The sequence below is a fragment of the Microcoleus sp. S13_B4 genome (assembly GCF_036700885.1).
In the GTDB taxonomy this organism is placed as follows: domain Bacteria; phylum Cyanobacteriota; class Cyanobacteriia; order Cyanobacteriales; family Microcoleaceae; genus Microcoleus.
Window position 1 is genome coordinate 1 of record NZ_JAUBPU010000036.1, and the last position, 56841, is coordinate 56841.

At 45.0% G+C, this 56841-nt stretch carries 37 protein-coding genes, 1 tRNA gene and 2 pseudogenes; 18 read left to right on the forward strand and 22 right to left on the reverse strand.

All coding sequences use genetic code 11. The annotated features are described in order from the left end of the window. Positions 1–201 precede the first annotated feature (201 nt). A complete protein-coding gene (locus tag QT994_RS18175) occupies positions 202–2724 on the reverse strand; it encodes a protein kinase domain-containing protein (RefSeq protein WP_333176755.1) in 2523 nt (840 codons plus the stop codon). Beyond that, positions 2718–3125, reverse strand: a complete 408-nt coding sequence (locus tag QT994_RS18180; protein ID WP_333176757.1) for a hypothetical protein — start codon at positions 3123–3125, stop codon at positions 2718–2720. Before QT994_RS18180 ends, QT994_RS18175 begins: the two co-directional genes overlap by 7 nt. Before the next feature lie 331 nt (positions 3126–3456). Here QT994_RS18180 and QT994_RS18185 point away from each other — a divergent pair, with 331 nt between their 5' ends. After that, positions 3457–4698: a glycosyltransferase family 2 protein gene (locus QT994_RS18185; RefSeq protein WP_333176760.1), complete on the forward strand. Its 1242-nt coding sequence runs from the start codon at positions 3457–3459 to the stop codon at positions 4696–4698. A gap of 162 nt (positions 4699–4860) precedes the next feature. On the opposite strand, the gene QT994_RS18190 is transcribed toward QT994_RS18185, so the two are convergent. The 11 genes from QT994_RS18190 to QT994_RS18240 all read right to left on the reverse strand — a co-directional run bounded on the left by QT994_RS18190 (position 4861) and on the right by QT994_RS18240 (position 27721). Continuing rightward, the gene (locus tag QT994_RS18190; protein ID WP_333176762.1) at positions 4861–7149 is read right to left on the reverse strand and encodes an FdhF/YdeP family oxidoreductase; all 2289 of its coding nucleotides are present in this window, start codon (positions 7147–7149) and stop codon (positions 4861–4863) included. A gap of 211 nt (positions 7150–7360) precedes the next feature. Beyond that, on the reverse strand, positions 7361–12811 hold the full coding sequence (locus QT994_RS18195) for an nSTAND1 domain-containing NTPase (protein WP_333176765.1): 5451 nt from the start codon (positions 12809–12811) through the stop codon (positions 7361–7363). Positions 12812–13096: 285 nt separating this feature from the next. After that, positions 13097–13456 (reverse strand): hypothetical protein, encoded by a 360-nt coding sequence (locus tag QT994_RS18200; RefSeq protein WP_333044682.1) that lies wholly within the window; start codon positions 13454–13456, stop codon positions 13097–13099. A 218-nt stretch (positions 13457–13674) separates the two neighbouring features. Further along, on the reverse strand, positions 13675–13833 hold the full coding sequence (locus tag QT994_RS18205; RefSeq protein WP_333176767.1) for a hypothetical protein: 159 nt from the start codon (positions 13831–13833) through the stop codon (positions 13675–13677). A gap of 106 nt (positions 13834–13939) precedes the next feature. After that, positions 13940–14632: a response regulator transcription factor gene (locus tag QT994_RS18210; protein WP_333044679.1), complete on the reverse strand. Its 693-nt coding sequence runs from the start codon at positions 14630–14632 to the stop codon at positions 13940–13942. A gap of 205 nt (positions 14633–14837) precedes the next feature. Then, positions 14838–15665, reverse strand: coding sequence for a type I methionyl aminopeptidase (gene map / locus QT994_RS18215; protein WP_333044678.1), 828 nt, complete (start codon positions 15663–15665; stop codon positions 14838–14840). 143 nt (positions 15666–15808) lie between these two features. Then, the gene (locus QT994_RS18220; protein WP_333176770.1) at positions 15809–17875 is read right to left on the reverse strand and encodes a response regulator; all 2067 of its coding nucleotides are present in this window, start codon (positions 17873–17875) and stop codon (positions 15809–15811) included. A 7-nt stretch (positions 17876–17882) separates the two neighbouring features. Continuing rightward, a complete protein-coding gene (locus tag QT994_RS18225) occupies positions 17883–18608 on the reverse strand; it encodes a chemotaxis protein CheB (protein WP_333176772.1) in 726 nt (241 codons plus the stop codon). After that, positions 18562–19389, reverse strand: coding sequence for a protein-glutamate O-methyltransferase CheR (locus QT994_RS18230; protein ID WP_333176774.1), 828 nt, complete (start codon positions 19387–19389; stop codon positions 18562–18564). Before QT994_RS18230 ends, QT994_RS18225 begins: the two co-directional genes overlap by 47 nt. 123 nt (positions 19390–19512) lie before the next feature. Then, complete coding sequence (locus QT994_RS18235) at positions 19513–25227, reverse strand: HAMP domain-containing protein (protein WP_333176777.1); 5715 nt, start codon at positions 25225–25227, stop codon at positions 19513–19515. 394 nt (positions 25228–25621) lie between these two features. Beyond that, entirely contained in the window at positions 25622–27721 is a 2100-nt protein-coding gene (locus QT994_RS18240) for an FAD-dependent oxidoreductase (RefSeq protein WP_445243921.1), read from the reverse strand. Positions 27722–27854: 133 nt separating this feature from the next. On the opposite strand from QT994_RS18240, the gene QT994_RS18245 reads away from it, so the two are divergent. The 5 genes from QT994_RS18245 to QT994_RS18265 all read left to right on the forward strand — a co-directional run bounded on the left by QT994_RS18245 (position 27855) and on the right by QT994_RS18265 (position 38051). Then, positions 27855–28367, forward strand: a complete 513-nt coding sequence (locus QT994_RS18245; RefSeq protein ID WP_333176780.1) for a hypothetical protein — start codon at positions 27855–27857, stop codon at positions 28365–28367. A 92-nt stretch (positions 28368–28459) separates the two neighbouring features. Further along, positions 28460–29224, forward strand: coding sequence for an aldolase/citrate lyase family protein (locus QT994_RS18250; protein ID WP_333176783.1), 765 nt, complete (start codon positions 28460–28462; stop codon positions 29222–29224). A 188-nt stretch (positions 29225–29412) separates the two neighbouring features. Further along, the gene (locus tag QT994_RS18255; RefSeq protein WP_333044665.1) at positions 29413–30081 is read left to right on the forward strand and encodes a 2OG-Fe dioxygenase family protein; all 669 of its coding nucleotides are present in this window, start codon (positions 29413–29415) and stop codon (positions 30079–30081) included. 1029 nt (positions 30082–31110) lie between these two features. Further along, on the forward strand, positions 31111–36483 hold the full coding sequence (locus tag QT994_RS18260) for an ATP-binding sensor histidine kinase (protein ID WP_333176785.1): 5373 nt from the start codon (positions 31111–31113) through the stop codon (positions 36481–36483). Positions 36484–36518: 35 nt separating this feature from the next. Further along, a complete protein-coding gene (locus tag QT994_RS18265) occupies positions 36519–38051 on the forward strand; it encodes an ATP-binding protein (protein WP_333176786.1) in 1533 nt (510 codons plus the stop codon). Between the two features lie 250 nt (positions 38052–38301). Here the strand turns inward: QT994_RS18265 and QT994_RS18270 are convergent, their stop codons facing one another. Next, positions 38302–38715, reverse strand: coding sequence for a nuclear transport factor 2 family protein (locus tag QT994_RS18270; RefSeq protein ID WP_333176787.1), 414 nt, complete (start codon positions 38713–38715; stop codon positions 38302–38304). A gap of 76 nt (positions 38716–38791) precedes the next feature. Continuing rightward, positions 38792–39653 (reverse strand): annotated as a pseudogene (locus tag QT994_RS18275) (Uma2 family endonuclease). A gap of 518 nt (positions 39654–40171) precedes the next feature. Between QT994_RS18275 and QT994_RS18280 the strand changes: the two are divergent. Then, entirely contained in the window at positions 40172–40441 is a 270-nt protein-coding gene (locus QT994_RS18280) for a type II toxin-antitoxin system ParD family antitoxin (RefSeq protein WP_333176790.1), read from the forward strand. Next, a complete protein-coding gene (locus tag QT994_RS18285; RefSeq protein ID WP_333176817.1) occupies positions 40438–40746 on the forward strand; it encodes a type II toxin-antitoxin system RelE/ParE family toxin in 309 nt (102 codons plus the stop codon). Before QT994_RS18280 ends, QT994_RS18285 begins: the two co-directional genes overlap by 4 nt. Before the next feature lie 30 nt (positions 40747–40776). On the opposite strand, the gene rlmD is transcribed toward QT994_RS18285, so the two are convergent. Next, complete coding sequence (gene rlmD, locus QT994_RS18290; RefSeq protein ID WP_333176792.1) at positions 40777–42189, reverse strand: 23S rRNA (uracil(1939)-C(5))-methyltransferase RlmD; 1413 nt, start codon at positions 42187–42189, stop codon at positions 40777–40779. Positions 42190–42212: 23 nt separating this feature from the next. Between rlmD and QT994_RS18295 the strand changes: the two genes are divergently transcribed. After that, on the forward strand, positions 42213–42575 hold the full coding sequence (locus tag QT994_RS18295; RefSeq protein WP_333176794.1) for a hypothetical protein: 363 nt from the start codon (positions 42213–42215) through the stop codon (positions 42573–42575). A 96-nt stretch (positions 42576–42671) separates the two neighbouring features. After that, complete coding sequence (locus QT994_RS18300) at positions 42672–43157, forward strand: allophycocyanin subunit alpha-B (protein WP_190746013.1); 486 nt, start codon at positions 42672–42674, stop codon at positions 43155–43157. A gap of 233 nt (positions 43158–43390) precedes the next feature. Here the strand turns inward: QT994_RS18300 and QT994_RS18305 are convergent, their stop codons facing one another. Beyond that, positions 43391–43774 (reverse strand): hypothetical protein, encoded by a 384-nt coding sequence (locus QT994_RS18305; RefSeq protein WP_333176796.1) that lies wholly within the window; start codon positions 43772–43774, stop codon positions 43391–43393. Between the two features lie 188 nt (positions 43775–43962). Between QT994_RS18305 and QT994_RS18310 the strand changes: the two genes are divergently transcribed. Then, positions 43963–44364 (forward strand): helix-turn-helix transcriptional regulator, encoded by a 402-nt coding sequence (locus tag QT994_RS18310; protein WP_006634106.1) that lies wholly within the window; start codon positions 43963–43965, stop codon positions 44362–44364. 124 nt (positions 44365–44488) lie between these two features. Here QT994_RS18310 and mazG read toward each other — a convergent pair whose 3' ends face one another. Both mazG and QT994_RS18320 read right to left on the reverse strand, forming a co-directional pair. Next, entirely contained in the window at positions 44489–45316 is an 828-nt protein-coding gene (gene mazG, locus QT994_RS18315) for a nucleoside triphosphate pyrophosphohydrolase (RefSeq protein WP_333176799.1), read from the reverse strand. A 70-nt stretch (positions 45317–45386) separates the two neighbouring features. Next, the gene (locus QT994_RS18320; protein ID WP_333176801.1) at positions 45387–46016 is read right to left on the reverse strand and encodes a metal-binding protein; all 630 of its coding nucleotides are present in this window, start codon (positions 46014–46016) and stop codon (positions 45387–45389) included. A 72-nt stretch (positions 46017–46088) separates the two neighbouring features. Here QT994_RS18320 and QT994_RS18325 point away from each other — a divergent pair. The 4 genes from QT994_RS18325 to QT994_RS18340 all read left to right on the forward strand — a co-directional run bounded on the left by QT994_RS18325 (position 46089) and on the right by QT994_RS18340 (position 48474). Then, positions 46089–46160, forward strand: a tRNA-Val gene (locus QT994_RS18325). A gap of 192 nt (positions 46161–46352) precedes the next feature. Further along, positions 46353–46736: a hypothetical protein gene (locus tag QT994_RS18330; RefSeq protein WP_333044648.1), complete on the forward strand. Its 384-nt coding sequence runs from the start codon at positions 46353–46355 to the stop codon at positions 46734–46736. Between the two features lie 137 nt (positions 46737–46873). Continuing rightward, positions 46874–47923, forward strand: coding sequence for a CAF17-like 4Fe-4S cluster assembly/insertion protein YgfZ (gene ygfZ, locus QT994_RS18335; RefSeq protein WP_333176803.1), 1050 nt, complete (start codon positions 46874–46876; stop codon positions 47921–47923). Between the two features lie 173 nt (positions 47924–48096). Next, positions 48097–48474 (forward strand): hypothetical protein, encoded by a 378-nt coding sequence (locus QT994_RS18340; RefSeq protein WP_333044645.1) that lies wholly within the window; start codon positions 48097–48099, stop codon positions 48472–48474. 352 nt (positions 48475–48826) lie between these two features. Here QT994_RS18340 and QT994_RS18345 read toward each other — a convergent pair whose 3' ends face one another. Together QT994_RS18345 and QT994_RS18350 are read right to left on the reverse strand one after the other, a co-directional pair. Continuing rightward, entirely contained in the window at positions 48827–49300 is a 474-nt protein-coding gene (locus tag QT994_RS18345; RefSeq protein ID WP_333176805.1) for an Hsp20/alpha crystallin family protein, read from the reverse strand. 501 nt (positions 49301–49801) lie between these two features. Continuing rightward, positions 49802–53011: a glycoside hydrolase family 15 protein gene (locus tag QT994_RS18350; RefSeq protein WP_333176807.1), complete on the reverse strand. Its 3210-nt coding sequence runs from the start codon at positions 53009–53011 to the stop codon at positions 49802–49804. Positions 53012–53122: 111 nt separating this feature from the next. On the opposite strand from QT994_RS18350, the gene QT994_RS18355 reads away from it, so the two are divergent. Together QT994_RS18355 and QT994_RS18360 are read left to right on the forward strand one after the other, a co-directional pair. Next, positions 53123–53260, forward strand: coding sequence for a hypothetical protein (locus QT994_RS18355; protein WP_333175826.1), 138 nt, complete (start codon positions 53123–53125; stop codon positions 53258–53260). A 207-nt stretch (positions 53261–53467) separates the two neighbouring features. Then, positions 53468–54199: a WecB/TagA/CpsF family glycosyltransferase gene (locus QT994_RS18360; protein ID WP_333176809.1), complete on the forward strand. Its 732-nt coding sequence runs from the start codon at positions 53468–53470 to the stop codon at positions 54197–54199. 88 nt (positions 54200–54287) lie between these two features. Here QT994_RS18360 and QT994_RS18365 read toward each other — a convergent pair whose 3' ends face one another. Next, entirely contained in the window at positions 54288–56615 is a 2328-nt protein-coding gene (locus QT994_RS18365; RefSeq protein WP_333176812.1) for a S8 family serine peptidase, read from the reverse strand. On the opposite strand from QT994_RS18365, the pseudogene QT994_RS18370 reads away from it, so the two are divergent. Continuing rightward, positions 56609–56841 (forward strand): annotated as a pseudogene (locus QT994_RS18370) (hypothetical protein); the annotation flags it as partial. The gene QT994_RS18365 and the pseudogene QT994_RS18370 overlap by 7 nt on opposite strands.

The following is a 56841-nucleotide window of genomic DNA, read 5'->3' on the forward strand; positions in this document are numbered from 1 at the left end:
TGGCAGTTGTAAGTTATTCATTTTTTATTGTCACAATCAAGTATTGCATATAATTGTATTATAGTCTTGATAATGATTTAGGATTGCTATATATATGAAGGAATCAGCGGGTGAGTTTTGTAACTTCAAGCGAAAAGGTAATTCATACCGTGAATCAGCAACGCCGTCATTCCTATCTAAAATCTAAAATCTAAAATGGTATTACCTCAACCACAACTTAATAGTATTGTCTTTAGAACCGCTAGCAATAGTTTTGCCATCGGGACTAAAAGTAACCACATAAACCTCATCGGAATGTCCCGTCAAAGTATTCAGCAACTCTCCGGTAGCAAAATCCCAAATTTTAATAGTTTTATCCTTGCTCCCGCTCGCAATAAACTTCCCGTCCGGGCTGATAGCAACCGAGACAATATCGTCAGAATGTCCCTTGATGGAGCGAATTAAATCTCCTGTTTCGATATTCCAGATTTTAATAGTTTCATCGTAGGAACCGCTAACAATTGTCTTGCCGTCTGGGCTAACAGCAATCGACCTCACGGGCTCGCCGTGTCCCTCAATAGTTTTGAGCAACGCCCCTGTTGCTACATCAACAATTGTAATTTTTTTATCCTTAGAAGCGCTAACCAAACTTTTTCCATCTGGAGTGAAAGCAACAGAATAAACAAAATCTGTATGGTCTGGCAAATTGTAAATCAAACGACCAGTTGCTGCATCCGAAATCTTTGTGGTTTTGTCTCCGCTACCGCTAGCAACAAGCTGTCCGTCGGGGCTGAGAGCGACAGACCAAACAGAAGCAGTGTGGTCGAGACTGCGAATCACTTGCCCTGTTTTCAAATCCCACAGCATGACTCGCCAAAAACCGGTTCCAGTCGCCAGTTTCGTACCGTTTGAGTCAAAAGCAACCGACCAAATGGTGGATGAATCTCCTGGAAAAGTGCGGATCGACTTGCCTGTAGCTAAATCCCAAATTTGGATGGTTTTGTCTTTAGAACCGCTGGCTAACATTAAGCCGTCTGGACTGAAAGCAACAGATCCAACTGCATCTGAATGCTGAGCGAAATTTTTGACTTTGGCGTTCTTCCACAGCAGACCTGCTTGGCACTGTTCCTGTAACTTCTGAGTGGACGCAGCGCTGCTGTTGGTGTTGGCAATTGTTGGTATTTGGCTGATGCAGTCTTCATAATTGCTGGCTTTATAAAGAGCTTCAATTTGATTGAGCTGTTGGGATTCTTTCTGGGCTCGCTGCTGCCATTCTTGCCATTTGAGATAGCCGTAAATTCCGCCGATCGCAGCTAAGATAGCCGCCATTGTTGCCCCGGCAAGATAAGGATTGAATTTGCGAGTTTCTTTGGGGACAAGCACTGCTGGGCTGGCGATCCTCTCCGAGGGCTGCGCTAACGAGAAATCGGTTTTTCCGTTCAGATTTACCTGCGGGGATACCGCCGGACTTGCCTGCAATTCGACTTGAGGGGCGCTGCTCGCTGGTGGCGGATTGGGGTTGCGATGTCCCTCCAAAACTGTGGATATCGCCTTGTACAATTTAGCAAATAAAGATTTAGGAATGACTAATTCTTCGATTATCGCGGCATCTTCGTCAGTAAGCCCTAAAACTTGCTGCAAGCGTTTTAACTCGTCGCGAGTTTCGAGAGAAAAGGGATATTCTTGCTGCATTGCTTCTTGCAGTGATTGTTCGTAGCGTTCGCCTTTTTCCCTGTATTTCCGGTAAGGGTTCAATACCTCATCTTCGATCGCCTCTGCTTCTTCTGGTAGCAATTCTAAACTGACGCGCAGTTCATCTAATATTCTCCGACCGACGACTGTAATGTCACCGCGGCTGCTGCTGCGCCGATCGACTTCTTCGCGATATATTGTCAGCTTGGGAATCCGCGCCCGCGATCGATCGCCAATTTTCCTCAAATCGGCTAAAGCTTCCGCCGCCGACTGGTATCTCTCCCGAAAATCGTAGCGCACCATATTATCCAAAACATCGGCCAGCGCTTGGGAACACGTGGCTAAATGCCGCCAAACAATTTCGCCTTTATTAGAATTTTTCAAATCCCGCAGTTTCGGCAAATCGTAAGCGGGTAAACCCGTCATTGCTTGGATGCCAATCATTCCCAAAGCGTAGATATCGCTGTTGAGTTGCGGGTTGTATTGAAATTGTTCGATCGGCATATATTCCAGCGTGCCAATCCGCACAGTTACCGGCGCTTGTCTTTGAGCGATGTGAATTTCTTTCACAGAGCCAAAGTCGATCAAAACTAACTTGTTGTCTGAATAGCGGCGGATTAAATTCGCTGGTTTAATATCTCGGTGAATTACTCCCTGTCCGTGTACAAATACTAAAATTTCTAACAGTTCCTTCAGCAAAGGAATCATTTTTTCTTCGCTTACGGGTTTACCTGGTACAATCTCGGTTGATAGCGAGTGACCGGCAACAAAGGATTCAACTAAGAAAAATTCTTCGTTTTCTTCAAAATAAGCGAATAGCTGAGGAATTTGGTCGTGTTGACCGAGCCTTTCTAGAACTTCTGCTTCTTTTTGAAAAAGACGGCGCGTAGTATTAATTAATTTCGGTTCTGTGGTACCGGGACGCAGGTGCTTGACAAAGCACTGCGGTTCTCCCGGACGGCGAATATCTTTGGCCAGATAGGTTTGTCCAAATTCTCCTGTTTCTATGACTTCAATGATTTGATAGCGTCCATCTAAAAGTTGGCTCACCATGATAATAACGCAGCCTTTTTTTGGTTGATTTTCGCAAGAAACAGTTGCAATGTTGAGTCAGTTGTATAGCCTTTTTCAGGGAAATTAGGTGTTCCTGGGCATTGGCAAAACAGGGCAGGGGGCATTGGCAAAACAGGGCATGGGGTATTCGGAATAGTTGTTTCTTTCCTTCTTTTTTCTTTCCTTCTTCCGACTTCCATCGGAGTTATTCCCTCTGACTTCTTTCCTTCTGACTTCTTTCCTTCTGACTTCTGACTTCTGGCTTCTGACTGAGATAGTGCACCATTATCAATTACTTGTTTAGGAACAGGCAAGATGCCTGTTCCACAAGAAAACTCATTCTTTGTGGAACGGGCATCTTGCCCGTTCTTGACAATGGTGCAACATCTCAGTTCTGACATACTTTATCTTTTCAACATCTGCAAAGCTTGATATCCCAAAAAGAAAAAACCCAAAGCGCCGAGTACCGCTATCGTGTTCGCAAACACATCGACTGTAAAAAATTCGCCCATTGCAATATCCTCTGACAACTGATATCTATCCTCGGCTTTTCGGTCGCTGTCTGGGTGAGGGGTCTTGCCCCTCGCTGCGGGCGAGCCGAAAGATGCTCACAAATTATAGCAAAAGAGGCGGTCAAAATAACTTTTCGGGCGATCGACTAGCTTTTTGTTTTAATATTTTTTAATATTTAGGGAGACAAATCGTGTACCGAAATTTTGAGGTCAGTTCGCTTTGATATTGTTAACCCTGCTAATTTTTTCTCTCATTGTAAGTAGAGCTTACACTAAGAATTTGCGCCAATCGGTCAAAAATGCGCCTCGAACCGACACAAGTTCCGCCAGGCCCTCACCGGAACCGGCCGCGCAGTTCCCTAAAGTTTCGGTAATCGTACCAGCATACAACGAGGCAGAGAATATTCAGGATTGCGCGATCGCCATTTTGGAGAGTACACCGCTGTCTGTGGACAACTTAGAGGTTTTAATTGTAGACGATCGCTCGACAGACGACACCAAGGCGATCGGGCAATCCCTGCAACAGCATCTCAACGACCCCCGGCTTAAAATATTAGCAGGTCAGCCGCGACCTGCGAACCAATATTGGGCCGGCAAAAACTGGGCCTGCGCCCAAGCTGTTCAAATAGCAACCGGAGACTTCTTATTATTTATCGATGCCGATGTGCGGATCAAACCAGGGGCGATCGAAACCGCTATTGCAACAGCAGAAACTGAGAAAATAGATTTGTTCACCTGTATGCCAGCCCTGGTTTGCGAGTGTTTTGCCGAGTGGTTGGTGCAGCCGATAATGTTCAGTCACCTAGCAGTTTGCTACGACTTTACCGCCGTCAACGATCCGACAACAAACAGTGCTTTTGCGGGCGGGCCGTTCATGTTATTTAGGCGATCGGGCTACGAAAAAATTGGAGGTCACGAAGCAGTTGCAAGCGAAATTGTTGAAGATGTGGAATTAGCTAGGCGCATCAAACGTGCGGGTTTAAAGCTCGGACTTTATTCCGGGTCAAATTTGGCATCCGTGCGGATGTATCGGTCTTGGAGCGCATTGTGGGAAGGCTGGACAAAGAATCTGTATCTCGGCGCTAACCGCAGTTGGGGCTTGATGGTTTACATGGCTGCAATTATGTTATTTCTTTATTCGATGCCGTGGTTGGCATTAGGTATTTTGCTGGTCAACGGGGACTTCGCAGAAATTCTGACTATCACCAATTACCAATTACCAATTACCAATTACCAATTGCCAATTACGTGGTTAACTATTTGTTTATCCGTAATCGTAATTTGGCAGCATTACAATTTGCGCCGCTTGGGTGCCGAGATTTCTGAGTGTCCGACGAAATACTGGTGGTTGGGAGGTTTGGGAGGTGCGTTAGTGGCGGCGATTGCGATCGGTTCTGCGATTAAAACCGAAACCGGTTGGGGATGGACTTGGCGCGGTAGAACTTTGCAAATTAAGAGTTAATTAAGACTTGCATATGGGCAGGTCAGATGCCCACCCACAAAAAAATAACTCCTTGTGGGGTGGGCATCTTGCCTGTTCTTAAAAATCTTCTAAAATGTGAGTTATAGAAGAAAGAAGGAAGAAGAAATAAGGCAGACCTAATCATAACATCCCTTACATCCGTTACAGAATCGGTTGCCGAACTTCCGCGTATACAAAAGCAGGTACGCGCTTGTAAGCAGGCGTACCCGATCGCCTTTCAATCTCCGGGTGAAAAATCACATTAACTTCAGGATAAAACATCAAAGCAGCACCCTCACGAACCGCCCCGTAAATCACCTCGACATTTTCCATTTTCCCCACATTTCCCTGCACCGTAACCCGCTGATGTTCGTGAAAACCCGTGCTTTCTGCATCCGCACGATTCATCAAAATGCAGTTGCGGTGTGGCATTCCCCGGTATTTGTCATCAATTTTGTAAACCACAGTATTGTGCTGAGAATAGCTGCGTCCCGTCATCAATGCCACAACTAAACCTCGCACCGATTCGGGTACTCCAAACTCTTGAGGTTGCGGTAGTTTCAGCTTAGGTAAAGGCGTGACAAACATCTTCGCTTTCCCAGACTCTGTAGGGAATTTAGGTTCTGTAAAAATGCGACCGCTGATGGTGAATTCCTCTTTGGTTTCATCAATGGTCGCTATTTTTTCATAGCCCGGAATAGTTTTAGCAATCAATTGCCGAACGTATTTTGTGTCTTGAAGTTGGCGCCAATCAACGGGAAAATCACCGTGAATTCGGCTGGCTAATTCCGTCAAAAATTGTACCTCGGGAATCAGATCGGCATTTTTGAGATGAGTTTCACCCTCATCATTTAAACGCACAAAATTATTTCCCGATTCCACCGTTGTTTTGTGGGGATTTTCAAAGCGATTCAGTACCGGAATCACAATTGTATTGTGTTTTGCTAATCCGTGAAAATGCCCTAAATTCGGTTTGGTTGCGAGGTAGATAACGGTTTCAACATTGCTTAAAGCGCGTTTGGCCTGATTTGAATCTGGATTTGCCCCATACAAATTACCGCCCAGACAGATGAGGGTATCGACTTTGCCTGCATCTGCTGCTTCAATGAGCGATCGAGTTTCGTAACCCTTAACAGGGCTGAGGGGACGATCTAACAGTTTTTCGAGAGCCTCTTGGATTTCTTTTTTCAGCTTGACAGTCACGCCCATAGAGCCGAATCCTTGGACGTTTGAGTGTCCTCTGACGGGCATTAATCCCGCCCCTTCTTTGCCGACATTTCCCGTCATCAATGCCGTATTGGCGATGCTGAAAACATTATCTACACCGTTATCGTGTTGGGTAATTCCCATCGCCCAACCGAATACAACCCGCTTTGAAGTGCCTATGATTTTGGCTGCTGCCTCTATTTCTGCTTGGGAAACTCCGCAGGTTTTAGTAATAGTTTCCCAAGAGGTTTCGCGGGCGTGCTGTACTACTGCTTCCCAGCCTTCTGTATGAGCTTGCAAGTATTTTTTGTCCAGCAATCCTTGTTCGATTACAGACTTTTGAATGCCGACAAATAGGGCCGTATCGCTGCCGGGAATTGGTTGCAAGTATAGCGAGGAAATATCGGAACCGGGGATGAGCGACTTGACAGGAAATGCCGGAGAACCAAACTTGACTAACCCGATTTCCATCACCGGATTGATTACAATTATTTTACCGCCTTTGTCGCGAATTTTAATCAATTCGTTCATCAAGCGCGGATGGTTGTAGGAAGAATTGCTACCCGCGAGCACCACGCAATCTGCTTCCTTTAAGTTTTCTAGACTAACTAGCGAGGTGCGGGTGGCAAACATTTCGCTTAACCCGATTGTCGAGGGAGCGTGGCAGAGATCTGAACAATCTGCTAAGTTATTGGAACCCATCGCCCGCATCATCAATTGCAGCAGAAAAGCCGCTTCGTTGGAAGAGCGGCCGGAACTGTAAGATGCCACTCTTTCGGGGGTTTTGCGAAAAGCAGCTTCGGCAATTTGATAAACTTCTTCCCAAGAAATGCGATCGTAATGAGAGGAACCAGCCCGCAAAATCATCGGAAAACTCAGCCTTCCCAACCTATCGGCTTCCATTGAAGTTAATTGCTGAAGTTGTGCAATACTCTGCTGTTCAAAAAATTTAGTTGAGATAGCCGGCTTGATTTCAGCGGAGATTGCTTCGACGCTTTTCATGCACCGCTGAAGTTTTTCGCCCTCTTCATTTGTAAAACCTCCTTTCTGCCCGCCAGTGCCCCAAGAACAGGACAAACAAGCACTTTTGTGCAGCAAAGTTTTCCAAAGTTTCGGGCCTTCGGGGGACAATGTATGTTTTGCCCAATATTCTATTACGGGCAAACCGCCACCTATCTCTGGTGTTTCCTCGTTTGTCTCGTTGAATGGCGGGAGTGGTTGGACATTTTGGGAGTTGATATCCATGCGGTTTACCTTTTGTTGGAATGGCGGATTGAGGCGGCGGGCGAACCGCCAAAGGAGTTAAGTTTATTACTGGAATTCTACCGCAAATTTAAAGCATAAAAAACCAGTCAACAGATAGATATTTTAATCTAAATTAAAATGGAGGTTCGCAGTCACGAATGCAAGTTTTTATTCCTCCGCCGACAAAGGAATGCAGTCCTCACTAAAGGGTTTACTTCTTCTTATTTAACGCCTGTTTCCCAAATCCAAGACAAAGCAGTCGATCGCCCTCAGCAACATTCGGGTCATTTTGCAAATAATCTCCCAACCACTCGCAACTCCGAGCAATGATATTATTCAGTTCCAAATTCTCCACGGGCAACAGAATTACAGTCCTATCCCTACTAGCAAAAGCCAGAGTTTTGCTGTCCGAACTAAAAGTAACGCTCAACACCCGATCGCTCGATTCCAAAGTCTTCGATAGCCGCGCCTTATTGCCGTCAAAATCCCACAGCTTAACAGTATTTCCCCCACTCGCCGCCGCAATCAATTTGCCGTTGGGACTAAAACTCACGCTTTCTACAGTATCGCTGTGGTCGAGTTTTTCAGTTAAATTTGCTACCTTGCCATCAAACCCCCACAAGTAAACTTTTTTGTCAGCGCAAGCAGCAGCAATAGTCTTGCCATCGGGACTGAAACTAACATTTTTAACGCTGTCCTGGTGGTCGAGAGTTTTCAGAATCTTCGCCGACGAACCGTTAAATTGCCACAGGTAAACTCTCTTTTCTCCGGTAATTTCAAAAGCCTTTTTCTTCCCGCTTGCCTTGCCCTCAGCAGCCGTAGCAGTAGCTATAGTTTTGCCGTCAGGACTGAAGCTAACGCTAATTACTGGATTGCTGTGATCGAGTTTGGCAAACAAAGTTGCTTTAGAACCGTTCCAGCGCCAGAGGTACAATTTGCGATCGGCACTTGCGGCCGCAATTATCTTTCCGTCTGGACTAAAACTCACGCTTCTCACAATGCCGCTGTGGCTGAGAGTATCTAACAGTTTCCCGTTTAAACTCCAGATTTTCACTGTTTGGTCATCGCTGGCAGAAGCAACTGTTTTATTATCAGGCGAAATGCTCACCCAGGTAACAGAATCATTGTGACCTTCTAAGGTTTTGAATAAACTACCGTCAGCGTGCCAAAGTCTCACCGTTTTGTCCCCGCTAGCAGAAGCAATTGTTTTGCCGTCAGCACTAAAACTGACTTTGTAAACCCAGTCTCCGTGCCCCGATAAAATCTTATTCAACGGAGTGCTGTCCGGTTTCCAAAGTTTTACCATTTTGTCCTTACTTGCGGAAGCAATAGTGCCGTCGCTGCTGAAACTTACGGCCCTCACGTCGTCTTGATGTCCTCGAAAAGTGTTGAGCAAAGTGCCGCTGCGACTCCAAACTTTCACCGTATCGTCTGCACTGCCGGTGACAATTTTTTCGCCGTCGCGACTGAAACTCGCGCTGACAACTTCATCGTTGTGTCCTTTGAGAGTTCTGATTTCCTCACCGTTTCGGTTCCAAATTTTGGCTGTGGTGTCGGCACTTGCTGAGACGAGTTCTCTACTATTTGGACTGAATTTAACGCTGTAAACAATTCCAGAATGCTTGGTTAATGTTTTGGGATTAATTTTAAATTTCTGGGTTTTACTGTCTCGGTTCCAAAGTTTGACAGTTTTGTCAACACTTGCTGAGGCAATTGTTTGGCCGTCGGGACTGAAACTGACGCCGAGCACCCAGTCTTTGTGTCCGGTTAAGGTTTGCAGCAATTTTTTGTCTGTCAGGTTCCAGATTTTGACGGTGTTGTCGTGACTGGCGGAAGCTAGGGTTTTGCCGTCTGGACTGAAACTGACGCTGGTGACGATATCGCGGTGGCCGGATAGAATGGCGATGGCACTTTTGTCGTTATCTACTTGCCAAATTCTAATTGTACGATCGGCACAACCAGTAGCGATCGTTTTCCCATCGGGACTAAAACTAACACTCGTCACGCTATCTGGGTGATTGAAAGTTTTTAATAACTTACCTTCTTTGCTCCACAATTTAACAGTTTTATCAGCACTTGCCGAAGCAACTGAATTGCCGTCGGGACTGACACTCACATCCAAAACAAACTTGCTGTGCATCTCGAAACGGTTGCGTTCTTGCACGCCGGAAACTGCTTGTCTGAGTCTTTCAGCAATTTGATTTTTAGTCTCCACAGGTAGCGCTGTACTTTTCTGAGAATCACGACCGATTTTGATACTATTTCCCAACACTCCTAATTGATTTTTTTCATTAGAAAGCACCAAAGCTTCCGACGCCGAATTTAGGGCATCAGTCCGACTTTTTTCTGCTTCTTGCCGTGCGCTTTCTGCTAATTTTGCTTGCTCGAATGCCATGCCGGAAACACCTGCGAGTACAAGCACTCCTAGAACCGCCGCCCGCAATTGCCATCTCCGAGTTTGGTAAAGTTGAGCTTCCGCTTGGTACTGTTTGTCTCTAGCTTCCGACAGCAAAGCATCTTGCTCTCTGTCTTTGCGAATTTGTTCAATTTCATCTCGGTTAATTTGGTTTTGCTTTCGCAGTTCCTCAAATTCTGCCTTTTGATCTAATTCTTGCTGCTGGCGAATGAAGCTAACTAAATAATCGTGAACGAGCTGATAAAGCTCTGCCGGTAGTTCCGTCCATCGAAAAACTAAACCCGAGTTTACTAACAGTTCTAAGACTAAATCTAATTTATCACCTTCAGCAAATGTCGCTAAATTAGAGGCTAATTCTGCGCGGGTTTTTAGCGGACGTATCTCCTCTTCATCTGTGAGCAAATACAATACTCTGCGTGCAGCTACTTCATTCTCGGGACCGCAATCTTTGATGACTTCTTCGAGAAACCTTTCGACTAATTTTTGTTGCGGATTGTTGCCTAGTTCCTGATATTGACTTAAAGTTCTAATGTTCTCTTGTTGCAGTTGAGCGCCGACAAGTTGTAGTTCGATCGGGCGGACTTCTCCCAATTCTCCAGCTAAATTTTTGACTAATTCTTCGATCAGATCCGGTTCTAAGTAAAACTGCGCTCGCTCAGTTAAAGTGCGAATTACCGATCGCGCATCTAGCAGCGAAAAATTTCCCAAATAAAACAGAATATTTTTGCTGAGAATGTCCTCTAAAATATCATTATTAACCAATCCTGTCGGGTTTTTGGGTCGGGAAAATTCCAGCAAATAGTGCAGGTAATCTTCCCGCAAACACAGGACGACTTTTAAATATTTGATTTTCAAGCATTCACGCAAAAAATCAAAAAATATTTGTCTTTCCGCTGGCTCTTTCCACACGAAAAAAAATTCTTCAAATTGGTCAAATATCAGAACAGTAACTAAATGTTCGGAATTTCTTTGCAGCTCATTGATAATGTTTTTGTATTCGATCGCCTGTTGTTGTATGATTAATTCTACTGGCTGTGGCTGCTCCCTTTGATCCTCATTATTCCCCGTCGAGCCATCGTCAAAGCCAGAAATAAGATTTCCCTTGACTGCACCTGCTTCTACTGGAAAATCTACCGGAGCAATTTCTGATAGTGCTTCGGCAATTTCCGGATCGAATATTTCAGCTTTCCCAGCAGATAACTGTCTGGTCAATTCCCGTGGCCAGTTGTTGTAAACTTGCAGCACTACGGGCAAAACAGTCCGCCTTTCTATTTTTTTTTGTTTGAGAGCTGGTACTAATCCTCCCGTGAGTATTGAACTTTTGCCCACTCCAGACTGACCGTAAATTACTGTCAGTTTGTCGGGGGTATTGTTCATCCTATATATCAAGCGGTTGAGGTCTTGCTCTCTGCCGGAAGCAGTAATTTCGTCCGCAATAGTAGCAGCGCCGGCAACAGTTTCGGCGACGGAATTAACCGCTTCTCTGTGCGGCTGCAACTTTCCGGCTCCAATAAAAGCTCGGAACCGATAAGTATGTTCCACCGCTCGATAATCTTGCTTAATTTGAAATGCTTCGAGATATTCTCCCCTCTGAAAATAGAGCGATCGCAGCATTTCTAAAACCCGCAAATACAGTTGCGGATTGTAGCAAGGTTCGGTTTCCAAGCGAGCAAGCTCTAAATGCGCGATCGCCTCCTGCACCTCACCCAACTGACTCTGGGCCTCTGCTAAAATTAACAGATACAAGCCTAGATGCTGCGACTTTACAGGGGTTCCCTGTCCCGTCGCTTCTAAATTTGAGTTGAGAACGTTTAGAGCCACTAAAGCCCATTCTTTCGCCCCTTGCCAGTTCTTTTGCTCTAAGGCTACTCTAGCCAAAAAGCCGTAATCTTGAGCCAAATTAACTGCTGAATTTTCCATATTTTCATGTAACCTCCGAGCTTTGATAGCTAAATTCCACAGTGCATCCCAATCTTCTAAATGCTGCAATACTTCGCCAAGTTGATTGATGAATATACCAACGGCATCCGGCCGTCCCGCCCGTTCTAAAACATCAATACATTCCTGAAAATAATTCTTAGCTTCCGTCCAGTAAGGACGGTTGCCACTGCGGTGTTGTTCTGCTTGGAAACGGTAGCAAAGACCGATGTGGAATAGCAGAATTCCCTCTAACACCGGGGCTGGGTGAACGGTAAATAACAAATCGCTAAATTCTGTTTTGGGGCCAATAAATGCTACTTGATACTTCCAAAAACTGAGACTTTTTTGATACAATTCAATAGCCGCCGGGATGCGGTGACAAGCATATTCGTGCCTACCGCGAATAAATTGCAAACTCGCTTCAATAGCTGGTTCTAACCTGATGTTGCAAGTTTGCAAGTCTTGGCTAGCCGACTCTAATTCAGTCAAAGAGTTGGCTCCGAGAATGGCAGAATTACTTAAACGCCAATTGCCACTTTCTAAAATTTTGGAAAAAATGCGATCGGCACTTTTTCCCAGGAAATCCACCAAGTCCTCTGGGCCGAGCACAAATTCAACAGTGGTCGTCCAAGTCTCGATATCTGTTACTAACCGAATCAGTTTTTTTAAGATTTTGTCTGTCACCCACAGCACCACCGGGAAGGGAAAATTATTCCGAAATTCTTCCCTCACGTAGTTGGTAGAAGTCAGCAGTCGATCGATCGCGCTTACCGATTCCAATCCAAACACCATTAAAGCTGACGGGTGGCTGCAGGAAAGTTTGGTTTCTATCGTCGTGTAAAGAGTTTTAACAGATGGCGGGAGGACAATTTCTCGAATCTCGATACCCGAATCCTCCCGCAATTGCTGTACAGTTTCCTCTCTCATAGCACTGTAATTGCACCGCACCAAAATCAGCGAAAATTGTCCCTGAGACATTCTCAGAGCTCGGGAGAGAGTTTGCAGCGAACTTTTGTTTTGCTGTGCTGCGGTGTCTTGCTGGCAGTGCGAATTAATCATAATTAATATTTGAAAAAGTTTCTGAGGATAGGTGCTGTAAACCGCCGACAAAAGGAAGTTCGGCAACGGATTATTTAACGGATGTAACGGATGGAAGTTCGGCAACGGATTATTTAACGGATGTAACGGATGGAAGTTCGGCAACGGATTATTTAACGGATGTAACGGATGGAAGGAATCGATCGCAGGGGAAAGTGCAATTAAGAACGTCCTCACCGTTTTGGCAGTTGCTCTAACTTTACTTTTACCAGTTTTTACGTTTGCCAATCACAGCAAAGAATCACATGATTAATTTTATTTCTGCCCTTTTGGGCGATTTCCAATCACTGGGAACTATCAATTAGTTAATTTTATTTCAACCTACATACTTATTGTTTTAGCCGATCGCATTAAAGCATACCCAAAAAAATACATACTCTGTTATTCGCATATTCCCAGCAAAATCAACCGAATTTTACTGAAATCTTGATCATTGCTCAAATTCTACCCAGCAAAAGAGTCTTTGTTTGCGGGGTTCCCACCCATCGCCCCAATCGCCCAAATCCGATTCTGTTATTCGCATATCGCTGAAATGCGGCATTCCTTGCTTGCCTGGCCCCTCACATCACTGAGATAAACTACCGGTGGCGGCTCATCAATTACAGCTTGAAGATTGTTTGTCATAAATTTACTAATCTCGATATCTAAAGTAGCTGTAAAATCAGGTTCATCCCAATCCTCGCTTTCTTCAATGCTGATGGTTGTTGGTGTCGCCATATCAAAATCAAGCTCATCGCCCAAATCCGAAACTTTCTTAATTGGCTCTATTTTCTGACCGGTATCAGTGGCAAAAGCTTGAGTGGTATTGGCTATTAGTACGAGCGGCAGTGCTACTATGGCACTTATCGTTTGTCGCACCCTGATTTTCCTCATGGTATCCTCCTAGTATAAACTCAACTTTGGTGCTGCTAGACATTCAACATCCGGCGCTACTTTCCTGCGCTGTCATTAATTAATAGGGGTTTATTTTCTGATAAAATATAAGCTCATCTGTGACACTTCGCTACAAGTTTGCTTAACGGAGGGTATCCGGTCAAGTGTTTGCCTTTGTATTTACTACGTGAAAACTCTTAAACAGTCAGGTTTTCCCGTTAAGTAATTCCCCAGCCTTTGCGAGTGTTCATCTCAGAGTCAAAGCAAAGTGGGTGAGAAGTTCGATCGCACACCAGTTTTCGCACACCAGTTTTCGGACTCCCGCGCTGCCACCAGCAAGCTGATGTGACATACCACAGCCACCGGATCTCTGTCAATACTTATATCTTAACATTTCTAAGTTGTTTCATAATTCTCGTTACCAGGAAGAGCCTGGTAACGCAGCTCGGCGAGGCAGAGCCTCCAGCCAAGTCGAGAGGGCTCCTATTTCGTCAAGCCGTGTTCGAGAGCGAAGCGCACCAACTCAGTACGGCTGTTAGTACCCGTCTTGCTAAACAAACGGCTGACGTACTTTTCCACATTACGCACGCTAGTTTCCAAGCGGCGGGCAATTTCCTTATTCATCAAACCTTGAGCAACCAAATCCAAAACACTTTGTTCTCGCGGAGTCAAATCAATTTTAATCGGCGAAGGACTCTGGGCGATCGAACTCCGCCCACTCAGCAAAGACTCAATTCTCGCCATTTGGCTTGTCAAAGCAGCAATATCGGGACTTTCAGCATTTTCGCTCGTATCCTTCGCAGCCGCGCGGCGAGCCAGCAAATTGGTTACTATTGCTACTAATTCGTCGGGATCGAAGGGCTTAGAAAGATAAGCATCGCAACCTGCTTGATAGCCTTGAATACGATCGCTCGTCATCCCCTTAGCCGTCAAAAACACCACCGGCAAAGCCTTATAGCGAGGATCTTCCCGTACTTGCTTGAGAAATTGATAACCGTCCACCTGCGGCATCATAATGTCTGAAATCACCAAATCCGGATTAGTCTGCTGTAAGAGTTCCCACCCATCCCGAGCATTACTGGCAACCTCAACAGCAAAATCGCTATCTTCCAAATAAGCTTGTACTGCTTCCCGCAAGCCCGGTTCATCATCTACCAATAATAATCGTGCTGACATAGTTGTTACCCTTACGCTTTACCACTAATTTTTAATTTAGCCGAATTTAACTCTTCTTGTCACTCCATCCATCGAAGGAAGTTAAAAACTTGTTGTTCAACTCAAGAGTTTTGAGTTGGGTTTTGATCTAACGATTAAAAACTGATTAAATCTTTAATTCAAAACTCAAAACTCAAAACTCAAAATTATTCTTGAACTTTTCCACTTAAACTTTTGAACGATCGGTCAAAATTTCATAACCAGTTTCCGTCACCAACACAGTATGCTCAAACTGAGCCGACATAGCATTGTCAACCGTTACAGCAGTCCACTTGTCAGAAAGCGTCCGAGTGTACTTAGAACCGGCATTCAGAATCGGTTCGATCGCCAATGTCATCCCCGCTCGCAATTTCACGTTCGGCATTTCCCGCGTGCGAAAATTGAAAACCGACGGTTCCTCGTGCAAATTTCGCCCGACACCGTGGCCGGTAAACTCCTCAACGATGTTAAAACCGTTGCTTTTGACATGATCTTCGATCGCACCAGCCAGATCTAGCAAATAGGCTCCAGCCTTCACTTGTTCGATGCCTTTGTAGAGAGCTTCTTCTGCGACTCGGATTAATTTGGCAGATTCAGGAGTCACTTCCACAACTGCGATCGTGATGCAAGAATCGCCGTGAAAACCTTGGTAATATGCCCCCGTATCTACCTTAAGAACATCTCCTGCCCGAATTACTTTTTTGGCGCTGGGAATGCCGTGAACAACTTCGTTATTAATGCTAGAGCAAATCGATCCGGGGAAACCGTGATAGCCTTTAAAACTCGGAGTTGCCCCCATTTGGCGGATGCGTTTTTCGGCATAAGCATCCAAATCAGCAGTAGTCATTCCCGGTTTCACCATTTGGGAAATTTCTTTGAGTACCGTTGCAACGATTTTTGCTGCTTGCCGCATAATTTCGATTTCGCGTTCCGACTTAATTTCAATGCCTCGACGCTGTTTTTTGACTTGGGGTGCTTGAGTTGGGCTAGAAAGCAGACTGCTAAAAATATTCATGTATTGATTGGCGGGTAATTTTGTACTTTGACGGCAGGTTGAAGCAAAAAAAACGGCAAATATCCAGTTTTTTGTGGAAAAACGGGTGTCTTGTTCCGAACTGTCGATCGCTTGTCCTTTAAGCTAGCTTAATATTTTTCTCACTAATCGGCACGAGATTGGGGGGTCAACAAAGCGGTTTTAACCGCCGAGCCCGTTGGAGCGGGATTTCCGAGCATTCCTGTGAGGTTAGCAATTGCGGCAATTAACTTATTTATGTCAACTGGTTTAGATAAGTGCATCTGGAAACCCGCTTCCAGCGCTTGCTGGCGCTCTTCCTCTCTGGCGTAGGCCGTCAGAGCGATCGCAGGCATCTTTCCACCCCTGAGCAATTCCATTTCTCTCACCCGCGCGATCAACTCGTAGCCGTCTGCTTGCGGCATTCCAATGTCGCTCAGCAGCAGATCCGGCCAATAACTCTCCAGTCCAGCTAGAGCCTCGGCCACGGATGTCGCCGATCGCACCAGAGCTCCTTCGTCCTCGAGTAAAGCAATCAAAAACTCCCGCGTGTCATCGTCATCATCCACCACCAGCAATTGCAAATTAGCCAGAGTGGGGAGAACCTCTGTCGCGTCATTGAGCGGCGACCAATCATTGTCAGCAGCGAGGGCGTTTCTCTGTGCCACAGGTAAAGCCACCGTAAATTTCGCACCCTCGCCCGGATTATTCTCTGCCTGCACCCTACCGCCGTGCAGTTCCACCAAGTGACGGACGATCGCCAATCCCAGTCCCAAACCCCCGTAAGACCTAGTTGTGCTGCTATCAGCTTGGCGGAAGCGATCGAAAACATAAGGCAAAAAATCAGGAGCGATACCAATGCCGCTATCAATTATCTCAATTTGAGCCTCATCGCCAACTGACTCTAACCGCACCTCTACTTTACCCTCTTGCGGACTAAACTTAATCGCATTTGACAGCAAATTCCACACAATTTGCTGCAAGCGATCGAAATCGCCGATAACTTCACCTACATTTGGACTGCACGTTAATTCTATGACTATTGATTTTTCCTCAGTCAGCGGCTGCAAAGAATCTATTGCCAGCTTGATCGCAGATTCCAACCGAATCGGATGCTTATTTAAATTTAGTTTCCCCCGCAGAATCCGCGAAACATCTAAAATATCTTCGATGAGTTGAGATTGAGATTTAGCATTGCGCTCAATTGTTTCTAGGGCTTTCTCTATAGTGTCTTGGTCAAATGTTTTGGTACGAAGCAGCCTAGACCAGCCGAGAATTGCATTTAAAGGAGTACGGAGTTCGTGAGAGAGAATAGCTAGAAATTCATCCTTCATCTGGTTAGCTCTCTCCGCTTCTTGTCGCGCCACTTGTTCGCGGATTAGTCGGCTGCGTTCTTCCTCTGCTTGCTTGCGGTCTGTGACATCTCTAACCGTGCCCACGTGACCCATCAGTTTTCCCAAATCCGAAAACATTGGCGACGACTGCACGTGAACCCAACGCACAGTTTCGCTACCCGCTAATCGAAACTCGTTAGAATATTCCTGACTTTTTTTCATCCAAGCTAACCAATCTGTGACTACGCGATCGCGATCTTCTGGATGAACTTCCCGCTGCCAAACCTCGGCCAAGCTTTCCTCCAATGTTAATCCGCAAATTGCTTCACAACGGGGATTGATGTAAGTACAGCGGCCTTCAACGTCAGCCAAGTAAATTCCTAGCGGCGAACAAGCACACAAAGTGCGAAACCGCTCTTCACTTTTACTTAGTTCACTATTAACAGCAGCCAACTGTGTTGCTTGCTGTTTCACCTCGACTGTTTTTTGGAACAATTCCACAAATACCCCCACCTTCGATGTCAATATTTCCGGTTCCAAGGGTTTGAACAAGTAATCCACCGCACCCAGAGAATAACCTTTAAACACGTGGGTGTCATTACTGCTGAATGCTGTGATAAAAATAATCGGAGTCGAGCGCGATCGATCTCTTGAGCGAATCAATGTTGCTGTCTCAAATCCATCCATTCCCGGCATCTGCACATCAAGCAAAATTACCGCAAAATCTTCATTAAGCAGACATCTCAGAGCCTCCGCGCCCGAACTAGCTTGTACTAGATTATAAGAGGGGCTGTTGAGAATAGCTTCGAGAGCTACCAAGTTTTCGGGGCGATCGTCAACTAAAAGGACATTTACTCGATGGGGGGACTGCAGATTCATAGTTCTTTTAATCTTTAATTCTTAGCAAATTGACTAAACAGGGAGCGATTTTAGAGAGGGGTAAAATCCAGTCTACTTCAACATTTGCGATCGCCGACGCTGGCATGGTCGGGCATAGAGCTGAAGCCGGTTCCTCCACAAATGTCAATCCTCCCTCAGCTTTAATTTTTGCCAGCCCTTTACTGCCATCCGAATTAGCTCCCGTTAAAATTATGCCGATAACTTTCTCCCCAAAGGCATCCGCAGCAGACTCAAACAGCACATCGATTGAGGGCCGCGCGTAGGACACTGGAGCCTCAGTTGATAGTGCAAATTTAGGAGTGCCGCGATTGGGGATTGGGGATTTGGAATTAGGGATTGACTCCACTGCCACGCTCCCCCATTCTGTAAAGTCGTTTTCATACAGGCTAAACTCCTCCTCTGAGGGCGATTCTATTAGCAAGTGATAGTCAGCAGGAGCCAAGTAAACCCGTCCAGGTGCGATCTCCTCTTTGTCTTCGGCCTCCGTGATTTGGAGAGAGCTTTGCTTTTGTAAAAAATAAGTAAGCCTATTCTGAGAACTCTTATGGCGGTGTTGGACAATAACTACAGGTAAAGGAAAGCTTTGTGGCAAATCTGCCAGCAGCACAGTCAGAGCCTCTAGCCCTCCCAAAGACGTGCCCACAACCACTATTTCAAAATTTTTTTTATTTAACTCTTCGGTAGATTTTATCACTACTTTCAATTGGTTCATAGTATTTTTCATAAGGTGTAAAAGTCAGAGACTCCTGATGTCCTAGTCCTAAAACCCCAAACATTCCCAGGCTCTCATAAAAAAGCTTGTGTACCCGCTCTTGGAGGTGTGAATTGAAATAAATCATCACATTACGGCATAAAATAACATTAAATTCATTAAAAGAATTATCCGTTGCTAGGTTGTGGTGAGCAAAGACAATATTTTCTTTAAGTGAAGAGCGAAAAATCGCATTTTCATAGGCAGCAGTGTAATACTCAGAAAACGCTTTCTTGCCCCCCGCTTGGTGGTAGAGTTGCGTATATTCTTGCATTTGTTTCAGCGGGAATATCCCTGTTTTTGCTCTTTTCAAGACTAATTCATTCATGTCCGTAGCGTAAATCCGACAACGGTCATACAGTCCTTCTTCTTGCAGCAAGATTGCCATAGAATAGACTTCTTCTCCCGTTGAACATCCAGCGTGCCAAATCCGAATAAAAGGATAAGTACGCAGCAGCGGCACCACTTTATTTCTGAAACTAATGTAAAAGCTGGGATCGCGAAACATCGCCGTTACATTGACAGAAATGTCCAGCAGTAAACGGTCTAGGTAACCAGGATTGTGAAGTACCTTTTCCTGAAGTGCAGAGACAGTGGTGAGCCGTTCCGAGCGAATAGTGTTCCAAATACGCCGCTTGAGAGAGGCAAGAGCATAATTGCGAAAATCAAATCCGTAATAGCGAAACATTCCCTCTAGTAGGAGTTGAATTTCGATTGTTTCAAGTTCATGGCTTTCGGGCATTTTTAATTACTAATTGGTTATTGGGCATTGTTGACTGTTGACTGTTGACTGTTGACTGTTGGCTGTTGACTGTTGACTGTTGACTGCTCACTAATGACAACTGCCAACAGTCAACTCACTTCATTATCTATAAAGCCAGACACGCAGCAGCGAGAGCAACTGTTCCGTATCAACAGGTTTGGTAATGTAGTCAGACGCCCCAGCTTCGATACATTTTTCCCGATCGCCCTTCATAGCTTTCGCAGTAAGAGCAATCATTGGCAAGGAAGCAAATTGAGGCATTTTACGAATTGCTTGCATTGTTTCGTAACCGTCCATCTCTGGCATCATCACGTCCATCAACACAATATTTATGTCAGGCGTATTTTGCAATTTAGCAATGCCCTCTCTGCCATTCTCAGCATACACAATTTGCATTTTATGGCGCTCCAACATACTTGTGAGGGCGAAAATATTCCGCATATCGTCGTCAACAATCAAGACTTTTTTGCCCGCGAGGGTCGAATCTGTTTGATACAATTGCTCTAGCATTTGACGCTTCGGTTCCGGCAAATTTGCTTGGACTCGGTGCAAGAACAAAGCTGTTTCATCTAACAAACGTTCCGGCGATCGCACATCTTTAATAATGATTGTTTCCGCCATGCGCTTGAGTTGAGTTTCTTCGGTTCTTGTCAACTCTTTGCCCGTATAAATAATAAGCGGCAGACTTCTAAAACTAGCGTCTTGCTTGATCTGCTCGATCAGTTCAAAACCAGTCATATCTGGTAGTCCCAAATCGAGTACAACGCAGTCAAAATGCCCCGATCTCAAAGTTGCTAGCGCCTCTGCACCACTCCCCACAGCCGTTGTAGAAACATCGTGATTGCCGATTAAATCCACAATGCCCATACGCTGTGTTTCGTCGTCTTCCACGACTAGCAAATTCTTCACCGGCCGCTCCACAAACCCCTTAATATCAGTTAAAGCATGGCTCAAAGCTTCGCGACTGACAGGCTTTTGTAGGTACGCGATCGCCCCTAACTGCAAACTGCGCTGCCGCCCTTCTTCAACTGATACAATGTGAACCGGAATGTGGCGCGTACTTGGATCGTGCTTCAAGCGATCGAGCACTGTCCAGCCATCCATCACAGGCAAATTTAGATCCAGCATAATCGCCGTTGGCTTGAACTCTCGCGCCATCGCCAAACCGATATCGCTCCGCAAAGCCACCAAACCTTTAAAACCGTGTTCCTGCGCCATATCCAACAGAATTCGAGCGAAGTTCACGTCATCTTCAATAATCAACAGCACGCGATCCTCCAACTCGACATTTTCGCGATCGTCAGCGATAATCGGTGATGGATAAGGGGCGATCGGCAAGTTGAAATTCGGCGAAGGAACTGTAGAAGAAATAGCAGGCGACAATTGAGCCATTTGCTTACCCGTTCCCGATTCCTGATCATTCATTATTCGCGATTCTTGGTAAGTTTGCGGCAGATAAAGCGTGAACCTACTACCCTCACCAGGGCGACTTGTCAATTTAATTTCTCCCCCTAATAAATTAGCGATTTCTCTACTAATTGACAAACCCAAACCCGTGCCCCCGTATTTGCGGCTAGTGCTACCATCAGCCTGTTGGAAAGCCTCAAAAATAACCCTGTGTTTTTCAGCAGAAATCCCAATTCCCGTATCGCTAACTGAGAAAGCCAAAACATTAGGGGAACTCCTTAAACTTTCTATCTCTAAACTCCACCCTTCCCGCGCTACTTCGACAAGCAATTTCACCTCACCTCGCTCTGTAAACTTAAACGCATTAGAGAGGAGATTCTTCAAAACTTGTTGCAGCCGTTTAGCATCAGTATAGAGACCTTTTGGCAACCCAGCCTCAAGCTCGATTTGAAAACTCAACTTCTTATCCAGGGCGATTTGGCGGAAAGTTCGATCCAAATGATCTCGCAAGTCCGGAAACAACACTTGCTCAATTTCCACCGACATCGTGCCTGATTCAATCTTAGCCAGATCCAAGATGTCATTAATCAGCCCTAACAAATCAGTTCCCGCCGAGTAAATTGTGCGCGTGTATTCAACTTGCTTCAGAGTCAGATTGCCTTCAGTATTGTCAGAAAGCAATCGAGCCAGAATCAACAGCGAATTCAGCGGAGTTCGCAACTCGTGAGACATATTTGCCAGAAACTCCGACTTATACTTAGAAGTGAGAGCCAACTGTTCGGCTCTTTCTTCCAACAACCCCCTCGCCTGTTCGATATCTCGGTTTTTCCGCTCAACTTCCTTATTTTGCAGCGCTAGTAATTCAGCTTGTTCTTCTAGTTCTTCATTCGTTTGTTGCAACTCTTCCTGCTGCTTCTTCAGCAGTTCCTCATTCGTCTGCTGCAACTGCGCTTGCTGTTCTAGCCGCTTGTTAGTTTCCGTTAGCTCCTTTTGCTGAGCTTGCAACTCTTCAGCCAAAGATTGCGACTGTTTCAGCAACTCTTCCGTCCGCATACTCGCCGCAATTGTATTTAAAACAATGGCAATACTTTCCGTGAGTTGGTCGAGGAATGTTAAGTGAATTTCGCTGAAGCGGCGGAACGAAGCTAGCTCAATTACCGCCGTCACCTGCCCTTCAAACAGTACAGGTAAAACCACGACATTCAGCGGCGTAGATTCTCCCAGACCCGAGCTAATTTTAACGTAGTTGTCCGGCACTTCGGTCAGCAGTATTCTTTCCTTCTCCAGGGCGCACTGTCCGACCAAACCTTCGCCTAAATGGAATTTATTTCCTAAGCTTTTACGTTCCCGGTAGGCGTAGGTACTTAAGAGTTTGAGGAAGGGGTCGTGTTCTACAGTTTCCATCATAAAGAACACGCCATGCTGAGCAGAAACCAGCGGTGTTAATTCCGAGAGGATTAATTTAGAAACTGTTTCTAAATCCCGCTGACCTTGCAGCATTCTAGTGAACTTAGCGAGGTTGGTCTTGAGCCAATCTTGCTCGGTATTCTTCTGCGTTGTCTCCCGGAGATTGGCAATCATCTGGTTGATGTTGTCCTTGACGATCGCAACTTCTCCTTCAGCGGCGACGGAAATTGACCTCGTTAAATCGCCTTTAGTAACACCAATTGCCACTTCCGCGATCGCGCGCACCTGAGTAGTCAAATTCGCCGCCAATTCATTCACGTTATCCGTCAAATCTCGCCACGTTCCCGCCGCCCCCGGAACCTTCGCCTGACCGCCTAACTTCCCTTCAATCCCCACCTCTCGCGCCACCGTACTAACTTGATCGGCAAACGTCGCGAGCGTGTCGATCATCTCGTTAATCGTATCTGCCAGAGTCGCAATTTCTCCCTTAGCTTCCAGCATTAACTTCCGCTTCAAATCGCCATTCGCCACCGCCGTCACAACTTTAGCAATACCCCGCACTTGCGCTGTCAAATTTCCCGCCATCGAGTTTACATTGTCGGTTAAATCTTTCCAAGTTCCCGCAACTCCTTTCACCTCAGCTTGACCGCCTAATTTCCCCTCAGTTCCCACCTCCCGCGCCACCCGCGTTACCTCAGAAGCGAAGGAATTAAGCTGATCCACCATCACGTTAATAGTATCTTTCAGTTCGAGAATTTCGCCTTTGACATCTACAGTAATTTTCTTCGACAAGTCGCCATTTGCTACCGCTTTCGTCACTTCCGCAATATTCCGCACCTGCGCCGTCAAATTCCCGGCCATCAAGTTAACATTATCCGTTAAATCTTTCCAAGTTCCCCCTACACCCCGCACGTAAGCTTGCACACCTAATTTACCTTCCGTTCCTACTTCCCTCGCCACCCGCGTTACTTCAGATGCGAAGGAACTCAACTGATCCACCATGATGTTAATCGTGTTTTTCAGTTCGAGAATTTCTCCTTTCACATCCACAGTAATTTTCTTCGACAAGTCGCCATTTGCCACAGCCGTTGTCACTTCCGCAATGTTCCGCACTTGGGCGGTAAGATTACCCGCCATCGAGTTAACTGAATCCGTTAAATCTTTCCAGGTTCCGGCCACCCCTTTAACTTCAGCTTGCACGCCTAATTTCCCTTCATTTCCGACTTCCCTAGCAACCCTGGTTACTTCCGAAGCGAAGGAATTTAACTGATCCACCATCGTGTTGACAGTGTTTTTTAACTCCAGAATTTCGCCTTTAACATCTACGGTAATTTTCTTAGATAAATCGCCATTGGCCACAGCAGTCGTAACAGCAGCAATATTCCGTACTTGTTCGGTTAAACTACCCGCCATAAAGTTAACTGAATCCGTTAAATCCTTCCACGTTCCTGCTACGCCTCGGACATCCGCTTGACCGCCTAGTTTACCTTCCGAACCCACTTCCCTAGCAACCCTGGTTACTTCAGATGCAAAGGAATTAAGCTGATCCACCATCACGTTAATGGTATTTTTTAGTTCTAAAATTTCGCCTTTAACCTGTACCGTAATTTTTTTAGATAAGTCACCGTTAGCAACAGCCGTCGTCACCTCAGCAATGTTGCGGACTTGTGCTGTTAAATTACCGGCCATTGAGTTAACTGAATCCGTTAAATCTTTCCAGGTTCCTGCTACTTCCTGCACTTCAGCTTGTACACCTAATTTCCCTTCGTTCCCCACTTCCCTAGCAACCCTGGTTACTTCCGATGCGAAGGAATTTAACTGGTCAACCATCGTGTTGACGGTGTTTTTGAGTTCAAGAATTTCGCCTTTAACATCTACTGTAATTTTCTTAGATAAATCGCCCTTTGCCACAGCGGTTGTCACTTCAGCGATGTTCCGCACTTGTGCTGTCAAACTGCCTGCCATGAAGTTAACGCTATCAGTTAAATCCTTCCACGTTCCCGCAACTCCTTTCACTTCTGCTTGACCGCCGAGTTTGCCTTCGGAACCTACTTCTCTCGCCACCCGCGTTACTTCAGAGGCAAAGGAATTTAACTGATCCACCATGATGTTAATAGTGTTTTTTAACTCCAGAATTTCACCTTTAACATCTACTGTAATTTTTTTAGATAAGTCACCATTTGCCACAGCAGTCGTCACGTCGGCAATGTTCCGTACTTGTGCGGTAAGATTGCCGGCCATTGAGTTAACTGAATCCGTCAAATCTTTCCAGGTTCCGGCCACTCCCCGCACTTCAGCTTGTACGCCTAATTTCCCTTCGGTTCCTACTTCTCTCGCCACCCGCGTTACTTCTGATGCGAAGGAACTCAACTGATCCACCATGATGTTAATCGTGTTTTTCAGTTCGAGAATTTCCCCTTTAACATCTACTGTAATTTTTTTGGATAAATCGCCATTAGCCACAGCCGTTGTTACGTCAGCAATGTTCCGCACTTGTGCTGTTAAATTCCCGGCCATCGAGTTAACTGAATCCGTTAAATCTTTCCAGGTTCCAGCAACTCCTTTAACTTCAGCTTGCACGCCTAATTTCCCTTCCGTTCCTACCTCCCTAGCCACCCGCGTTACTTCCGACGCAAAGGAGCTCAACTGGTCTACCATTGTGTTAACAATTTGCGCTGTTTGGAGGAATTCTCCTTTGAGGGGTCTGTCTTCTATTTCTAAGGCGATGGTTTGCGATAAATCTCCTTTTGCTACGGCCCGGATTACTCTGGCGGTTTCAGAGGTTGGTTGCACTAAATCTGTAATTAGGGTATTGACAGAGTTTACGCTAGCTGCCCATGACCCCTCGGCGCTGCCGATGGTGGCCCGCTGGGCAATTTTGCCTTCTTTACCCACAACTGTGCCAATTCGCTCGAGTTCGGCCGCCATTCTCTCATTGAGTTCGATAATTTCGTTAAGTTCGTCAGCAATTTTCCCCGCTAGACCGGTCTGGTCTATGGGCATCCGAACTGAAAAGTCCCCTTTTTTAACAGCTACCAAGGTTCTAAGTAACTGTTTGGCATAACCATTATTGGAATTGGGGCTTGTTATCTGTGCAGTTGACATGACCGTTACCTTTGACGAGTTTGAAGGGGAAGGGGGGAATATTTTTGAGATTATTGATATTATCCAACTAAAGCAGTGTCTGATTGCTTCTATCGAAAGATGGATGACAAATTGCTGTTGATCAGCTATTTTATTATTTGTTATTTTACACTGATTAGCAGGCTCTTCTTGGTAACGAGTTAATTGCCGGGTGTCAGCAACAGGTCCGAAAGCCTGTTTTACCCTATTCCACAAAGAGTGAATTTTATGGTAGGGCGGGCAGGATGTCCGCCCTACAGATTATCAACTGCGATTATTTCCAATTTTGCCACGAACTATTGAAAATAGAAGTACCCGGAAAGGCGATCGGATTGGCATTTTGTTGCAACCGCAACTGCAACACTTCCAAATTTGGCTCGCGGGACGGCAATTCGTCCACTAATTCATAAGGTATAATCCCCTTTTCTAGGGAAAAAGCAGCCGTAACTCCCGCCGCCGCACCGGCAGACCATTCAAAAGAATGCACTCGATAAGCAGCGGCCGCTGTGTGGCTAACAGCAATACTTTTACCTGCAACTAACATATTGTCAATTTTCTGGGGAATCATTGCCCGCAGCGGAATTTGAAAGGGATAAGCTTGCCCTTGAGCTTTGCGAGTACCTTCCCGTTCGATATTTCCTGGTGCTTCCGGCGGACTGTTGGTCATGCAGGGGTGAAAGTCGATCGCATAATGACCAATACCCACAGAATCAGGATAAATCGTAGCGCGCGATCGCGATTTTGTATCCTCAACAGATTGACTTCCCACAGCCAAAGCCGGCGCATTCAAACCACCCACAGCCAACCACAAATTGCGATACTCTTCCTCCGACAAATTCTGGCGATAAAAATCTGCCGTAAAGTCAGTGCGAGACATATCAACTTCCCACACCGTAAAACCTTGAGGCTGATTGAAACTCGGCCGCCCAATAATACGCCGGCCCTCCCGCATATAAGGATATTTAGAAAGTCCGTGTACCGTCCCCATCGGCGAATCCAACCCGCTCAAAAAACGATTGTTTGGATTAGGCTTTTTCACTCCCTCTCCTAGCTGCGAGTCAGTAGTTCCTGTTACCAGCCAGTAGAAATATCCTTTGGCATTTTCCTCTCCTTTTCGCAAAGTTTCCGTTCGCAAACCGCCCATCCATCCCCCCGGTTGCAGTTGACCGTCTGCTTCCAACTGATCGCGAGTGTAAATTAAATTATCTTGAGAATTGCCGGGACGATAGTCATTGCCCCAAGTCCAATTTTGCATCGAAATATCCCCGGGATAAATCGGGAATTGCTTCGGGTCTGAAGGTCGCTTTTCATCCGGTCTCATGCTCCTGATTTGGCGGTAGGTGAAAACTAAGGGAAAGCTCGCTAATCTCTGCAATTCGTAGCTGTAGTAAGGAGCGTATTGTTGATAAAAAGACGGCACTTGATGCTGCTGCGGTTCCTTCGTTGCCTGCATCGCAAAGGTGTAGGTAAAACCTTGAGTGCAGTAAGCGTCGCCGGTTGGGCTGGGGGAGGAAGGTTCCACAGGGGAACGCGGGTCAATTCCGAGGCGGTAAGGAACATCCGCAAGTCCGATCAATTCGCCTGTTTCAGTGGCATCTACCACGTACCAATCAGCAGGTCTAGGTTTGGAATTTGACTGGTTAGGTGGTTTGGGAATAAACCGAATAATAGTTTTGTTAAATCGTGCAGAATTTTCATAGCGATAGGCATCTTCGATAGTCTGAGAAAGAGTTTCGGTGTTGATGGGCGGGGTATTGGCGGCCGGTTTGTGTTGAATGGCGATCGCACTTTTAATTTGTTGACCCCCAACCGTATTCCCCGCCACAGCAGGAGTAATTGCTAGTTCTTTAATAACCGTATTGGGAAACCACTTCAGCGTACCTTTGCCTTTTCTAGCGGCATCCTGCAAGATGTTAAATAGAATTTTGTGACCGTCGTAGGGCATGAAACACGAAGAGCTAACCCAACAACCTCCGGGATTTAGCCGGCCGTAATGTTCCTTAATCCGCTGCCGCAATTCTAGGTAGCCACGGGGGTAAAATAAGAGCGATCGCTGAGTCTCTCTTTCATCGAGTGCGGAAGTTCCCTGGGAGGAAATTTGACCGCCTACCCAGTCAGTAATTTCAGTAAGGCAAACTGTGCGCCCCGCCCGCAAACCTTCGTAAGCGGTAGCAGCGCCTGCGAGCCCGCCGCCTGCTACTAGAATGTCGCAAGTTTCTGCATTGTCTGGATTACGCGGAGGTTCGGCAAAGACTGGCGAAATGCTCCCTATCGCCGAAATTATACCGAGGGTGAGGCTAAAGATCGATCGACCTTTGAGCAAAAATAGATAATGTCGAAGTTTCATCGGAGATTGGGGAATTAATTTTGACATAAGCGAAAAACACTCATCTCATCTAAATGTTTATTTTGCAGTATACTGGTATTTCGCGGTGTTGTCAGGGAAAACTTTTTTAGAGAAGAGGCATTAATACCAGCAACAACTATTGAACAGCCGGATGAACCTTATGCTCAAGATCGTCAAATTTTTTAGGTTATTTATTCCTTTTGAGAGTTTAACAATTACCACCAGTTTAACTTTTTCGGAAGTGGGGCGCAGGTTGGACGAAGTTGTCACTCATCCCAAAGTTGTTAGAATAATTATACCCTTTGGCCCGCCACCTCCAAAACCTTATGAAGGAACAATTTCTGGCAAAAGTTTCAAAATTAATCGCATCATCATCGGTCGAAATTTATTGTTCCCAATTATAGAAGGAAATATATACACTCAACAGTTCGGTTGTTCCATCAAAATTAGGATGACTTTACATAAAATAGTCCTAGGATTTTTGATTCTTTGGCTGTGGACAACTGGCAGTATAGGAATGTTTTCTTTATTTGCTTGGTTAGTCGAACCCTCCGTGGGACCAATATTTTTACCAATTTTAGGAATGTTTATTTTCGGCTGGCTTTTGTGCTTGATTCCTTTTAAAATAGAAGCAAAAGCAGCTATAAAATTTTTATCAATTATCTTAACATAAAGTAATTTATCACCACTATATTTGAGCTGTATTATTAAAAACAATCTGGCTTCATCTGCGGTAAAAAAAAACTTAACTTTCCGGGATTACCCATGCGTCAAAACCAACTCAAACAAAAAATTAAACAAGGCGAAACAGTCCTCGGTTTATTTATAAACTGCGCTTATCCCGCATTCATGGAAATATGCGGTCACGCTGGCTTTGATTTCGCCGTTATCGATATGGAACACGGCCCCCTGAACCCGCTTGCTGCTGAAGATTTGTGTCGCGCCGCCGACTGTACCGGAATTGCACCGATTGTTCGTGTCCGCAAAAACGACGGGCCGCAAATTCAACGAGCTCTTGATATCGGCAGTGCAGGCGTTCAAGTACCTCAAATTGAAAGCAAAATCGATGCTGAAACCGCTGTCAAAAGCGCTAAATACAGTCCTCTGGGTACGCGAGGCCTTTCCTTCGCTACGCGGGCAGGACTTTACACCGCTGCAGGTACAAATATCACCGATCGACTCAACGAAGAATCCTTAGTTGTGATTCATGTCGAAGGCAAAGGCGGCATCGACAACCTGGCGGAAATTGTTACTGTGCCAGAGGTGGACGTGATTTTTCTGGGGCCTTACGATCTGTCACAGTCGATCGGCATTCCCGGCCAAGTCCGCGATCCCCGAGTCATCGACATGATGCAGGAGGCTGTGCAAACCATCCGCAAAGCAGGCAAAGCCGCCGGTACTTTTGCCGAAAACCCCGAAATCGCCCAGCAGTGGATTGATGCTGGCGTTCAGTACGTCGCACTTGGGGTCGATGTTGCCGTTTTCCTGCGGGCCTGTCAGTCGCTGGTGAAAGCAGTCAATCGATTTTAGATTTTAGATTTTGGATTTTGGATTAAAAGAAGAACAAGCCCCCGGATTCATCTTGCAAGCTTTACGATATCTTTGCAATTTTTGTAGTGTCTTTTACGACACATACAAAAAACCTGCGCTAGAGTAGAAGCATACACCTCCTTAAGGCAAAACTGGGGAGGGGAGCAAGGCTTCAGGGAGAAATATCTATGAAAACGGTATTAGAATCCATTCATTTGGATTATGCCTTCATGTTTACTTTTAAGAAAGTAAACTCGATTAAGCTCGAAGGTTTCAAGGAATTCTTTGACGATATGCCTGTCGATCCGTATGTGAAAGGTAAGTATCGTTCGAGAAGATTGTCGCGGTTTGCCGTCAACGGAAATGAGTTAGTTAAGTTACCTCACGGCTATTTGTATCAAAGCAAAACATACAATCCGCTAGTGGGTGATATCAGGCGGGAATTTGCGGAATTGGACGATCGACTAATCGCCCTCGATAATTTCAAACAGATGATTTTTGCTTTTTTCGATTCCTGCAAAATTCACCCGGAAGCTGAAATCGGTATCCATCAAATCAGGACGACTTGTTCGGCGCACAATTTTGGCAACCCCGCACCGGAAGGCATTCACCAAGACGGTACTGACTTTATCGGGATTTTCTCGGTTGACAGAACTAATATTGTAGGCGGGGAAACGCATTTGTACTTGGCTAAAAAAGAGAAGCCTGTTTTTAATAAAATTCTGCATCCGGGAGAATTGCTGTTAGTTAACGACCATGAGTTTTTCCACTTTACTACGCCGATTAAACCGGAATCTGAAGGGGTGGGAACCAGGGATGTCTTTGTGCTGACTTCTCCGAGTTTGCTTTGCGATTGAGGAGAGTTGGGAAATTGGGCGGGGAGGATCGAGCGTGAGAGCTTTTATATGAGTGCGATCGTCCCCGCTCGCTACTAGAGATATAAGCTTTGCTAAGGGGAATTAGACATTTTCTAGGGCATTTAGGAGCGCAAACCCCCTAGCTCGCCAGGGAAAGAGATCTATGACCTAAAAATGCCTAAAACCCTTGGTATAACTAAATTCAAGCCCATTCGAGCTAAAAGTCTTTCTCGATTTGGGCTTGAAGCCATTTTAGCAGCAGTTTTTGTCTAAGTCTCGTTAACTCACATCTTGCACAATTGTCAATTACTTGTTTAGGAACAGGCTTTCCGGCCTGTTCCACAAAAAAACTCATTCTTTGTGGAACGGGCCGAAGAGCCCGTTCTTGACAATGGTGCAACATCTGAGGTTAATCAGAGCAGAAGAACAGATTGATAATTGGTACGAAATTCAACGGAATTTTTCTCTTCAGGTAGCCCGTGATTTCATTCTCAATTATCTGAATCAAAAAGTAGGTCTAAAAACTGAATATTAACGGCTCGCTAAGTGCAGCATTAATTGGACTTGTCGCATCTCAACAAATATCCGTGGTTTTTGCAACTTTTTGTAAAAGCACAAGCTTAATCCGCCGTCGGGATTACCTTATTTTTGCACTTTTTACACATTTTACTTAATTTGTCAATGCGTAAGTCCTATATCTGAGTCTGCCTACCCATATCTGACGATCGATCTAGTAACTATACCAAGCCGTACAAATCTCCTATGTAGACCAAGGGCGAGATCCCTTCACTTTGTTCTGCCTGCTTTTGGAGGAAACTGCGTGAAGCGAAGCTATCCCGCAGGGAATCGCCCTCCTCACATGAATCTTTATTTGTATTTTTTTTAAGAAATGTTAAAACATATTTTTTTAAGTAACACTTAAGTTTGGCTTAAAGTGCAGAGTACAATGAGGTATCAGAGCATCCATCTACTTACAAATTGACACTTCCTCAAAAACTTGTGTATTAATATTTAACAGAGACTGCCAGGATGATTAACTTAGCCGGCTACGAGATTACCAACCAAATCCATGAAAGTAACAATTCCTTAGTTTACCGAGGCCTGAGAAAGCAAGACAACCAAGCGATAATTCTCAAATTTCTCAAGCAAGATTATCCGATGCCAGCTTCGTTAGTTAGATACAAGCAGGAATACGAAATTACACGCAATCTTAACCTAGAAAGTGTGCCTAAAACCTACAACTTAGAAAGATACCAAAACAGTTTAGTTATTATTTTCGAGGATAGTGGTGGAAAATCATTAAAGCTGGGGTTGGCTTTTCAAAAACTTACCTTACAAGAGTTTTTGTTAACAGCTATCAAAATAACCCGAGCTTTAGGCGACATTCATCAACATAAAATTATTCATAAAGATATCAACCCCAGCAATATTATTATTAACTCGACAACAGGGCTAGTCCAAATCATAGATTTTGGCATCTCTACTGTCTTATCGCGTGAGAATCCTACCCTAAAAAATCCTAATGTTTTAGAAGGCACTCTTAGCTATATATCGCCCGAACAAACAGGCAGGATGAACCGAGCGATCGACTACCGCACTGATTTTTACTCATTAGGAGTCACTTTTTACGAACTGCTAACGGGGCAACTGCCATGGGATTACAACGATGCAATGGAATTAGTACACTGTCATATTGCTAAACAAGCAGTACCGCCCCATGAAATTAATGCAGAAATTCCTAAAGCGGTTTCTGATATTGTAATGAAACTGTTAGAAAAAACGGCTGAAAAAAGATACCAAAGTGCTTCGGGAATCATCGTAGATTTAGAAGAATGCCTGAAACAACTAGAGGGGAAAGGAACGATTACAGATTTTGCGATCGGCCAAAAAGATATTACAGATAAGTTTCAAATTCCCCAAAAACTTTATGGGAGAGAACGAGAAATAGAAACCTTATTAGCAGCCTTCGAGCGCGTCAGCAATGGCACAACGGAAATTATGTTAGTGTCGGGTTACTCTGGCATTGGCAAATCAGCCTTAGTGCAAGAAGTTTATAAACCAATTACTAAGTCAAGGGGTTATTTTATTGCGGGTAAGTTCGACCAATTTCAACGCAATATTCCTTACGCAGCTATCATCAATGCTTTTCGATCCTTAGTGAAGCAAATGCTAACTGAAAGTGAAGTACAATTAGTTCATTGGAAAGAAAAACTTTTAGCAGTTTTGGCTAAAAACGGACAAGTCATTATTGATGTCGTTCCAGAAGTGGAATTCATTGTTGGTAAGCAGCCAGCCGTGCCAGAATTAGCGCCAGCCGAGTCACAAAATCGTTTTAATTCAGTATTTCAAAAATTTATCGGCGTGTTTTGCTCATCTGAACATCCTTTAGTCATCTTTTTAGACGATTTACAATGGGCTGATTCTGCCACGCTGAAGTTGCTAGAAGTAATGATGACAGATGCACAAACGCGCTATTTGTTCTTAATTGGGGCATATCGAGATAACGAAGTCGCTCCCGGACATCCCTTGATGATAAGTCTTGATTTACTACAGTCCAAAGCCTCTGTTATCAACAACCTCACATTAGTTCCCTTAGCTATTGAACATATTTGCAACTTAATTTGTGATACGTTACACGCTAACACAATTGCAGTAGAACCATTAGCTCAATTAGTAATCAGAAAAACTTCTGGTAACCCCTTTTTTGTCAATCAATTTCTCAAAACTCTCTATCAGGAAGATTTACTTACATTTATTCCTCCGTCTCAAGGCAGTAAACCCCAATGGCAATGGGACATAGCTTTAATTGAGGCAATAGGCATTACTGATAATGTTGTGGAGTTAATGGTTAGGAAGTTAAGAAAACTTCCTACCTCCACACAGCAGGTTTTACAGTTAGCTGCTTGTGTAGGCAACACTTTTGATTTGCACACCCTTTCTATTATCCATGAAACATCAGCAGCAGTCGCTTATCAAAAGCTTTTACCAGCAATTCAGGAAGGTTTAGTATTACCTATTTCTGATCTGGAAATTACACCAGAAGAAATAATAGATGCTGCCCTAATTATTCTTACTTTTAATTTTTTGCACGATCGAGTGCAACAAGCAGCTTATGCCACTATCCCTGAAGAGCATAAAAAAGAAGTTCACCTCAAAATCGGTCAACTACTTTTAAAAAATACGACAGAAAAAAAAGTGGAAGAAAAAGTTTTCGATTTGGTCAATCATCTTAATATAGGTGTGGAATTGATTGATGATTTAGAGCAGAAAGTTAAATTGTCAAATTTGAATTTAATAGCAGGCAAAAAAGCCAAAGCTTCCACGGCCTATAAAACAGCAGCTACCTATTTTGCTTTAGGAATAAAAATACTAGGGATTCAGGCTTGGGAAAATTATTATGAATTAACATTTACTCTCTATAGGGAGCGAAGTGAGTGCGAGTATTTAGCTGGCAACCTTGAGGAAGCAGAAGAACTTTTTAAGATAGCCTTAAGTAATAGCCAATCGGCCATCGACAAAGCAGAAATTTATTCTCTTTATACATTGTTTTGTTCAACTTTATCACGGAAAGATGAAGCCCTCAAGTTCACGCTTGCTGGCTTAGAATGTTTGGGTATGGATTTGCCTCGTACAGAAGAAGAATTACCAAAAGCAGTAGAAATAGAATTACAACAGGTATCATTAAATCTGTCCCAAAGAAAAGTTGCTGATTTAATCAATGCTCATGAGCTTAGAGACTTGACAAAAAGAGCCAGCATTAAATTATTAATTGATTTGTGGGCGGTAGCTTATTATGTTGGACATCAAAATTGGCTAGATTTATCTATATTAAAGATAGTCAATATGTCCTTAAGGTATGGAAACACAGATTTATCAGCATTCGGTTATGTTACTTATGGAATGTTGTTATCATCTCGAAATGAATATAAACTAGCTTATGAATTTGGTAAGCTAGCTTTAAAACTCAATGATAAATTTAACAACAAGAGCCTTAGTTGTAAAGTCCCTAATCTTTTTGCTTTGAGGATTAATCCTTATAATAATCATTTAAAAACAAACTTAGATATTTTTAGGACAGCTTATAAAGGTGGGCTAGAGTGTGGCGATTTAGTTTACATCGTTTGGACGATTATGTTTAGTATATGGACGAGATTTATTATAGGTCAGCCTCTAAAAGAGGTTTATGAAGAATCTTGTAAATATATAGCTGTTATGAAGCAGACAAATGACTTAAGTATGCTGTATGGATTTATGTCTTTACAGCAAACTACTTTAAATTTACAAGGATTGACTAAAGATAAATACAGCTTCGATGATGAAATATATAGTGAAGCGTTGTGCTTGCAACACTGGGAAAATACGAAGTTTTATCATGTTAAGACTTGGTATATAACTTTCAAGGCTCAAGTTTTATTCATTTATGAGAACTATACTGAAGCTCTCAAGCTGGCTCAAGAAAATGAAAAAATAATTAATAATTTCGGTTTTTTTAATATCACTCAACACTATTTCTATTATTCATTAATTTTGGCTGCTGTCTATTCAAAGGCTACTATTGATGAAAAAGAAAATTACTGGGAAATTTTACATAATAATCTAGAAAAAACAAAAGTTTGGGCAGATAGCTGCCCAGATAATTATCTACATCAGTATTTACTGATAGCCGCAGAAATAGCGCGGATTTCTGGTAAGGATTTAGAAGCAATGGATTTATACGACAAGGCTATTGCCCTTGCCAAAGAAAACGAATACATCAACGAAGAAGCACTCGCTCACGAACTCGCCGCCAAATTCTATTTGTCATTGGGCAAAGAAACCATCGCTCAAGTTTATATGCAAAACGCTCACTATAGCTACCAAGTTTGGGGTGCTATAGCTAAAGTTAAGCATTTAGAAGAGAAATACCCCCAATTCCTAGCTAGAACATCAGCCAAAACCACCACTCAAATTAAAGTTAACCAAACAACGATTAAGGCTACTACCATTAGCACGAATTTGGGAGAAACGCTAGATTTAGCCACAGTAATGAAAGCTTCCCAAGCAATTTCAGGAGAAATAGTTTTGAGTAAGTTGCTAGAAAGGTTGATGAAAATTGCGATCGAAAATGCGGGTGCCCAAAAAGGATTTTTAATTTTAGAAAAAGCGGGAAACTGGGCGATAGAGGCAGAAGGTTCGGTGAAGGAAGATGAAGTCAGCGTGCTGCGATCGCTTCCCCTGAATGCAAAAGCAGATTCTGGGGAAACGCCCAAACTAGCAAGTGCGATCGCCAACTACGTCATCCGCACCCAGGAAAACGTCGTATTAAATAACGCCACCCAAGAAGGACAATTTACCCGCGATCCTTACATAGCAGCCACCCAACCCAAATCAATTCTCTGCACCCCTCTACTGCACCAAGGCAAGCTCACAGGCATCCTTTACCTAGAAAACAACCTGAGCGAAGGAGCCTTTACCACAGATAGACTAGAACTGCTAAAATTGTTATCAGCCCAAATAGCCATTTCCATCGAAAATGCCCAACTCTACAATAACTTGCAAGAGTTCAATCAAAACTTAGAGCAATTAGTCAGCGATCGCACCCACGAATTATCTAATGCCCTAGATAATTTAAAAGCTACTCAAAGCAAGCTAGTGGAATCTGAAAAAATGGCATCGCTGGGAGGATTAGTTGCAGGCGTCGCCCACGAAATTAATACTCCCATCGGCGTAGGTGTCACCGTTGCGTCAGCTTTGGCAGAACATACCACAGAATTTGCTTCTACTTATAACAGTGGCAAAATGAAGCGCTCCGAGCTAGAAAAATTTTTGGATATAGCCACCCAAAGCAGCAACACCCTTCTAACTAATCTAAATCAGGCTGCGGCATTGATTCACAGCTTTAAAGAAGTGGCAGTCGATCGCTCTAGCGAAGAACGACGAACTTTCATAGTAAGAGATTATCTGGATGAAATTTTAATCCAATTAAAACCAAAATTGAGAAATAGCAAACATTCGATCGAAATTAAGGGAGACACCAAAATAGCCCTAGATTCTTATCCAGGTGCTTTATCCCAAGTTGTCACAAATTTACTGATGAACTCTCTGATTCATGCTTACGAACCGGGCGAATCTGGTCAGCTCGCTTTTGATTGGCAACAAGAGGGCGATCGGCTTAGATTTGAATATTCCGATGACGGTCAAGGCATTCCCCCAGAAAATTTAAGTAAAATTTTCGAGCCATTCTTTACTACAAAACGCGGTCAGGGTGGTAGCGGGTTGGGATTGCATATTGTCTACAATTTAGTTACCCAAAAACTTCTGGGTGAAATAGAATGTAAAAGTGAGGTGGGAGTCGGCACCAAATTTATTATTAAGCTACCCGTCCAAATAAATTCACATAAATTCACAACGGTAGTTTCCTAAATCCCAACATCAGTAACAAAGAAAGGTAAGCAGCAATGGACAAGAGTATTTACGGCTTTTCAAATGAAATATCATCTGAAGAAGTGTTATTTGCGGATGAAGTTAACTCAGATGAAGAGTTATTTTTTGCCGATGAAGTATCAGAAGATTCTCCGACAGAAAGCTGGAAAATTTTGATTGTAGATGATGAATCTCACGTTCACACAGCTACCAATATAGCCTTAATAAATTTTGTTTATGAAAATAAATTTTTAAAATTTATTAGTGCTTATTCCGCTAAGGAAGCTAAAGAGTTAATTCAAGAACATCCTGATGTGGCTATCATCCTGCTTGATGTAATCATGGAAACGGATGATGCTGGCTTAGAGTTTGTTAAATATGTCCGCGAAGTGTTAGGCAATCAGTTAGTGCGAATTATTTTACGCACAGGTCAACCCGGACAAGTACCCGAAAAAAGCGTTATTATCAATTACGATATTAATGACTATAAAACTAAAACTGAATTAACGACATCAAAGCTATACACTACAGTGCTAACAGCTTTGAGAAGTTTTTGTCTCGGTCATAAATTGCACTCGGAAATAGAGCGGCGCGAACAAGTAGAGAAAGCACTTCGGCTCAGTGAAGAAAAAGAACACCAAAAAGCTCTGGCCTTAGAGCATTTTGTCAAAGAACTGCAAGAAACACAAGTCCAGCTAGTTCAAAGTGAAAAAATGTCGAGTCTCGGTCAATTAGTCGCAGGTGTCGCTCATGAAATTAACAATCCGGTTAACTTTATTTACGGCAATATCTCGCACGCCAAGGATTATATTAAAGAACTCATCTATGTATTGAATCTCTACCAACAGCATTACCCACAACCAAAAGCAGAAATTCTCAATGCCATAGAAGATGGAGAGTTGTCATTTATCATAGACGATTTGCCAAAATTGCTTTCTTCCATGCAGTTAGGCATCGAACGCATTCGCATTATTGTGCAGTCTCTACGCAATTTTTCGCGGTTAGATGAAACAGAAATCAAATCAGTAGATATCCACGAAGGGATTGATAGCAGTTTGATGATCTTACAGCACCGACTAAAAGCTAGGTCAGATCGTCCTGCTATTAATGTGATTAAAGAGTATGACGTATTGCCGCTTTTGACCTGTTATGCAGGTCAGCTTAATCAGGTATTTATGAACCTTTTAGCGAATGCTATAGATGCTTTGGAAGAGCGGGTAAGTAAAGAAAAAGGTACAGTTTTTGAGCCTCAAATATTAATTCGGACTGAATTTTTACCGGGCACCTCACAGGAGAACATTAGCCTTGATTCGGGAATTCGGGTAACAATTGCTGATAATGGCGCTGGCATGACTGAGACTGTTCGTTCTAAACTTTTCACTCCATTTTTTACTACTAAGCCAATCGGAAAAGGTACAGGGATGGGATTGTCAATCAGCAAAAAAATTATGCTAGAAAAACACTGCGGTCAATTGCAATGTTTTTCTACACCCGACGAGGGAACGCAGTTTATTATTGATATGCCAACTCTCTGTATAGCAACCGATGTCGCGGTAGCTATGGTCTAGGAAACTCATCGGGCCCAATTCATCATATAGCGGTTTTCAGTTGAATGAGAACGGGGTAATTGCTAATTGCTAATTAATCTGAGTTCGGATATCTATTCCGGTTGTACCGTCAGGTGATGTTGACTGTTGACTGTGAATCGAACCACTGAAAATTGCGCCGAGATAGGTGGCGACTTGTAACAATCATTCATGAATTGCCCTCTACTTTATCACCTGACGATGCAGCCGGAAAGGATAGGACAGATAAATCTTATCGAAACTTCCGTTCAGACTCTTGAATGGGAACATCATTAATGCTAGCTTCACGTCTTCGCATTAACCCATTTTCTGCAAATTCCCACTGTTCATTACCATAGGCGCGATACCAGTAGCCAGAATCATCGTGCCACTCATACTCGAAGCGAACAGAAATCCGATTGTCTATAAAACTCCAGAGTTCTTTCTTTAAACGGTAATCTAGTTCCTTTGCCCATTTTCGTCTTAAAAAAGCTTTGATTTCTTCCCGTCCGCTGAAGAATTCGGCACGGTTTCGCCACTGAGAATCTTCCGTATAAGCTAAGGCTACTCGTTCTGGATCGCGGCTATTCCAGGCATCTTCAGCAGCTTGAACTTTGGCTTTAGCCGTTTCCAACGTAAAGGGCGGTAGAGGTGGTTTAGTTTCCATCAGCTTTGTTTTTTGTGATTAAAAAAGATCAGGTGCGAGGTGCTAGCGCTACAGATATAGTTTTGGGAATTTGATATCAATCCTCAGCATCGGGATCGATTCCCATTGCTCGCAGTCGATCGGCTAAGTGGGCGGCTTTTCGCTCTGCTTGTTCGGCCCTTTCGTTCTTGTTCGGCCCTTTGCCGTTCTTGCTCGTTTATTCGCCGTTCTTGCTCGGTTCTAGCCCGCTCAATTTCAACTTGTTCGGAGCCAGTTAACAGCAAATTCCCCTGCGAATCCCACCACCGCAGCCAAAGAAGTTCTTGATTTTGATAGCTTCCCTGCCACAGTCCCAATTCTACATCTAGTACAGGAATGGGATAGTGACCGCGTGCGTTTGGCTCCATCCTTCGATACACAAAATCTATCAGGTGATAGACTTCTAAATTGCCCGTTCTCATTTCATAAATGCCGTAGTAAGGAATGCGGACAATTCTCTCGTACACCCAAAACTTACCAGGTTTAATTGTTGTACCGTCAGCGGCCACAGTCAAGGGAGTACGTGAAGCGAAGCTATCCCGAAGGGAATCGCGCTCTTCCTCTCCATTACCGCTAGCAAATTCTCAAGCAATGAACGGAGCCATGTGTTCCCGCCAAAGTACATAAGAACGGCGAAAACCGTCAAGTGTTGCCGATACATTCGCCACGTAAAACCAATCCGGTGCTTGTGCACCTCGCTCTGGCGGGTCAGTTTCTCGCCAGTAAATACCGCAATCTTGCCCGATCGCATATTGTGCGTCTGGATGCAGTCGCTCTACAATCGGCCCGATCGAATCTGTCAGAATGATGCTCTGGGGATGCTCCTGAAAATTTTTTACAAATGTACCGTCTTCGTCTGACAATTGGGTATGGTCGGGGAATACAGGAGGCAGACCAGTAGCAGTTATTGTCTTGTTCACCGTCGTTTTCCGTGGAGTTATTGTTAATTGTACTGCGAAATTTTAGAGCCATCTGACCAGCAAATGTTCTCTAACACTCAGTTCGACAGATTCACAGCTTTGTAGATTGTCTATTGGGGTATTGTTATAAAGGAGATTTGCTATTTATCGGAGATTTATTTTGATATTCTGCTGTTCTTCTGGGGTCATGCGAACTTGGGTTATGGTAATTTATCTGCGTTCTATTATGCCATCAACTTGTTCAGCAATTGTTTGAGTATTTGTACTGACTACAAAAGTGGGATGCTCCCATTGTAAATGGAATGAGTTAGCTATGTAGCTTTTCATTAAGTATCCTAGCTTAAAGAGTAGAGAAGCGTCAGTGACGCACATCCAGGCAAGTCTTTAGTTGGAGCCACAGATCCCTTCTGAAAAGAGCGATCGCCCCTCAACCAACCAATCTAATTGAAGGGCGTAAAACGCCGCTATCCCGTAGGGAATCGCCTACAATAGAATCAACACTCCTCCTCTCAAACACCATGCAAATTGTTTTGCCACCTGAAGTCGAAGCCCTCATACAGCGCCAACTCACCAGCGGCAAATACAACAGCGCGATCGACGTTATCCTTGCAGCCATTAAACTACTCGAACAACAGCAAAATATTTATCAAGGACGACTGCCAGAACTCCAAGGAGACGCACTGATTGGCCAGCAAGCATCCCACCGCGGTGAAGTCATAGACGGTGCAACCGCAATGGCACAAATTCGAGCTAATGTGCGATCGCGTTACAGTTCAAAAGAAACATAAGTCCAAAATTTCGGCTCACCCAACCCGCCATTCAAGACATCGAGCAAATTGCAGACTACATCGCTAGTCGATCGGGACTCGATCGAATCGATCGCTTTTTAAGCAATCTTGACTCTAAATTTGCCAAAATTGCTCAATTTCCCAATATTGGACGACAAAGAGAAGAAATTTTACCCTTGCTTCGCAGTCTCTCTATAGACAACTATCTCATCCTCTATATGCCGATCGGACAAAATGTAGAAATCTTTCGAGTTGTCAGTGGTTATCGAGATTTATCCACCCTCTTCGCCGATGCTGATGATTGAATTTAACTAAACAACGATCGCCCTTTTGATTTACCTCACCAAAAAAGCCGCACACTCAACATGAGAAGTCTGAGGAAAGAAATCTGCCGGCTGCACTCGCGCTAACTTATAATCCCCATTTTCGCACAAAATCTTCAGGTCGCGAGCCAAAGTAGCAGGCTTGCAGCTAACATAAACAATGCGATTTGGTTTGATTTCCTTGATAGCTTCCAAAACTGCGCGATCGCACCCTTTCCTCGGCGGATCTAGCAGCACAATATCCGGTGTCAATCCCAAAGAAGGCAGCAAACTCTCTACAGTTCCCACCTGAAACTCGACATTTCTCACGTCATTTAACTCAGCATTTAATTGGGCTTGTTCGATCGCCGCCGGTTGCACTTCTAAACCTATGGCTATTTTTACTTGTTTTGCCAGGGGTAAAGTAAAAGTACCAATTCCACAGTAAGCGTCAACCAAAATCTCGTTCCCCTGCAAATTCAATTCCCCTACCATCACCTCTAACAACGCTTCAGCAGCCTCTGTATTAACCTGGAAAAAAGTATCAGCTCTTAGCTGAAATTTCAAACCAGCAAAGCTTTCTCGCAGATAAGAACGACCCGCAATGCAGCGAGTTTCGGCACCAAAAATCACATTAGTTTGAGCGGGATTTATATTCAAACAAACCCCTGCCAGTTGAGGATATTGTTTCAGCCACTCTGATGCTTGCTCTTCGAGTCCCGGCAACTCTCCTGTGCGAACTATTAAAGTTAGCAGCATCTCGCCGGTGCGCCGTCCGATCCGCAAGGACAAGTGACGCAGTTCTCCTGTATGTTTCTTTTCGTCGTAGACTGGCCAATCCCGCCAGTGGATGTCTTCTTTGACCTCTTTTAACAAAGGATTGAGGCGCGGGTCTTGCACCGGACACTGATTGAGATTGACTAATTTGTGGGTGCTTTTTTGATAGTAACCTGCTTGGACTTGACCTGTTGCAGATATTGCCACCGGATAAGTCGCTTTGTTGCGGTATCCCAAAAATTGGGGAAATCCCTCGATTTTTCCCGTTAAAATTTCATCCACTTGGGGATTGCTAAATCCGCCAATCCGTTCTAAGGCTTGAATGATTTGATTTTGCTTGGCTGCAAGCTGATATTGATAATCTACGTGCTGCCACTGACAGCCGCCGCACTTGTCGGCGACAATGCAGTTAGCTCGGATGCGGTGTTCGGAGGTTTCCAGAAGTGTGTCCAGCTTGCCTGTAGCATAGGTGGATTTGACTTGCACCAGGCGGACAAGGACTCGATCGCCCGTCACGGTATCGGGCACAAACACTACTAACTCACCAAAACGACCTACTCCGTCGCCGGTGTCTGTCAAGTCGGTAATCTCTATCTCAATCAGTTGACCTTGCTGGCAAGGGTTTGCCAATTTCGTCGAGTTTGGGGTCGGGAATTTAGATTTGGTCACAAGTAGTCGTGGTAGGATTTAATATGGTAATGCAATATCGCTCTCTCTTTCCTGAGATAAGTCGTAGCGAAGCGGGGCTCCATCCATCGCACTCAAGCTCAATAGCAGGCTGTATTCCTGCTGCTGAACGTCTTGCTGCTAAAGCCAAGCTTCAACCTGCAAGTCAAGCCTGCCGTGAGTTGTCCCGATCGAGCCTGTGCGATATGCTGTTGGGGCGAGCTAGCAAAAACTCGTTAAACAGTCAAAGTGTCTGCCGACATCAAAACTCTCACTCGCAGTTTTTGAGTTTTTCCCGCAGTACCCTGGAACACAGGGAAACTGGCTTGAACATCCAGCATAACGTTTGCGGAGATTTACCCGCTACTTCTAATGTTGATAAATGTTAGAAGCAAAGTAAATCGCCCAACCCAGAATCTCATCTTTAAGGGATGAGAATGTCAATTAATCTTACTCTCAAATATCCTCAATTTTTTTGAATAACAATGAGCGTAGTTAGCCAACTAATTCTCCAAGCCGACGACGAACTTCGCTATCCCAGTACCGGCGAACTTCAAAGCATCAAAGATTTTTTTAAAACCGGGGAACAGCGGGTGCGTATTGCTACTGCGCTGTCTGACAGTGAGAAAAAAATTGTTGAAGAAGCTAGCAAAAAACTCTGGAAAAAACGCCCTGACTTTATCTCCCCCGGAGGTAATGCTTACGGTCAACGCGAACGGGCTTTGTGTCTGCGCGACTACGGCTGGTACTTGCGCCTGATTACCTACGGTATCTTGGCGGGTGACAAGGAGCCGATCGAAAGCATCGGTTTGATTGGCGTTCGGGAAATGTATAATTCTCTGGGCGTTCCTGTTCCTGGCATGGTCGAAGCTATCCGCTGTTTGAAGGAAGCTTCTTTGGCTTTGCTCAATCAGGATGATGCTAAGGAAGCAGCTCCTTATTTTGATTATATCGCTCAAGCAATGTCTTAATTGCTTTGGTGATTGCTTTCATGAATCTGGCGGATCATTCGCGGGTGATTTTTGGGGTGATTTTATCTCGCAATTGCTCGCAAATGTTTCGCTTCTGTTTTTGGAAAGGAAGAGTTGACAGTTGACAGTTGACAGTTGACAGTTGACAGAATCAAAGGCAAGGGTTTGAGCAATTAACAGCGTCCTCACGGTTGGGTGCGGTTGCTAGTGTTAGGAAATCTGCTTGATTTCTGCTAGGAAGCAATGCTGTTTAAGCTTTCCCAGATGTTGAGTTCGTCTTGTTTTTCAGTGCACATTTGATTTAAAAAGTCAAGTATTTTTGGGATAAATTGTTTTTTGAATTTCCGGCTGTCGTAGTGAATGGATGTTTTGAGCTGCGAGAGTTCTCCAAGGGTGGGGCAGGTTTGGATATGATGGGCGATCGCATTTTGCCATTCTTCCAGCCTGCGGTAGCTGACAAACAGGCCGCCTCTATCCCGATGGTGGACGAAAACCACGAAAGCCCAGGATTCGACTCGCTTAATTTGATTTTGGCTGATTTTGAGCAGTTGGGCGATCGACCTGACGGTGATGCGGAGCTTTTTCGAGGGTTGGATGCGGCGAAACAGTGCTGTCATGGCTGAGTCACTCCTGAACTTGGGTGAGTTAGTAAATGTTCGTCTTTGGATCTTACTATATCATATCATTCTACACGAATGCAGAAAAGTTGCAGTAATGTTTCTAAATGTGTAATGCTCAAACCCTGTGTGCTGCCTTGAGCAAGGCAAAAGTACAGCTAGCTTAAGAGTTAAATTGGATCTGTAAAATGCCGGGATTTCTTGACTTTAAGGCTGTCGTCGATCAGGAAAAACTGCGCCCTGTGCGATTTACGGATACGGGACGCGGTAGATTGGGCAAACTTCTGAAAGCAGCTAGAGAGATTCGGGGCTGGTCAATTATTGAAACAGAAATGGTCACAAAAGAATACGAGGCCGCTTTGTTTCGGACAGCCGGAGATCCTGTACCAAAAGATGTCGGTATTAGTAATGCTACTGTTAGTCGCTACGAACGCGGGAAGTTAGAAAGTTTGGATTGGCGATCGCTCTCTCTGTTATGCTTTGTCCTCAAGCCGATCGATCCGGTGACAGGAGAAGCCCTGGAACCGACAAATGCGCTTTATATCGCTTGCGAACATCCCCCATACAATGACGCGAAGCTTTACGAGTAGTTGATTGCTGACATCTGAACTGATACAACCAAATTATTGAGATTGGGAGTTTACCGCAGATATTAGCGGATGAACGCTGATGAACGCTGATGTCATTTTATCTTTGTTTATCTGCGGTGATTGATTACCGATCGCCCTTTTGTTTAGCAATTAAAGCTTTAGCTTGCTGCCACAGAGATTCTAACTCTTCTGGGGCATAATCTGACAAAGGTCGATCGCACGCAGCCTCTACCTTCGCAAACCGCTGCACGAAGCGATCGTTTGTTCCTTGCAAAGCAGCCGACGGATCTAAATCGTACCAGCGAGCTAATTGAATCAACACAAACATAATATCTCCCAATTCTGACTGCTGCGCTGCCTTATCCTCGTGTTTGAGAGCGTGTTCAAATTCTGCCATTTCTTCGTGGAATTTATCCCAAACGCCCTCTACACTGTCCCAATCAAAACTCACTTCCGCAGCTTTTTGAGAGATTTTCATCCCGGCGGTGATCGGCGGCAAAGTGCTGGCATAACGGCTCATTTTCGAGGCTAAAGTTGGCGGCTTTTCCGAAGTTGTGCCTTTTTCTGCTGCTTTGATTTTTTCCCAGTTTTCGTTGACTTCATCGACGCTGTTGAGTTCGACATCGCCAAAGACGTGGGGATGACGCCGAATTAGTTTTTCTGTAATGCCCCCAGCGATTTCGGCGAAGGTAAACTGATTGGATTCGCTGGCAATTTGAGCTTGTAGAATTACCTGTAACAGTAAATCGCCCAATTCTTCGACGATCGCATTTTTATCTCCTTTGCGAATCGCGTCGGCGGTTTCATAAGCTTCTTCGATGATGTGGGGAATTAGAGTTTGGGGAGTTTGGGCTAAATCCCAAGGACATCCGCCGTCTGGCGATCGCAATTTAGCCACAACTTCTATAAGTTCTTTGAGTGCTGTGAGCGATCGACTTTCAGAATTAGACATAATAATTTACCTTTTATATCAACCGCCAAGACGGTTATAACGTTGTTAATGGCTCCAACCATTGATTTTATTACTTCTTCCTTCTTCCTTCTTCCTTCTTCCTTCTTCCTTCTGCTATGGATTTGCTAGATGTGCGAGTGGGAGCTTTGATTTTTCGCCTCTTCATTGTCTTATGAGAGCGCAACCCGCTCAATCCTTTCTTTTTGAATCTTTTGTAAGCCGAGCCGCCCCAATCGCTCAGATAGTGGCTCATCGCCCCCAATTCTAGACCGATGTAAACGGCTAAAATTTCGATGTGGTGTTCCCAGATCGATCGCCCGTAACTCAAAACAACATCCTGCCAATTCCCGCCTAAGTTCCCGGCTTTTTCGGCAATTGCCAATCCCAACATTCCGAAAACCGCGATCCAGATAGCGAGGTACAAGATTCGCAAAGCAGTGCCGATCAGAGGGCCGTGGGACAAAAAAGAGCGGTGGCGCAGGCTTTTTTGGTACGGGAGCCAAATGGGTTTGAACCATCCCCAGCGCTGATACTGGCAGGAGTAGATATCCAAGTCGGGGCCAAACATCAGCCCGCCGAATAAGAAACTGCCGGAAACGAGCAAAGTCAGGTTGCTGCTCTGAGTCTGGCCAAAGGTGAGGGCTGCCACGAAGGGCAAACTCCACATGGTTATTTGATCGTGGGTGCGGCCAGAGGGCATTTAAAGTTTAGGATTTTTTTTACTTGATCTTTCTGAGTTACTGTGATATGATAAATCCCGGTGAGTGCAATTGGGTGATTAGCTCAGTGGTAGAGCGCCTGCTTTACACGCAGGATGCCGTAGGTTCAAATCCTACATTACCCATCCGATAACTCAAATTCAACAGTTAAAGCCGTTTTTAGCCGTCAAGCCAAGAACGGCTTTAACTGTTGCTGTTGACGGTTGACTTTTGAATTGGGTGACGACTAAATTTAACATTCTGTGGCGAAGGTCTCAAAAGTTGGCACCCAATGCTAGAAAATTAATTTATTGATTTTCTTTTTTAGAACCGTGTATATGAAGCCTAAAATAACTAGCCCGATCGCGTGGCAGCAAGCTGAACTGCTCATGCAGCCAGCGATGATCCGAGTGATCGACAACATCCGCAAACAATTAGAGGAGTCTGTTTGGACGGGTACTTATCAAGAAGTGCAGATTCCGATTCCGGGCTATCAACTAATTTTAGAGCATCAAGGTGAGCAAAGATGCGTCGATATTTGGGAACTTTGCTATCGAGTCTGCTTTGTCAACTACCAGCCCGCCCACACTCAACTGCAAAGCCAAGAAGTTGTAATTGATACTAGCTTGATTGAGGAGGACACGGGCGATGTAGATTGGAATCGTCTTGATGCCAAAGCCAGTCAATTAATACAAGAAATATTCGCCAACTTGAGCAAATAGTCAGTTGTCAGTTGTCAGTTGACAGTTGTCAGTGGTGAGCTTTCTCGCCAACAGCGAACAGCGAACAGTCAACAGTTAAGACTCAACAGTCATCAGTTAAAACTCAACAGCCAACAGTTAAGAGTCAACAAAATCTTATGATTCAAGAATTGCACGACATTCAAGCAGCAGGCGGTGCTACTTTTGCAGAGTTAACAACCACAGAAATTGTGCCAGTCAGTTTTGGTAACGACGCAGAAGCGATCGCAGCAACGAAACAAGGTGTGGCTTTGTACGATCGCACTCACTGGGGACGCATTCAAATCTCAGATAGCGATCGACTGCGGTTCTTGCACAATCAAAGTACCAATAACTTCAATATACTCAAACCCGGTCAAGGTTGCGACACCGTTTTCGTGACTTCCACCGCCCGGACGATCGACCTCGCCACCGCTTATGCTACAGAAGATGCCGTACTGCTGTTAGTTTCAGCCAACCGCCGCCGCCAACTGCTGGAATTGCTCGATCGCTATATTTTCCCAATGGATCGCGTCGAGTTAACAGATTTAACCGATACAACTGTTGCTTTCAATTTCCTCGGCCCGGAAAGCACTCAACTACTAGAAAAAATCGGAGTTACCGAACTCGAAAATCAACCTTACGCCACTCACAAATTGATAAATTTTGCAGGTATGGACATCCGAGTGGCGGTTGGTAGCGGTTTAGCAACTCCCGGATACACGTTAATTGCCCAAGCTGGCGATGCAGCCAACTTGTGGAAGGAATTAGTCAAAGCTGGGGCCGTACCGATGGGCGATCGAGTTTGGGAACAACTGCGAATTGAACAAGGACGCCCCGCACCCGATTTTGAACTCACAGATGATTACAACCCCTTAGAAGCCCGCCTTTTACACACGATAACCTATGACAAAGGCTGCTACATCGGTCAAGAAACTATTGCCCGGTTGAACACCTACAAAGGAGTCAAACAGCAACTTTGGGGCGTGCATTTGAGCGGTGCGGTTGAACCCGGAACAGCAGTCACAATCGGAGAAGAAAAAGTCGGCAAACTCACCAGTTTTACGGAAACTGAATCCGGCTTTTTTGGTCTTGCTTACATCCGCACAAAAGCGGGTGGCGAAGGACTGAAAGTGCAAGTCGGATCGGTATCAGGGGAAGTAGTAAATCTACCTTTCTTGAGTTCCTAGTTGCGATCGGTCGCCTGTTGACGCCGCAGCGCCAAAAACTTTTTTGTTGAGGTTGATTTGGGTGAACGTTAACCCAATAAATTGACACGAAGTCCTATTTTTAGATAGATTTGCAAACAAACAACAGCAATTATTCTGTATTACAGTCGTCACAGAAAAAACTGAGTTTTTCAATGAAAAATTTTACATTGCGCTTAGTTACAACTTGCCTGCGAGTAGGAATAATCTTTGCTGTAGGAATAGCGCTGATTTTTAGCTCCGAATTGGAATTTTCGGGCAACAAAATGCAAGCGAACGCTACACATTTAACCCCTGAAGCTAAGTCTTACGAAGTTGCCCGTCCCGATCGGCCGCTAACAACCGATATCGAGAAGGGCGGAAATGATGCCGTTGACAATATCCGAGAAAAGCTGAATCTTGACCAACCCATTGCCCCCAGTACCAAAAGATTTATAGAATCAGTAAAAAATAACGTGGGCGAAGCAGTTACACCGGCACGGGAAGCAGTAGAAAAAGCTACAGATCGAGGTAGCAGCGATCGAGCCAACTAATTCAATCGCATCCAGTTTTCAAATATCATATTCTTAGTCCGCTGGCGCGGACTTTGTTTGTTTAGTAGCGATTTCCAGATCCGAATCATCCTCTCTCCTGCATTTACTGAAAGCCTGCCTCATAAGCATTCCTGAAATCACTGCGGGTTCACGGCATTTGTAGGTAGCTTTTCGCTCGGCTTTCCCAAATAGAAAATACCGAGAGCAATTGTAGCTCCCGGTATCAAATTTTCCAGTTCCGTTGTGGTTAAGTAAATCCAACCAGGCTCAATTTGGAAAAATTTGCCTCACTCAATTAAGCACAGTTTTCTGCGTACTGACTTCACCACTAAACACGCTTACCCCATCGTTATTAATTAGCCTGTAAAGGGGCCGGATTCGTTGAAGCTCCAGCAATTTGGGCTAAATTAATCTTGACGACTTTATTGCGAGCTTCAGTCACTTTGGGCAGAGTTAGCGTTAGAATGCCATCTTTGTATTCAGCTTGCACAGAGTCGTTTTGAATGTGTGCGGGCAAGGGAAGCACCCGGTGGAATTTGCCATAGCGGAATTCAGAGCGGAGGTAGCGAGATTTTTCGTCTGTGTTTTCGTAGCGGCGTTCGCCAGAGATAGAAATTGCTTCGCGAGTGACTTGAACGTCAATGTCTTTGGGGTCAATTCCAGGCAGTTGCGCTTTTAATACGAAGTTGTCCCCAGCATCAGCCAATTCCAGAGCGGGCATCCAAGTGGCTTCTGAGTTATCTCTCGTTGTTGCCCGTTGGTCAAAAACTTTATCGAGTTGCTCGCGGATGGTTTCTATTTCTGTGAAGGGTTGCCAATAGCGCATCAACATAATCTGTCACCTCAAAGATTGGTAAGACTTTATAACGAAAGTTTGGGTTGAAGCTCATTGCTTACAGTTATCATGATGCCGCTTGATAAGTAGGAAGAACAGTCAGGAAAACCCCACTGAGTTGGTCGTATTTTCCAGAATAAGTGCGAAAGAATCAGCAGTAATTGGCAGTGAAGAAAACCGTACAAAGCTATTCCTAGAAACCGACAATACTGTAGCAACGCTATGATGAGCCAGCCGAGCGAGCTCTGCACGGCGCGAGCGTCGCCGGAAGTATCGCCGATGTTGCCAACCGTACCAAAAGCACGGTGCGGGTGATGTGTAGCAGGGTAAGGACGTGATTTGTAGGCGTGAGCAGCTTTCCCATAGCCATCACTCGCTGTATGAGGGATCTCCAATAATCCTGATCGAGCTTAAATATCTCCCTTATTCCTAAGTCCGCCTCTGCGGACTTAGTTTGTGTAGTTGTGGTTTCAACCGCCGAACTATCTCAATCTATCCAAACTTCGTCAAGAATCGGAAAGCATCGAGTACGTGACTCGCGCAAACGTAAGGCGAAGTGTTGTAAAAAGCTTGCCAAGCCGCCGCTTTGTCTTCGTCGTATCGATCGGCTCTTTCCGGGTGTTTTCCTTGCCAATTCAGCCGCACTGCGTGACCGACTAATACATCTAAAACGATGTATTCTTCTACTTGCAATTCTGGGTTGCGCTGGCCAATTGCAGCCAACTCCATCAACGCCTCAATATTGACTTGTCGGTATTCCGGGGCGACTATTTTATTCAGCAAATGCTCAATTTGTAGCGCTAAATTCTTTTCGCCCGGCGTCATTTCTGATAAAATGATATGGCTATCTAACCGATTGCGTCGCTCTAATTTGTCGCCAATTATCAAGCCTTTGCAGTGCCGAAGCAGTCCCCAAACACTCGGATAAAAATCTTTCGGTACGCGATTGACTGCACCTTCCATTTGCCGCTTCCGCCGCCATCCTCCCCCAGGCATTTGCGGTTCTTCGGAAACTGGCGCAACTACCCATTCAATATCTTTTTCCGCCTGTTTGACGCGCAGGGATTCTTGTTGTTTGAGGATTTGATTCATTTCCTCGTATTCTGTCAAGACTTGGCGGAGGCGATTTTTGATTTCAAAGGGACTTAGCTGCATTAAATGTTCGTAAGCTTCATTTTGCGTAACTCCCAATTCGCGGGCAAACTCGCTAGTCAGCAGCAAAATAAAGTAGCTAACTCTCAGCGTCAGCAGGCCTTTAAATAACTGCGGTTCGGCTTTAATTAGCAGGCCAAGGTAGATGAGAACTTCTTGAGTTAGAACTCGATCGCGAATATCTTCTCCGCAGAATTGGCGAATTTTGTCCATCACTTCGGTGTAGGAACCGGGCCGCGAAATCACCGAATCTTCGCTGTAGGCTTTACCCACAGCAATCTGCTTTTGTCGCACCAAAATGTCTGTCACCGCATCGGACAAGCTGATATCAACCTTGTCCAGCAAACCTGCGGCATGGCGGATGACGGCCCATTGGATTTTTGATTGCGAACTTTCTCCAGCTTTTGTATAAACTTCGTTGAGCAAATCCACAACTTGTACTGTTTCGTCCGCACCTCCAAATCCTGTATCAAAATTTAATCCTTTGAGCCGAACTAAGGTGTGCAGCAACTCAATTTGTTCGTACAAATTTTCTGAATCTCGCAGGCTGGTTAGCAAGAAGTTAGTATTAGTTTCGCACTCTAATTTGAATTCTTGCGTGTGACCCAAAGGCCAAGTTTTTTCGGGATTGTAAGTTAGATATCTGCGCGCTTCTACTGCACCTGTCACCGGAGATTCGGTAAATTCAAAATCGTGCATGAAATCAATTCTTTCGGTGCCAGCAGTCAGCATTAACTGCTTAATATTTCCGAGTTTAACTGGCGTGTTGTTACAGTGTCCATCCCGGAATTCCTTCATTAATTCTAACAATGCTTCCCGGCCGGTTTCCAGCATCGTGTGAGTCAGCATCAGCGTTACCGTAGGGCGTCCCAACTGATACCAGTGGCGGTGAATGTGAGCTATTTCGCTCTTGATTTGAGCTACTAAAAAATGGTAATCTAAAGTTAAGTAAAACTCTTGTCTGTTCAAAAATGAGGGGAGAAATACGATCGCCTCTTCGCGAATTTTAAACACCCGAGAAGTTGTTAAACTCCGCAGACGGCGCACGGGGCGCCCGGTTAAACCTAATGGGTCGTTGCGTCCAATTTGCGTGTAAATAGCTGATAATTCTTTAGTCTGGCGGACTTGAATTGGTTCTACCTGTTTTGGGGTTTGCGCCGCAATGCCGTTAGCAGCTAATTCTGCTTGCAAATCTTCGTCTTCAGCTAACAGTGCAATTTGCACTAAAGGTTCTCGGTGCGGCCCGACTGACAAATGCCTTCCCAGCGGGTCGATATCGCCAACTGCGATTAATCCTTCGTTCAGCAATTGACCGAGAAAGTACAAACTTTGCGCCCAAACCAGGGGAATATTTTCATTAGGTAAGCGCTGCTGGCTGCTGGGATTCCGCTTTTCTGCTTCTATATTTTCGGCGGGGACGTAGTACAATTCTGGTAGTAGTGGCAAACCAGAGCGATCGACTGCTAGAGATTCCAAACGCTGCTGGTACTCCTGCACTTGGGCTTGATTTCCCTGAAATAGGCCGTCCAAGAATAAATAAGTGAAAAATAGCGGCCACTCGCATTCAATGTGCTCGAACTGCCTTAATTCTGTGGGTTCGTAGTGGAGGCGATCGGCATCTTCCAAAACTGTTTGGTGTCCGTCCCGCAGAAACCGCTTGCAGCCGTATTTTCCTTGCAATTTGTCAATAATTTTATTTCGAGTCCGTTCTATTAATTCTCGGTCTTCAACAGCAAAAGCCGGAAAACTAATCACGCTCAATAAAGCGGCATCTACTTCTTTTGAACTAGATTCGCGAGGCAAAAGCGATTCTAAAGTTATGCGACTTCTGGCAATTTCGTCGGGCAAAACGTGAATAACTGACGCTTGAGAACCTTGAATACCGAACAGATCCAACCCATTTATTGCTTCCAGCGCGGCTTTTGCCATGCCAACTGAACTGGCGTTCAATTCTGCATTGCCTCGATTGATTTTATGACCTCTTTCCCAAATTCCGTAATCCGGCGTGCGGTAAGCTCTACCGATGTAGTAAACTAAATTTTGCACGAAATTGACTTCATCGATTGTAAAAATTACGTGCAGCCCGGAAGCCGTCATTTGAGCAAGAATTAATAAGAATATAGATGTAGCGTCTAACTGTAAATGTCCCCACTGGTCATCGCCGACAACAATACTTCCAGTTTGAGTATTGTATTTAGCGTGCAGGGCATCTAGCGGCGACTGAGTATTTTTAAAATGTTCTACTTTGCTCGATTGTTGCATCATCGCAAACAGCAAGCCGCGCATCAGTTTGACTGTGCTGTGTTCGAGTTCAAAAGTCCTGCCCCGATCGCCATCTATTTTGCGGTAAGCTAAACCCAAACCCCAAACCGCGAGAATGCTGTACACGTTGTCGCGCACCCAGGCATCGGTGTAGTCGCCGTGGGCGTTAACGGCGGTACTCGCCGGCAGCAAACCAGTAATTGGATTTTGGCGCTTGAGGATGACGGTTTTGATTTGCTGGTAGTAATAATCTAACCTGGTTTGCCGCTGAGTTGTTGCGATCGCCATTTCGTTTTCCTTGTTTTTCCTGATGCGAGCCGAATTGCGGTGAATAGACTTCTAAATATATCAGAGATTAGATTATTTCTCAAGTTATCCAAACACAAGAAGGTAATTGCCATGTCTACCCAAAACCACAATAACAACAGCGTTCCTTTCGTAAAAATTGTCTACTCTACAGTGAAAATTAATGGTAAAATTGAACTCGTACCGATGGAATGGTACGCTGATGGGTCTGTCAAAAAAATCGAACACTAATGCTCGATCGCACTTCGCAGGCAAACCATAATAAACTTGCGCGCCCCGTCGCGTACAAAAAACCAGGTTTCTGGGCCACGGAATGATGACTTAACAGAATCTTTGTGGCACAAACCGGGTTTTTTGCGTCCCAAAGTGGTCTAGCCTCGCTCGCCAATCTAAGCTAATTTAAATAACTAGGTGTGTAGGAATCTCAAAGAAAAAAATATGGATCGATCGCAGCCGCAATTTTCAGTGCTGGGACTACCAGTTCACATATTAGATGATTATGCAGGTTGGCTGATGCAGCGCCTGCATCAGGGGTTGGGAAGTCACGTCGTGACGCTGAATGCTGAAATGGCGATGCAAGCCGAGCAAAATTCGGCTTTAGCAGATGTAATCCGCAAAGCGGAACTCGTGATTCCCGACGGTTCGGGAGTGGTGCTGTACTTGCGGCTGCGTGGCAAACCGGCACAGCGCTATCCGGGGATTGAATTAGCAGAATCGCTGCTGCAACAAGCCGGAAAATTGCCTGATTCGGAACCACTATTTTTCTTTGGAGGTTCCCCAGGAGTGGCGGCTGCGGCGGCCAAAACTTGGCAGCAAAAAGTTAACGGATTGTCGATTGCTTCTCAACACGGTTATCTTTCCGCAGATGAAGAGGAAGACTTCCGTGAAAGCCTCAAACAAATGCAGCCCAAATTGATTTTTGTAGGCTTGGGAGTGCCGCGCCAAGAGTTTTGGATTGCGGAACACCGACACCTTTGTCCTGATTCGATTTGGGTGGGAGTTGGCGGCAGTTTCGATATTTGGGCGGGAACAAAAACCCGCGCGCCGGCTTGGTTTTGCGACAATCATTTAGAATGGCTGTATCGGCTTTATCAAGAACCTTGGCGGTGGCGCAGGATGTTGGCTTTGCCACAATTTGCATTGAAAGCCTTGGGGAATTTTCGAGCTTAAAACTGCCACAATAAAATTGGTTTGTAGTGAGGACTAAATTCCTCATAAAATTATCAGGCTTTCAGTCCTCACTACGAACCAATTGCCATTAAACAATGTAAGGAGAATCGATCGCCTTTGCCCGATTAATCGCCACCAAAGTCTGGTAAATCAAAGCAGAAATCTCAGCGCGGGTAATATCCCGCTGCGGCGAAAGCCAATCGCGGGAAGGATAATTAACCACAATCTTCAAAGCAGTTGCTGTGGCGATCGCACTCAAAGCATAATTAGGAATTTGAGAGCGATCGGTGTAAACTTTCAAAGTATCGGCATTTCCCCCCTTCAGTTCCAAACCGTTAACCAAAGACACGATCGCCTCACTCTTAGTCAAATTCTGATTCGGGCCGAACTTCAACCCCGGAAACCCCGCCAAAAACCCCCCCCGATTTGCCCGTTCGATCGCACTTCTCGCCCAAAAAGTAGCAGAAACATCAATAAAATTTGTAGCCGGCACCCTCGGAATCGGACTAAACGCACTCACCAACAGCGCCGCATATTGAGCGCGGTTTAAACTGTCATCAGGCCTAAAAGAACCGTCAGGAAAACCGCTAATTATATTCGCCGCAGCCAAAGCTTCAATAAACTTCTGTGCCCAATGTCCAGAAATATCGCTGAACACGACACCCCCAATATTCGGATTGCCGCCGCCCTTCCTCACCGCAGCTTGCACAGCTTTAAAAGCATTCACTTTCCCGTAACCAAACCAATCGCTGCGACCGTTGTTAGGATCGTAATTTCCCATGCGATTGCCCAACTGGGGATCGGGATCGGGATCGACAATTTTCTCAGCAGTTTGTTCGAGAATTCCCCGCACTTCCCGCGCCGTCAAACGGGGGTTAGCCGAAAGTATCAACCCTGCAACCCCAGCGACTACTGGAGTGGCGCTGGAAGTACCGCCAAAAGTATCCGTATAGTCCCCCCAGTCGTAGCCCCGATCGCCCACTCGATCGGCAGTAAACACCCCTACACCGGGCAAATACTGCGTCACCTCCGGCGGCGTGCCGATAAATCCGGTTTCTGGCAGCCAAGTTCCCGGCGGCGCGTTGTTGCTGGGGGCGCAAACCGAGATGCTGGTACCCCAATTGCTGTAAGCTGCTTTTTTGTTGAGGGAAGTGGAAGCGCTGACGGCAATTACGTCTGGGTGAACGGCAAATCCTGCCAGCCATCTAGTTTGACCCTCCACGACGTTGTTGGGCCAGCCTTTCTCGTTAACAGTACCGTTGACTGGGCGGTTGGCATTGCCCGCCGCGAACAGAATAACGCAGCCTCTGCCGCCCCGCCCTTGGGTTGCTGCTTTGGTGATAACGGCACTCTGCCGCAGGGAAAGGGGATAGTAAACTGCCGCAGGCCCCCAACTGCAAGAAATGACGGCGGCCCCTTTTTCGATCGCCCAATTAAATATTTTTTCGACAGAATTGTCATCGAGAAAACCCGTGGTACGGATGGGCATCAGGGCGCATCCGGGGGCGACGCCGACAATGCCTTTGCCGTTTTCTTCAGCAACGGCGACGCCGGCACAACTTGTGCCGTGGTTGTCTGAGTCGGCTACGGGCATCGGGGAAGTGTCGCCGTCTTTTAAATCGATGGGTGAAACGATTTTGCCTTGGCCTTGAAAATCTGGGTGGGTGATGTCAACTGAATCGTCGGCGATCGCAATTACGATCGATCTAACTCCGCGAGTCATGTTCCAAGCTGGTTCTGCATAAATTTGAGCGCCGCCAACAAGTTCGTTGCCGCCTTTGTTGTTGAGATACCACTGTTTGGGATAAAGCGGATCGCGGGGCGTGTAATGCTGCTGCGTCTCTACTACAATGTTGGGTTCGGCGATCAAAACTTCTGGATATCTTGTCAGGCGGTTGGCAATTTTTACCGGGTTTTCTGTTGCTTGTTTGGTGACTTCGCAGACGAAAGTGTTGGGAATTCCTTCTACTGGCCGGACTATTTTTAAAGCGGCGGCATTGGCGATCGCCTTTCGCGATTGTTCGTCTACTTGTTCGCCAAATTGAATAGTAATTTGGTCGGTTAAATAAAAGAATGTACTCGGACTGTTCGCGGGGCAATAGACGTGGCTGGTAAAAGCTACGGCATCGCTGGCGCGGGCTGCTTGCATTGCTGCTTCTAGGCTAGAGGGCGCAACGAGATATTCTTCGAGATTGCTTTGGCCGATGCGGCGGTTGAGTTTTGCCCCATTTGTTGCAGCCCAATCGTTTGAGGCTGATGCTGTTGGTGAGGGGCGGACTGTAAAGCGGTTTGGAACTTTTGACAGCAGCAGTTCATCGCCGCCGCGCTGCAAAATCACTGCCAGACTTTCATCGGGAACTCCGATACCTTGATAATTTTGTAAGGTATTTGCGGAAAGTTCGATCGGTTGTGTCATCAGAAATGCCTTTGTTAATTTTAATCCAGTCTTACTATATTCTCAAGAACAGGCAGGATGCCTGTTCCACAAAGACTGAATTTTCTTGTGGGGTGGGCATCTTGCTCGCCCGTAAAAGGCTTATTAACCATGATTCAGCAAGTCCCCTCAGAGTGTTGCAAGAAATAAATGATCCAAAATCAAGCCGAGTTACAAAAGATTTCAACAAACCATTTTTTCAAGTTTG

Excerpts from the sequence above, each read along its gene's own strand:
- QT994_RS18175 (WP_333176755.1), bottom strand. The coding sequence starts at position 2,724 with ATGGTGAGCCAACTTTTAGATGGACGCTATCAAATCATTGAAGTCATA.
- QT994_RS18180 (WP_333176757.1), bottom strand. The coding sequence starts at position 3,125 with ATGTCAGAACTGAGATGTTGCACCATTGTCAAGAACGGGCAAGATGCC.
- QT994_RS18190 (WP_333176762.1), bottom strand. The coding sequence starts at position 7,149 with ATGGATATCAACTCCCAAAATGTCCAACCACTCCCGCCATTCAACGAG.
- QT994_RS18200 (WP_333044682.1), bottom strand. The coding sequence starts at position 13,456 with ATGAGGAAAATCAGGGTGCGACAAACGATAAGTGCCATAGTAGCACTG.
- QT994_RS18210 (WP_333044679.1), bottom strand. The coding sequence starts at position 14,632 with ATGTCAGCACGATTATTATTGGTAGATGATGAACCGGGCTTGCGGGAA.
- map (WP_333044678.1), bottom strand. The coding sequence starts at position 15,665 with ATGAATATTTTTAGCAGTCTGCTTTCTAGCCCAACTCAAGCACCCCAA.
- QT994_RS18220 (WP_333176770.1), bottom strand. The coding sequence starts at position 17,875 with ATGAATCTGCAGTCCCCCCATCGAGTAAATGTCCTTTTAGTTGACGAT.
- QT994_RS18225 (WP_333176772.1), bottom strand. The coding sequence starts at position 18,608 with ATGAACCAATTGAAAGTAGTGATAAAATCTACCGAAGAGTTAAATAAA.
- QT994_RS18230 (WP_333176774.1), bottom strand. The coding sequence starts at position 19,389 with ATGCCCGAAAGCCATGAACTTGAAACAATCGAAATTCAACTCCTACTA.
- QT994_RS18235 (WP_333176777.1), bottom strand. The coding sequence starts at position 25,227 with ATGCCCATAGACCAGACCGGTCTAGCGGGGAAAATTGCTGACGAACTT.
- QT994_RS18240 (WP_445243921.1), bottom strand. The coding sequence starts at position 27,721 with ATGTCAAAATTAATTCCCCAATCTCCGATGAAACTTCGACATTATCTA.
- QT994_RS18245 (WP_333176780.1), top strand. The coding sequence starts at position 27,855 with ATGCTCAAGATCGTCAAATTTTTTAGGTTATTTATTCCTTTTGAGAGT.
- QT994_RS18250 (WP_333176783.1), top strand. The coding sequence starts at position 28,460 with ATGCGTCAAAACCAACTCAAACAAAAAATTAAACAAGGCGAAACAGTC.
- QT994_RS18255 (WP_333044665.1), top strand. The coding sequence starts at position 29,413 with ATGAAAACGGTATTAGAATCCATTCATTTGGATTATGCCTTCATGTTT.
- QT994_RS18260 (WP_333176785.1), top strand. The coding sequence starts at position 31,111 with ATGATTAACTTAGCCGGCTACGAGATTACCAACCAAATCCATGAAAGT.
- QT994_RS18265 (WP_333176786.1), top strand. The coding sequence starts at position 36,519 with ATGGACAAGAGTATTTACGGCTTTTCAAATGAAATATCATCTGAAGAA.
- QT994_RS18270 (WP_333176787.1), bottom strand. The coding sequence starts at position 38,715 with ATGGAAACTAAACCACCTCTACCGCCCTTTACGTTGGAAACGGCTAAA.
- QT994_RS18280 (WP_333176790.1), top strand. The coding sequence starts at position 40,172 with ATGCAAATTGTTTTGCCACCTGAAGTCGAAGCCCTCATACAGCGCCAA.
- QT994_RS18295 (WP_333176794.1), top strand. The coding sequence starts at position 42,213 with ATGGTAATGCAATATCGCTCTCTCTTTCCTGAGATAAGTCGTAGCGAA.
- QT994_RS18300 (WP_190746013.1), top strand. The coding sequence starts at position 42,672 with ATGAGCGTAGTTAGCCAACTAATTCTCCAAGCCGACGACGAACTTCGC.
- QT994_RS18305 (WP_333176796.1), bottom strand. The coding sequence starts at position 43,774 with ATGACAGCACTGTTTCGCCGCATCCAACCCTCGAAAAAGCTCCGCATC.
- QT994_RS18310 (WP_006634106.1), top strand. The coding sequence starts at position 43,963 with ATGCCGGGATTTCTTGACTTTAAGGCTGTCGTCGATCAGGAAAAACTG.
- mazG (WP_333176799.1), bottom strand. The coding sequence starts at position 45,316 with ATGTCTAATTCTGAAAGTCGATCGCTCACAGCACTCAAAGAACTTATA.
- QT994_RS18320 (WP_333176801.1), bottom strand. The coding sequence starts at position 46,016 with ATGCCCTCTGGCCGCACCCACGATCAAATAACCATGTGGAGTTTGCCC.
- QT994_RS18330 (WP_333044648.1), top strand. The coding sequence starts at position 46,353 with ATGAAGCCTAAAATAACTAGCCCGATCGCGTGGCAGCAAGCTGAACTG.
- ygfZ (WP_333176803.1), top strand. The coding sequence starts at position 46,874 with ATGATTCAAGAATTGCACGACATTCAAGCAGCAGGCGGTGCTACTTTT.
- QT994_RS18340 (WP_333044645.1), top strand. The coding sequence starts at position 48,097 with ATGAAAAATTTTACATTGCGCTTAGTTACAACTTGCCTGCGAGTAGGA.
- QT994_RS18345 (WP_333176805.1), bottom strand. The coding sequence starts at position 49,300 with ATGCGCTATTGGCAACCCTTCACAGAAATAGAAACCATCCGCGAGCAA.
- QT994_RS18350 (WP_333176807.1), bottom strand. The coding sequence starts at position 53,011 with ATGGCGATCGCAACAACTCAGCGGCAAACCAGGTTAGATTATTACTAC.
- QT994_RS18355 (WP_333175826.1), top strand. The coding sequence starts at position 53,123 with ATGTCTACCCAAAACCACAATAACAACAGCGTTCCTTTCGTAAAAATT.
- QT994_RS18360 (WP_333176809.1), top strand. The coding sequence starts at position 53,468 with ATGGATCGATCGCAGCCGCAATTTTCAGTGCTGGGACTACCAGTTCAC.
- QT994_RS18365 (WP_333176812.1), bottom strand. The coding sequence starts at position 56,615 with ATGACACAACCGATCGAACTTTCCGCAAATACCTTACAAAATTATCAA.